The organism is Blautia sp. NSJ-175 (genome assembly GCF_022867815.1).
Classification (GTDB): domain Bacteria; phylum Bacillota; class Clostridia; order Lachnospirales; family Lachnospiraceae; genus Blautia; species Blautia celeris.
Map to the genome: position 1 here is coordinate 57672 of NZ_JALIFQ010000019.1, position 48147 is coordinate 105818.

Consider the following 48147-nt stretch of genomic DNA (forward strand, 5'->3'; position numbering starts at 1 on the left):
AAAAGTTATTTAGGTAATCCCCCAGGCATTCCACACCAAAATTACAGATAAACTGTGTTCCGCCAAATATCAGTACAAAGCCAATAATAAAGAAGTAAATGTAGACATTGATATTTGACAGCCGTCGTACACCGCGCATGATACCGGAGAGCGCAGAGACCAGAAAGGTGATAATGACTACAAGCATGATTGCGGACCACAAAAATGGAGTGGATTCCATGCCAAAGAGTTTATGGAGACCTCCGCTGAGGTTGAGAACTCCTACCCCCAGAGAGCCTGTAAGTCCGGCGACCAGCGTGAACAGGCAGATACTGTCAATCACTGCATTCAGATACTTATGTTCCCGTCCGCCAAGCAGAACCGTGACCATGGCGGCCAGCGAAAAGGATTTCTTTTTATTATAATACCCAAAGGCGAACATCACTGCAGGAAGTGTATAGATTGCATAGGGAAGTACAGTCCAGTGAGTATAAATTGCCGACATGGCAAATTTGGCGGCATCCGGTGACATGGCCTCTATATGGAGACTGTCTGGAGGATGCAGCAGGTGCTGTACCGGCTCTGCAGCGGACCAGAATATAATACCGCAGGCAATGGTGGTACAGATATTGATGCTGAACCATGAAAGGAGACTCATTTTTGGCTGTGCATCAGGTCCTCCGATCCTTACTTTGCCGAATCCGGAAAAATAGATGGCAATACATACAAAAAATATGAGGACCGGAAGTAAGATGAGCAGCCAGCCGAATTCATGGACAACGAAGCCATTTACTGTGTTGACGATCTCTGTGAACAGATCACTGTCTGCAATATTTATGATAATACACACAAAAAACAGAAAAAACGGCGGTAAAAATACTTCTGGTTTTATTTTTTTCATGCCATACCCTCCATTTCACACAGGCCCTGTCACTTTCCCTGCCCGGTTTCGGGATTGGCTTTTATATAGCGTTTATTTATGATGACAGCTATGATTATGGCAGCCAAACCACATGCAGCCATAAAGGCAAAGAGTTTGTTAAAACCTCCGGTGATATCCTTATCCAGCCAGACCCCCACCATGGATGTGATAAAAGCATCCGGTATATACGCGATAAACGCAATGATACCGCTGGCGGCACCTGTCAGTTCCCTGGGAATGACCGCCTCGTCCATGATAGAATAGTAGATGGACTTGATCATATAGTTGATTCCGGAAATGAGGACCGATACAACAATGGCTATCCATAAAAAATTACCCAGGAAAGGCATGAACGCACTGGCTGCTGTGGCTGCGGCAAGCACACAGATCAGGAAACGGGAACGATATTTAAACCTGTCGGCTATAATACCGCCGATCACCCCAAGCCCGATCGCCAGTATATACGTCCTCAGAATCTGCAGCCCGCTGGATACCGCTGTACTTGTGTGAAGAACCTGTGTGGTATAGGTGCCAAAATAATAGGCTCCGCCGCAGTTAAGCGCGTAACAGAAGAAAATGAACAGACCTACCAGCCAGACGCCGGGAAGCTTTAAGGCTGCCAGTATACTGCCCTTTTTTGCCGTTTCTTTCTTTTCCGTCTGGACAGAAGAGGGAAATACGATAAGTGCAAGGACAGCAAAAACGAAGTAAATGACAGCGGCTATGATCAATATCATCCGGTAACCGCCCATCTCATCAGAGAACAGACTGAAGATCCAGATAAACAGAAAGCCGACAGCCGCGGAGACAAGGCTTCTCAGGGATTCACTGATTCCGAACAGTCTGCCCTGTTCTGCATCAGAACCAAAACTCCTCATAAGAGTAATATAAGGAGACCAGAGTGTAGCCGTAGTGAATACGGCATAAAGTGCAAATATGATGATAAGACTGGTATAAGACGGAAAAGTTGCCTGCCACAGCGTTGTGGCGCCGGTACCGGCAAGAGATATTCCGATCAAGATTCTGGGACTGAATTTCTGCGCCAGAATACCGCCCACAGCATAACAGAAGATTGCCAGAGTTCCGTAAATGGACCCCAAAAATCCAAGCTGCGTATTCGTAAGGTTGAGTGCGGCAATGGTCTGATCATAAAATGAGATACGGATAAACGGAATGAAATAAATCATTCCAACCATAAAGCTTAAAAGAGTCACTAAAAGGTTACGTTTTGATTTCGTCAGATTCATCCTAATTCCCTCCCTGTTTTGTATATACTTACGAGTCGACTGCCATATCAATATAGGCTTCGTCAATGCCTTCTTTTAGAAGCAATGCCTTTAAATCTCTGCATATTTCTGTGGATATATCCGGTTTTTGGTACACTTTCAGAAGCTGTTCCATGCGTTTTTCGATGTTTTTTTCAAATTGTCCCACAGGGTCTGCAATGGCACCCCTCACACTTACATGAGGTGCCAGCAATTCACTGCGGCAGTAATCCAGGGTGTGCTCTTCTATAAGGTATTGTCCGGCGTGCCCTACTTCATGGATAAGGTCAAGGGGAACCGTATCAGCATTTACATCAATATCTTTCAGATACCGCTCGGTAAAATCCAGAATTTCAAAATCGGTTATCAGTTTTTCATAAGATACAGCCAGATAGCTGTCTATGATCCCGGCACTTTGAGTCATGATGTTGATTCCGCTCTCCTTACAGGCCATGCAGGTCATCATGGACTCATATCCGGCCTGTACATTAAATGATTTTGCATCGCTTAGCGAGCCTCCTGCCCGGCTTGGGATACCATAAAATTTTGCCATTTCCGCGCAATATTTATAACTGAGGGCCCCTTCCGGTGAGCCGATGGCGATGGCTCCGGTTGCCATGTCGGCATTCGTGGACTGGGAGCCGTAGATGACAGGGGCACCGGGTTCACACATCTGTGCCAGCACAATGGTTGCAAGTACCTCTGCGTTGACAACCGCGATCATGCCCGCCAGTGTGACAGGGGCGGTGGTACCGGCCATAGCGGCAGATGCGATGATCACAGGCTGGCGGTATTTTGCCATAGTAAGGACGGTTTCCGTCATGATTTTGTCGAGATACAGAGGAGTATTTGTATTGGCGATGGTACACAGGCGGGGTTTTTCCTTCAGCTCCTCAACCGTGACGCCAAAGCGGATACAGGCCATTTGGATCAGTGTTTCCATGGATTCGTAATCCCCTGCAGCAGCAAAAATACATTTTTGTGTGTGCAGCATACTGGCCAGGGCCAAGAGCGTTATGTAGGATTCCGTGGGGATGTCATTGGGCTGGCAGGCAAGTCCCCCGTTCAGGCAGTAGGAGGGATTTCCCTCAAACAGCTTGATCAATTTGATGAAATCCGAAAACAGGGCAGGCCTGGTCTGTCCATCCTTGTCCATAATAAAAGTGGCGCCGCCGCACGGTCCGTTATAGCGCCTGTTTCCGCCGATCTGCATATCAAATCTGGAATCAGAAGCGTAAAGGGGGGCAGTGGAAGGTGCTTTTCTGACCCACTCCATAATTTGATCCTCTGTGAAATACGCCACATTTCCATCTACCTTTATGCCGTGGTTTTTCAGTATCTCCAGGGCGTCCGGATGGTAGAATTTCATTCCTGTTTTATTCAGGATCTGCATGCTGGCTTCGTGAATCTTTTTTACATTGTCGTTCATTTGGAAAATAACCTCCTTTTTTGTGGTGAACATGTTAACCAGTAGGGTAAAAAAAATATTTATGGAACAGGACAAGAATTTTCTTATCCTGTTCGGGGCGGATAGATATAGATGAAATCCGCCTTATGTCCTGTCAAGTACAGACACAGACCATTCAGATGAGATACATGCGGATGTTTTTTTCAATCAGAGCATCACAATGGGCAACTGCCTTCTGATAGGCATCAGGGTCTTTTGGACTGTTGATATACTCACTTAAGAGTCCCCTGGCAATCAGGCAGTTGATCTGACTTACATATTCCGCATCATCATAGCTGAGCCGTCCTTCTGCAGCAGCACGGCGAAACCAGATGTAATCTCTGTCCTCAATACATCCGCTGAAAATGGAGCAGTAAAACATGGCAGTGTTTGAACCCTCCACAAAAACAGGATACATTTTAAGGTATTCCTGCAGTATGGATTCCAGATCATTGCGTATGTTGCCCCAGAACAAATTCAAAAATATATAGGGATGCATAAACGCATACTTGTCAAAAAGTCTCCAGGCGTTTATCTGTGCTTCGATAATATCATCCTCATTTTTCAGATTTTCCTCTAATTCCTCTATGTAAGGCTTCAGAAACCTTACAGATGCCAGGGCCAGTAAATAGTCCAGGCTTTCAAAGTGCTTGTACAAGGCGGCTGCCGAACATCCGACTCTTTTTGCCAGATCACGTACGCGGATATTTTCAGCGCCTTTTTCCAGAATCATATTATAAGCTGCTTCAATCAGCATTTGTTTGGTGTTATTTTCCGAGTTCATTTTTTTACCTGCTGTAATCTATATTTGTAAATGGCAGAATGGTCAAACCGATTATGTGGTGAACATGTTTACCATATAGCTGAATCATAATCTATATTTGTAATTTTGTCAACAGGTATTTTATTGTAACAGTGCCGTCAGGTCTGCGCATTTACTGCGCCGACCGTGCATAAGATTAGTGGCACCTTTATCGTGTAAAAATATCTCTTTTCGGGGGAGTTGGAGATACATAGCTGTCCAAAGTCAAATACTGTCTGGCATATTGTTTTGGTGACATGCCGACGGTTTTTGTGAAAGTATGTATAAAATGATTGTTGCTGTTAAAACCGGCACGCTCACCGGCCAGCATAACAGAGAGACCCTGCCTGAGATATGATTTCGCCAGGGTGAGACGTCTCCTGATGATATAATCCGTAATGGTCATCCCTGTCAGATCCTTAAAGCGGTGGCTCAGATAATATTTACTCACATAGAAATTCTGCGCAAGCAGATCCAGGCTTATTTTTTCGGTTATATGTTCATTAATATAGTCAATCACAGGATAATAAGCAGAGATCTGTTCTTCACTTGGAACCTGTGTAAGCAGCGGAGCATCGTAGAGAAAGTTAATATAGACCAGCACTTCTGCCAGCAGTGTCCTGGCAAAGATGTCTTTGCCGAAGGCAGAGCAGTCTGAGGCAAGATAGTATTCAATCTTGTTGATCAGCTTCAGAAGATGGTCTATCTGGTCAATATTCAGCTTGTTCATATGGTTGAACTGGTTATGGTTCCTGAAACATTTCAGCAGGTCAAAATCTTCTGTGGAGATTCCTTCCACTTCTTCCTGATAAAAACGAATAGAATAATACTGATAGATCGAGCGTGGTTTCGGCACACTTCTGTGCAGGTCACTGCTGTTTAAAATAAAGATGCTGCCTCGGGAAATGGGGTATATTTTGTCACGGATATAGAAGCTTTCGCCTTCTGACATTATGAGCAGTATTTCCATCTGGTCATGAAAATGAAACGGACTTTCCTGCCAGATCTCTTTTGTAAAAAAGCGTATTTCCATATCTGTTTTTCCCCCCTTTTTCCTGTTATGTACATTGTCTGCAGCTGTTCCGTCAGGTCTGTATATCTGCTGCACTGGCCGTGTACGAGTGCTGTCATCATTATTTTTTGAAAAGTATATCCCAGGCCGTTTCTTTTGTCAATAGATGTCGAATCAGGGAAAGATGGCAAATAATACCAATGTAAAATCGCAAAATAACACATATTTTACCGCAAAAAAAGCAAGATTCAGGAATCACAGAAAATCGAAAGAAAGGGACTGTATGAATTTTGGCGCAGAAAAACAAGGTTTTTGGAATAGTACCGACAGAGGCAGAAAAACAGCAAATTTAATGTTCTAACAAAGCAAGTTATAAGAACATTTAAACAAGGCGATTCGGTATAATTGATGATAGTTAATAGAAATTTAAGATAACGAAGGAAGTATTTACTGATTTTTTGGCATGACCAGGAGGTGTGAAGTTGGAAAAACTATTGGAAGTGAATGATCTGAGGACCTATTTTTTCACCCCGGATAAGACGATACCGGCAGTAGACGGGGTGAGTTTTCATATCAACAAAGGTGAGACACTCTGCATTGTGGGGGAATCAGGAAGCGGCAAAAGCGTGACCTCTCTGTCCGTCATGCAGCTTGTGCCCACACCCCCTGGAAAGTATGTAAGCGGCCAGATTCTGTTTGAAGGGGAAGATATTCTGAAAAAGACAGAGAGCGAAATGTGCGGTATAAGAGGCAATATCATCTCCATGATTTATCAGGAACCCATGACTTCTTTGAACCCTGTCTTCTCCATTGGGGATCAATTGATGGAAACACTGAGGATCCATCAGAAGCTGACCAAGAAGGAGGCCCAAAAAAAGGCGGTCCATATGCTGAGCCTGGTGGGTATCTCAGACCCGGAATCGCGTATGAGAGAGTATCCCCATCAACTGTCAGGCGGTATGCGACAGAGGGTCATGATCGCCATGGGGCTGAGCTGTGAGCCGAAGTTGCTCATTGCGGATGAGCCGACTACAGCGCTGGATGTGACAATACAGGCCCAGATACTGGACCTGATGAAAAAGCTGAAGCAGGAGCTGGATATGACGATCCTTTTTATCACCCATGATCTGGGCGTCGTGGCTGAGATGGCACAGCGCGTCATCGTCATGTATGGGGGAAGAGTGGTGGAGGAGGCAGAGGTGAGGGAAATCTTTAAAAACCCACGGCATCCCTATACACTTGGCCTGTTAAAGTGTATTCCCAGAATGGACAGCAGGCAGAAGCTGGAGGTGATCAAAGGTATGGTGCCTTCACCGGACCAGTTTGCCAAGGGCTGCCGCTTCCATCCCAGATGTCCTTATGCAAAGGAATTATGTACCCGTGAAGAGCCTCCCCAGCAGATGATCGGGACAACAAGGGTAACATGTCATTTTCCGCTGCATACAGAGAAGGAGGGAGAACGCAATGGGAGACAGTGATAAGAAAATACCGCTGCTGGAAGTGAAAGATCTCGGGAAAGATTTTGTCAGTAAGGGAAGCAGGGGAAAGAAAACAGTACATGCCCTGAACGGCATCTCCTTTACTGTTTACCAGGGGGAAACCTTTGGACTGGTGGGAGAGAGCGGCTGCGGTAAGACCACAGCGGGAAGAGTGATCAACTGCCTGACAAAACCCACCCGGGGGCAGGTATTGTTTGAGGGAAAAGACTTATTCCAGATGTCCAAAACGGAGATGAAAAAGGCCAGAAGAGAGATTCAGATGATCTTTCAGGACCCCTTTGCATCCCTGGACCCCAGAATGACCATAGGAAAGATCATTGAGGAACCCCTGGTCATACACCGCATAGGTTCCGGGAATGAGCGCAGGGAAAAAGTGAAGAAAATGCTGGAACGTGTAGGATTACAGCCGGATTACTACAATCGTTATCCACACGAATTTTCCGGAGGCCAGAGGCAGAGGATCGGTATTGCCAGAGCCTTGATCTTAAATCCGAAACTGGTCATATGTGATGAACCGGTATCAGCGCTGGACGTGTCTGTGCAGTCTCAGATTCTCAACCTTCTGGATGATCTGCAGAAAGAACTGGGGCTGACATATATCTTTATTGCCCACGGATTAAGCGTTGTAAAACATATATCGGACCGGGTAGGCGTTATGTATCTGGGAAAGATGGCAGAGGTGGTGAATGCGGAGCAGTTATTTGAAAAACCGGCGCATCCCTATACACAGGCTCTTCTGTCAGCGAACCCCATACCGGATCCGGATTTTGTAAAGCAGAGAATCATACTTGAGGGGGACATCCCTTCAGCATCCAACCCTCCGGCAGGATGTTACTTCCATACCAGATGCAGATATTGCAAACAGATCTGCAGGGAAAAAGAACCGCCGTATCGGCAGATAGGAGACAGGATCGTGGCATGTCACTTTCCGCTGGAATAGATGAAAGAGAGAACGGGAATTGAAAGATTGGTAAACTACCTTTTTACACATCAGGAGGCACTGCGGTCTGCCAAAGCAGAACAGGCAGCCAGAATGTGCATTTTAGATGAGATTGGGTGCGGGATTTACGGCAGCCGGACACAGGAGGGGGCCGGTATTATCAAGACTGCGGCAGAACTTGGAAACGGCGGGGACATTCCCGTATGGGGAACAGGTGTCCTGCTCACAGAGGATATGGCGGCCATGGTAAACGGCGCGCTCTGCCATATCAGGGAAATGGATGATGTCCATTACGCCATCCTGCACACAGGTGCTGTATGCGTGCCCTCCGCTTTGGCAGTTGCACAGCGCTGTGGCTCCTCATGGGGACAATTGCTGTGGGCCGTCACTGCAGGTGTGGAGGTGTCTGTCAGAATCGCGGAAGGCATGGATTTTTTAGATCACAGGGAAAGAGGCTGGCACGGAACCGCCACATGCGGTGCATTCGGAGCAGCGGCAGCCGCCGGAGTTCTGCTGGGTCTGGATGAGCAGCAGATGGTAAACGCTCTGGGGATCGCGGGAAGCAGGACAGGGGGAAGCTGGGCTTTTGCCGCGGACGGGGCCATGACAAAACGCATACATCCCGGTCTGGCTGCACGTGACGGTATCGTGAGCGCCTGTCTTGCAAAAAATGGGATCACAGGGCCCCATCAGGTACTGGAAGCTGCAGACGGTGGCATCTACCGCATGATGAGCAGGCAGTATTGTCTGGATGTGCTGGATGCCGTAAAAGAGAGGGCGGCTATAGAGGAGGTGGAGTACAAGTGGTTTGCATCCTGCAAATCCGTACATTCCCCATATACGGCGGCCCATGAGATTTTTAAACGGCACGGATTCACAGATGCGGAGAAAATCCGGGACGTGCGGGCAGAGGTGAACCAGTCCGCCATTGAGATGGCAGGCGGCACCTACCGCCGGGATTCGGTTGTATCCGCCCAGATCAGTATCCCCTACGGTGTGGCACTTGGCCTGATGGGCTTTGAGGGGAAGGCAGCAGACTACTCGGAAGAGCGCCTGAGGGATGAAAAGATCCTTGCTGTTGCGAAAAAAGTCAGGGTAGCGGAAAGCGAGGATATGAATCGTCTGAGAAGAGAGGAAAAACGCAGTGCCGCCAAAGTTACGGTTCAATGGAAGGATGGCAGCACAGATACAGAGACAGTAACAGCACCGAAGGGCTCCATGTTTAATCCTTTGTCAAAAGAAGATATCACGGGAAAGTTCATGGATCTGGCAGGCGGCATTATGGGAGAAGAGACAGCACGGGAAATCGCCTGCATAGCTTTAAAAAGCAATGCTTCGGATAGTGTTATGGAAATCACAGAAATCTTAAAAAGGAAAAAGTAGGAGGAGAAATGGAGAACAAGGAGAAAAAGGGAGGATTTTTTGAACAGATACAGGGGAATATCAATCCGGTAGTTCTGGAATATTACTACGGGCCGAAAATGAAGGAATCCGATACATCCTTTCCCTACCTGGTCCGTGTCATGAAAGCCCATGTCATCATGCTGAAAGAACAGGGCATTATCCCGGAAGAGGCAGCGCGCAGACTGCTTTCAGTCATGGAGGGATGGGGGGAACGGATTCCGACGCTTGACCCGTCCCTGGAGGATTTATATATCAATCTGGAACATCTGATCACGGTGGAGGCCGGGGAAGATATATGCAGTTATCTGCCGGTTGCCAGAAGCCGTAATGACGTGGAGGCTGCCATGTGGCGGATTGAGCTGCGGGAAAAACTGCTGTATTTGGCGGATGCTCTCCTGGAACATGTGGAGGTGCTGCACAGGCGTGCGGAGGAAACCGTGGACTATATTTTCCCGGGCTATACATATGGGCAGCAGGCACAGCCTGTCAACATGGGTTTCTATCTCTCAGGCATCGCGGCTCCTCTTCTGCGGGACGCAGAGAGAATCCTGCAGTGCATTGAACGGTTTAACAAAAACCCTCTGGGAGCGGCTGCCATGTCCGGAACAGAATACAACATAGACAGGGAACGGACAGAAGAGCTGCTGGGATTTGAGGGGGTTTGGGAACACACCGGGGATGCAGTGGCCAGCGCTGATTATATGATGGAGGCTGCCGGCATCGGAATATCTGTTCTGGTCACTCTGGCAAGACTGGCGGAGGATATTATCAACTGGTGTTCAAATGAAGCGGGGTTTGCGGACCTGTCAGATGACCTGATCGATTCAAGCAGTATTATGCCGCAGAAGCGCAATCCTGTCATTTGTGCAACAGTGCGTTCCCAGGCAAGGCTGCTGTCAGGAAGATACGCAGGAATATGCTCTGCATGCTCCGTGGAATTTCAGGCCAGCCGTGACATGACGGCAGCATGGTCTGATGTACTGGAATGTGTGGAGACTGCAAAAGGTATGTGCCGGATCAGCGCAGAATATGTAAAATCCCTGAAATTCAATAAAGAAGTTATGGAAGAAATCCTGTATAAGGGATTCTCCAATGCTACAGAGCTGGCGGACAGCCTGGTGCTGGAAGGAAAACTGTCCTTCAGACAGGCACACAGAGTGGTGGGAGGAGCAGTCAGCGAGCTTTTCCGTGCGGGAAAGGGTCAGGATGACCTGACCTGGGAGCTGCTGGATGGCTGGTGCCGTGAAATATGCAAAAAGGGCCTACCGTTATCAGAAGAACAGGTGGACAAGGCAAAGAATTTCAGGATCGCTGTGGAGAGAAGGGACTGTCAGGGCGCGGCAGCTCCATCTCAGGTATACAGAATGCTCAGGCTGCAAAAGGAACAGAGCGGTTCTGTAAAGAGGGCTGCAGAGAGAAAAAGAAGTGTATGGAACCATGCAGAAGAAATGATGCACAAGTGTGTGCAGGCAGTTATCTCAGATGAAAGGCCGTAAAGGCCGGGGAGGGTTTAGCAGATGAAGAGAAGAATGTGCTCCATGATTTTAACCGGTATTTTAGTATTTGCATTATCAGCCTGCGGAGGCGATTCCGGAAATAAGAAAGAGACAGATCAGGAACAGAAGCAGGAGGAAAAAACAGAACAGTCTGATGACAGCCAGACCGCGCAAGTGGCGGATGAGCTTATTGTACTGACAGGAAGTGACGCGTCTACCTTTGATCCTCACTTCTGCACAGACTCTGCAACAGAAATATTCAATAAGAATATCTTCAATAACCTGGTACGCTTCAATGAAGATATGGAGATAGAGCCGGATCTGGCGAAGGAATGGTCCATATCGGAGGACCAGCTGACCTGGACCTTTAAGCTGGAGGAAGGGGTCAAATTCCACGATGGTACGGATTTCAACGCAGAGGCTGTTAAGACTTCCTTTGAGAGAGTGCTGGATGAGAACCTGGGTTCCCCGAGAAGGTCTGTGCTGGCAGCGATCACCAAGATTGAAGCTGTGGATGAGCATACAGTCAATATTTCAACAGACGTGCCCTGCGGCGCTTTGCTGCAGCAGTTATGCCACCCGGTCGCAGCAATCATCAGTCCGAAATCCCTGGAGGATTACGGGGAGGAGATCTCCACACATCCGGTTGGAACCGGTGCTTTTAAATTCGTGGAATGGAAGACAGGAGAAGAACTTGTTCTGGAGAGAAATCCGGAGTATTTTAAAGGGGCTCCCGCTGTGGAAAAGGTATATTTCAGAGTAGTTCCCGAGGATGCCACAAGAGCGCTGCTGCTCCAGTCAGGACAGGCAGATGTGGCGCTGAGGCTTCCCGTGACAGAGACCGACAGACTGGAAAGCGACCCGAATGTAACGATCCAGAAGGGCGACACAGTCATGACCATGTACGTTGCCCTGAATAACAGCAAAGGCGTACTCCAGGATGAAAAAGTACGCCAGGCAATGAATTACGCGGTGGACAAGGATGTGATCGTAAATGATATCCTGGGAGGCATGGCCACGGTTTCAGACTCCCCCATCTCTCCATATACCTGGGGATACAATTCCAGTATGAAATACGAGTGTGACGTGGAAAAAGCAAAAGAGCTTCTGGCAGAAGCAGGATATCCGGATGGTATAGAGCTTGAGCTGTGGACACCGGTGGGCCGCTATCTGATGGATACACAGGTGAGTGAGAACCTGCAGGCACAGTGGGAGAAAGCCGGAATTCACGTGAATATCCGTCAGTGGGAATTCCAGGCATTGATGTCAGAGGTAAAGAACGGAGGATTTGACATGGTTCTTCTGGGATGGAGTCCATCTACAGGAGATGCTGACCAGGGGTTATATCCGGTATTCCACTCCTCCCAGTTCCCGCCGAACTCCAACAGGGCGTTCTATAATAATCCGGATGTGGATGCGCTTCTGGATTCCGCTAAGACGGAGGTAGACGAAAATGCCCGCAAGGATATGTATGCAGAGGCAGAGAAGACCATCATGGAAGATGCAGCATGGACCTTCCTGTATTATCCGAAACAGGCACTGTCCTACCGCAGCAATGTCTCCGGCATTGAGATGCTGCCGACAGAACATATCATGCTTGAAAAGGTTACAAAGCAGTAAGAATACAGAGTAATAGATGAGACCACCGGCCTGCTGTTTTGGCAGGCCATAAGGCCAAGGAGGCGGTTGTTTGCTGAAATATATAATAAAGAAAATCATTTTTACATGCATTGTATTGGTGGGGGCTGCCACGTGCGCCTTTCTGCTCCTCCATGCGATTCCGGGAGATACGGCGGAGGCGCTGGCAGGACCGCAGGCAACCGTGGAGGATGTGGATAATCTGCGCCGTGCCATGGAGCTGGACCAGCCGCTGGGAAAGCAATATATCAGTTATATGGGAAACCTGCTCCACGGTGATCTGGGATACTCATACAGGACCAATAAGCCGGTTATGGATATTTTAAAGTCCGCATGGCCGGCAACCCTGCAGCTTGCGGTATGCAGCATGATCGTGGCAGTGCTTTTGGGGGTTCCCATTGGTATCTTCGCGGCCATTCACAGGGGAAAGGCAGGAGATACCATTGCCATGATAGCTGCCTTTTTAGGAGTGTCCATGCCCTCTTTCTGGCTGGCACTGTTGCTGATCATAGAGTTTTCAGTCAATCATAACTGGTTTCCTTTCTATGGAAGGGAAGGAATCTCCAGCTTTGTTCTGCCTTCCCTGACTCTCGGTCTGGGAGTGGCTGCCAATATAGCCAGGCTTACCAGGACAAGCATGCTGGAGGTTCTGGGACAGGACTACATAAGGACAGCCAAAGGAAAAGGTGTAAAAAGCGGGAAAATCATATGGGTGCACGCGCTGAGGAACGCGGCGGTTCCAGTGGTCACCATCATCGGCCTTCAGTTCGGAGTGCTGCTGGGAGGTCAGGTGGTGACAGAGACTGTATTTTCCTGGCCGGGTATCGGCAGAATGATCGTGGATGCGCTGAATACCAGAGACCTGCAGATCGTGCAGGGTGGTATTTTGATTCTTGCGGCTACGTTTACTATTATTAATCTGATCACGGATTTGGTATATGCACTGCTGGATCCCCGGATCAGGTATTCATAGAAGGGAGGGAAGGATGTGAGTACATTTCGTAAGATCATGAGAAACCCCAGCGCGGTTGTGGGGCTGTGTATTCTTCTGCTCCTGGTGGTTGTGAGTATAGCAGGACCTTTTCTGGTGGAATCGCCTTATGAACAGAATACCGCGGTGAAGCTTATGCCGCCTTCCGCGGAGCACTGGTTTGGTACGGATGATTTTGGCCGTGATGTGTTCAGCAGGATTGTCACAGGGGCGCACTATTCCCTTCTGGCAGGTTTTATTTCCGTGATCCTGGGACTTACAGGGGGGCTTCTTCTGGGGGCTTTTGCCGGATTTTACGGCGGGCTGTTGGATCAGATTCTAATGACTGTCTGTGATATTCTGCTGGCGTTTCCCAGTGTTCTGCTGGCAATGGCCATTGTAATGGTGATGGAACCGGGAATCTATACTCCAATGGTGGCAGTGGGTATCAGCTCCATACCGGTGTTCGCACGCCTTGTGAGGGCACAGTTCATGTCACTTCGGGAGAGCTGTTTTGTGGAAGCCGTTCGCTCTGCGGGGGCAGGGGATCTGCGTATTATTTTCCGGCATCTGCTGCCGAATTCCATTGGTCCCATTATCATTCAGGTCACGCTGAGGATCGGTTCTTCTATTCTGCTGGCAGCTACCCTGAGCTTTCTGGGACTGGGAGCACAGCCGCCCACACCTGAGTGGGGAGCCATGTTAAGCGCTGCCAGAAATTATGTGTGGACCGCATCTTATCTGGCATTGATCCCCGGTATAGCGATCACCATAACCGTAGTCGCGGTGAATTTGATCGGGGACGCGCTCCGTGATTACCTGGACCCCAGAACCAGAAATATGTAGATGTTGTCGGGAGGATAAATATGGCGAAAAAAGTACAGGTCACACTGACAGCAAATGAGGGAAAGCGTCTGATCGCAAAAGCGGCAGGCAGAATGCCTGAGATACAAAATCGTCTGAAAAATCATAAGATTCTTCTGTGCGGCGGAACTACCGTGTCGGCTCTCTCAGAGGAGCTGGGTTTTGGGCCTCTGCGCATTTCCGGCAGAATTGATGCCAGCGGTACCAGGACAGCCCTGAAGAAGGCTAAAGCGCCGCATAATCTGCTGCTGGACCATGGAAAAGGACAGAATGTGGACAGCAGTATCCAGAAGGTGGCAGAGTCCCTGAATGATAAAGACCTGGTAGTTGTGGGGGCCAATGCCATTGACCCTATGGGAAGGGCAGCGCTGGCTTTTGCGGCACTGGGGGGAGGCAGCAGGGGATATGCCCTTCACAGTGCATATATGCAGGGCGTTCCCATGCTGATCCTGGCGGGCATCAACAAACTGATCCCGGATCTGGGGGCAGCCCAGGCTCACAGCGGCAGAGCAGGTATTGATCTGTCCATGGGGGCTGCCATCGGATTATACAATCTGTTCGGCCCTGTCATCACGGAGCTGAAAGCATTTGAGATTCTCTTCGGCGTGGAAGCTGTGGTGATAGCGGGAAGCGGCTTCGGGACCGGCGACGGAACCAGGACATTTGTCCTGCGCGGGGAGGAGGCATCTATCCAGCAGGCATGGGAGCTGTGCCTCGGCCTGAAAGGGGCAGGGGTGTCAGCCTGCGAGGACAGCCTGTTTACCTGTGTGGGAGGATGCAGACACTGCCAGCGTCACGTTGGCTGCTATTATAAAGAACTGGCCCAGGGCGAAGACTGAACCCGGGGATGGGGTTCGCAGATTCAGAATGAGAGTCTGCAGCCGGCAGAAAACCTGCCGTCTGCGGGCTTTTTTTGGTTGAAAAAACCTTGCTCTCAAAACCCCGGGGGCGGCTTGCGGGCCATTTTTCCCTCTGTTATACTCCATTCAAGACAGACCGGAAGCGGGATATCTTCCGGGATGAGAAAAAGTAAATGTGCAGACTACTGAATAGCTGCAGTGCGAAACAGAAAAAGGAGCAGAACACATGAAGAGAAAGATTGCGGCAGTCCTCTGCTGTCTGGCCATGACTATGACCTTGCTGGCAGGATGCGGGAGCGGAGGGGATTCCGGTACGAATTCCGCCAAGGAGACGGAACAGAAGAGCGATGAGACAGAACAGAAAAGTGAGGAGACGTCAGCGAAGGCAGATGCGTCTGCAAAAGATGAGGTGACCATCGGATTTTCCAATGACGCGGACAGCTGGGACCCCTGCACCGGGTTCGGCTACACCGGGTCCCCCCTGTATTCCTCGCTTGTGAGAGTAAACGGGGATGACAAGCTGGAAAATGACCTGGCTACAGAGTACAGTGTCAGTGAAGACGCTTTGACCTGGACCTTTAAGATCAGAAACGACGTGGTATTTTCAGACAAAGAGCCGTTAAAGGCATCGGATGTGGCGTTTACCTTCAACACCACAAAGGAAAAGGCAACCTACATGGATCTTACCATGCTGGAGAGCTGTACAGCAGCGGATGACACCACAGTGAAGTTCAAATTGAACAAGCCCTGCGTGACCTTCATCTATACAGTTGCCCAGATTGGAATTGTCCCCGAGAAATCCTACAGCGACAAGTTCGGCCTGTCCGCAGAGGAGACCATTGGCTCCGGTCCGTACAAGCTGACACAGTGGGACAAAGGACAGCAGTTCATCCTGGAGGCCAATGAAAATTACTACGGAGAACAGCCTGCCATCAAAAAGGCAGTGTTCCTGGTACAGGAGGAGGACGCCAGATTTGTCTCCGCAAAAGCAGGGGATGTGGATATTGCCCTGACATCCGCCACCATTGCGACCAATGAGATAGATGGTATGCATGTGGAGGAAGTGGAGTCTGTAGACAACCGCGGAATCACCCTTCCCACCGTGCCGGATGAGGGAAAGACAACCGAGGACGGCTACAAGATCGGAAACAACATCACTTCAGATGTGAATGTGAGAAAAGCCCTGTGTTACGGCATTGACCGGGAGAGGATCATGGAAGAGGCTCTGAACGGATTTGCGAAGCCGGCCTATACAGAGTGTGACGGCATGCCCTGGTGGAATGAGGAAACGGTCATTGAGACAGATGTGGACCACGCAAAACAGCTTCTGGATGAAGCGGGCTGGAAAGACGAGGACGGCGATGGGATCAGGGAGAAAGACGGCACAAAGCTGGCCTTTAACCTGATGTATTTTGCGGGGGATTCCATGCGGCAGGCAGTTGCCATGTCAGTGGCAAACCAGGCAAAGGAAAACATGGGATTTGACATTACGGTGGAGGGCGTCAGCGCAGACGACACCGTAAAGAGGATGTTCTCAGAACCCATGATAATGGGCTGGGGTTCAGACAGTCCCATGACTTCCTATATGCTGTACCACAGCAGCAATGCAGGTAAGACGGACTTCTATAATCCGGAATTCTATACCAGCGAAAAAACAGACGAATATCTTGACAAGGCCATGAATTCCTTCAGCATAGAGGAGTCTTACCAGTGGTGGCAGAAAGCACAGTGGGATGGGGAGACCGGTACTTCCATGAGAGGGGAAGCGCCCTGGGCATTCTATGTGAACATGTCCCATCTCTACTATGTGAAAGACGGATTGGACATCGGAAAACAGAGAATCCATGCGCACGGTGCTGCGTGGCCTCTGGTTGCCAACCTTGCAGAGTGGACCTGGAAATAAATAAAAGCAGGAGAAGCTGCTCCGGACGTAAATCGGCAGGAATGATTTTACGTTCGGGGCTGTTCGTGTCCTGGAGCGTTTTTGAAAATTCATTCCGACAATCTGCACGCTCCGGTATGTTTTTTACAAGAGAAAATGAAATGGAGAGACAGAATGAAAAACAAGTATTATCTGAAATTGACGGGGAAATATCTGCTCCGCATGGTAACACTTCTCATAGCGGTCAGCATCATAAGCTTTCTTCTGGTCAGCATGTCTCCGGTGGACCCGGTGCAGCAGTATGTGGGGGCTGTGCCGAATGTGAGTATGGAACAGAGAGCTAAGATAGCGGAATACTGGGGGCTGAGTGATCCGCCGGTAGAACGTTTTTTCGCCTGGGGCAGGTCTGTTCTGCAGGGGGATTTCGGTGTGTCTCTGATCTACAGAAGACCGGTGCTGGATATCATCAAAGAAAAATTCGTCACCTCCCTGGCGCTCATGGCGGCGGCCTGGCTGTTCTCGGGGATCATCGGGTTCACGGTGGGATGTGTGATGGGGGCCTTTCACGGGAAAGGGCCGGATAAGGTCTTAAAGAAGGCCTGTCTCATCATGTGCTCTATTCCAACCTTCTGGATCGGAATCGTATTCCTCATGGTATTTTCCGTGAAGCTGGGCTGGTTTCCCATGGGCATGAGCGTGCCGAAAGGCGTTCCCACGGACCAGGTGACCATACTCCAGAGAATCCACCACCTGATCCTGCCCGCCCTTACACTGAGTTTTTTGTCCTTTGCCAATGTGGCGCTCCACACCAGAGAGAAACTGGTGGACGTGCTGGAAAGTGAGTATGTGATGTTCGCAAAGGCCAGGGGCGAATCCAAATGGAGTATCCTGAAAAGGCATGGGCTGCGCAACATTATGCTGCCGGCCGTGACCATGCAGTTCGGCTCTTTCAGTGAGCTCTTCGGCGGCTCCGTACTGGCGGAGAATGTGTTTTCCTATCCCGGCCTGGGCGCTGCGGCTTCCGCGGCGGGTATGGGTTCTGACGTGCCGCTGCTTTTGGGGATCACCCTGTTCTCAGCGCTCTTTGTCTTCGTGGGAAATATGCTGGCAAATATCATATACGGGGTCGTGGACCCGCAGATAAGGGAGGGATACAGAAATGAGTGATATGACTGCAGCGGTATCCGGTGCAAAGGGAAGAAGGATTTTCGTGAACCGGAGAACAAAGACCATACTATTTGCCGCCCTGATCTTTTTCGTGATCCTGGGCGTATATCTGTCGGGGGCCTTATTGAGTGATGACCTGATTCAGGCGGATTTTTCAAAAAAAGCGCTGAAACCTTCCCTGGAGCATCCTTTCGGCACAGACCTTTTGGGAAGGGATATGCTGGTGCGCACGGTAAAAGGGCTTTCGGTCAGCATTTCCGTGGGTATGATCGCCTCAAGCGTGAGTGCCGTGATCGCTCTGTTCGTGGGCGTGGCGGCAGCGACGGGGCGTTCCTGGCTGGACCATTTTATCAACTGGGTCATAGACCTGGTTATGGGAATCCCCCACACTGTGCTTCTGATTCTCATCTCCTTTGCCTGCGGAAAAGGGTTAAAAGGGGTACTGATCGGCGTGGCGGTCACCCACTGGACAGGGCTTGCCCGTATTATAAGAAGTGAGGTACTCCAGATTGGTTCTCAGCAGTATATAGGCGTTTCAAAGAAGCTGGGACATTCCAGCTGGTGGATCACCGTACATCACATTCTGCCCCATATGGTGCCGCAGTTTATCATCGGTCTGATCCTTCTCTTTCCCCATGCCATTATGCATGAGTCCGGCCTTACCTTCCTGGGATTCGGCCTCTCGCCGGAGCAGCCCGCCATTGGTATCATCCTGTCGGAATCCATGAAATACCTGTCATCCGGCATGTGGTGGCTGGCATTTTTCCCGGGCCTAATGCTTGTGGTCATTGTACTGCTTTTTGACCGTCTGGGTGAAAATATGAAGAAAATCTTAGACCCGTACAGCGCACATGAATAGGAGTAGAACATGAAAAAAGAACGAATGGAAAATGCGCCTCTGCTGAAAGTGGAAGACCTGTCCGTATCCTTCCACATGTATGACAAGGGGTTGGAACAATATGATCTGAAGGTAATATCCAACCTGAGCCTGGATGTAAAACCGGGGGAGATCGTGGCGATCGCAGGCTCCAGCGGCTCCGGGAAAAGCCTTCTGGCTCATGCTGTCATGGGAATCCTGCCGGAGAATGCCAGGCTCACAGGCAGTATCACATACAAGGGCGAGATCCTTGACCAGAAGAAAAAGGAGGCTTTCAGAGGTACCCGGATCACCCTGGTGCCCCAGTCCATCGCCTATCTGGACCCCCTTATGAAAGTGGGAAAACAGGTGACGGGAGGCGACCGGGGAAAAGAGGCAGAAATTTCCCAAAGGGAGATTTTTAAGAGATTCCATCTGGATGAAAAAATAGAAAAATATTATCCCTTCCAGCTTTCAGGCGGCATGGCCCGCAGGGTTCTGGTGTCAACGGCTGTCATAAGCGACGCCTCCCTGATCATCGCGGACGAACCCACACCCGGCCTGGATTTGGAAATGGCTCTGGAAGCGCTCAAAGTATTCCGCGAGCTTGCGGACGAGGGAAAGGCAGTGGTGCTCATCACCCATGACATTGACCTGGCCTTTCATATTGCTGACCGGATCGCCGTATTTTATGCCGGAACCACAGTGGAGATGGCAAGGGCGGAAGATTTTCTGGAGGGTGCGGGAAAGCTGCGCCATCCATACTCCAAAGCACTGTGGCAGGCACTTCCCCAGAACGGCTTCAGACCCATTCCGGGATTTCAGCCATATGCCAGGTATCTGCCAAAGGGATGTCTCTTTTCTCCAAGATGTCCCCATAAGACAAAAGAGTGTGAAAATGATATTCCCATGAGCGAGATCAGGGGAGGATATGTGAGGTGTATACATGCGACTTGAAGCGAGAAATTTAGGGTTTTGCTACGCAGGCGGGCCATGGATTTTGAAAGACGTGAACTTTTCCATGGAGGAAGGGGAACGGGTGGGCCTGGTGGGGCCAAGCGGCTACGGAAAAAGCACACTGGTAAAACTTTTGGCGGGATATCTGGAACCCTGTGAGGGGGAAATCCTGCTGGATGGAAAACCCATGGAAAAGAAAGGCGTCTGCCCGGTGCAGCTTATCTACCAGCACCCGGAGAAGGCGATCAATCCCCGCTGGAAGATGAAGAAGGTCCTGGAGGAGTCAGGCATGTACCGGGAGGAAGTGCTGGAGGCCCTGGGGATTGAGGAGGAATGGCTGGAGCGGTATCCGAGGGAGCTTTCCGGGGGAGAACTGCAGCGCTTCTGCGTGGCGCGCTCCCTGTTCGAGGGGACACATTTTCTGCTGGCTGACGAGATGAGCACCATGCTGGATGTGATCACGCAGGCGCAGATCTGGAATCTCATGCTGCGTGAGGTGGAAAAGAGAAAAATAGGTCTGCTGGCAGTCACACACAACATGGCCCTGGCAGACTGTGTGTGTACCAGGACCATCAATCTGGCTCAGGTGAATCACATAAAATGTGCGGAGGAAAGCGGGTGTAAAAATGGATGTGAATATGGTACTGTTTGATGATTTTGAGTGTATGGATATCTTCGGGCCGGCAGAGATACTGGGGAAACTGCAGAAATATTTCCACATCCGTTATCTCTCTGTGTCAGGGGATGTGATAAACAGCGTGCAGGGGGCCAAGATATGGACGGATTTTCTGATCCCGGAGGAGGTGGAAGGCATTCTTCTGATCCCGGGAGGAAAAGGGGCGCGGCGCCTTCTGTGGCAGGATGAGCGCACTCTGAATCTGGTGAAGCAGGCGGCAGAGAATGCAGATACCTGTATGATGGTGGGCAGCGGCTCCGCGATCCTGGCACAGACAGGGCTTCTGTACAGGCGGAAGCTGGCGGACTGTCCCCTTGACAAGAACTGGAACAGGATGTTTACAGCGGGTATTGAGAGAATCGAGGGGGCCAGGGTGGTGGCAGACGGAAAATACTACTCCTGCAGCAGTACAGCTGCAGGGCTGGATATGACACTCTGGATGGTGGCAGACCAGATCGACATTGACGTGGCAGCAGAGGCAGCCCGGCAGATGGGATATCCCTGGGACTCTGCCGGCGGGGAGGAGATCTATTGCTGACAGGGCGCAAAGGGAGTGAGAAAGGAACTGTGCGATGAGAGAAGAGAAAAAAGACACAGGTACGAAGTATGATAAAAGCATGGTAAACCGTCTTGCCAGGGCTACCGGTCATCTGAAGTCCATACGCGGTATGGTGGAGGAGGGGCGCGACTGCAGTGAAGTCCTGATCCAGCTTGCGGCTGTGCGCTCCGCAGTCAACGGTGCGGGGAAGGAAGTGCTGAAACAGTACATGGATGAGTGTATTGAGGAAGCTCTGGAAAAGGGAGACACGGAGAGTCTGAAACGCCTGAACAAGGCTCTGGATTCTTTCCTGAAATAAGATTTTGCAAGGAACCCCGGGATGGGGAAATCAGGCAGGGAAAAAACACTGCGGACACAGCAGAAAGCCCTTATTTGGCGGGGAAAAAAGAGTGAAACTTTTTCTCTTTTATAACCCAGGGGGCGGCTTGCGGGAAGGGGCCGGGTGTTGTATGATGATATCACGGTTAATCTTCCTCCGATCGATGACCGTAAAAATTACAGTATTGGCTGGCGTGCCGTCCCTCCGCTTATAAAACGGTACAGAAAAGCCTGATTTGAATTCACAGACACTCCAAGTTCAAAAAGCCGCATCCTATGCCGGGATGCGGCTTTTTGCGTATCCTTTGTAAACATATGCTTGTAATGTGTGGTCGGAGATGGTAATATTTTAGTAAGGTACAATAATGAACAGGGTTCTTATATACGGAACAAACGGCACCTATATAAAAATCAGGAGGGCGAACCGCTATGAGTGAAGAGAGAGAAATCAAGGTAAAAAGCCTGCAGAAGGCTTTGGAAATTCTGGGATGTTTCGTGGAAAAACAACCTCTGGGTGTGACGGAGATCAGTGAGAAGCTGGGATTATACAAGAGCAACGTGCATAATATTTTAATGACCTTTAAGGCTATGGATTATCTGGAACAGGACCCGGAGACCGGGAAATTCAGTCTGGGGACCGCAGTGTTTACCCTCAGCCGTGCGCTGAAGGAGAGCCTTACCATTTCCAAGGTAGTGCTGCCCTATATGCATCAGATCGCAAAAGAGGCGGGAGAGCTGGTATATCTTGCCATTCCCCATGAAGATGAGGTGGTCTATCTGGAGGCAGTCTATCCGGAAGGCCAGATGCTGCCCGGCAGGTCGGTCACAGGGGAGCGCTCAAAAATGTACTGCACCAGTGTGGGCAAGGTCATCCTTTCCCAGATGACGGATGAGGAAGTGGAGGAGATCCTGAGCCGCGAGAAGAAGGCATTCACAGACTATACCATTACAGACAAGGAGAAGCTGTGGGAGGAAGTCAGGAATGCCAGGAGAGACGGCTATGCTATGGACAACATGGAGAATACCTTCGGCGTCAAATGTGTGGGAGTTCCTCTGCTGAATCACCTGGGCAAAGTGGAGGGCGCCATGAGTATCAGCACCCCTTCCCTTCGCATGGATGATGAGAAGCGGGATATTTTCGTACAGATCCTCAAACGATATGCAAATGATATTCAAAAACGTCTATAGAAAATAAAAGATCAAATTTGGATAATTTGCACAAAAAGGAAAAAGATTACCATAAGATATTGAAAAATTAAACAAGGTGTGATATGCTCATAACATCAAAAAAGAACGAAGTTCTTACATACAGAACAGAAAGAAAAAGAATTCAGAATGGTTACTCGGCAAAATGCCGAGTAAAAAAATAAAACCAATGAAGAACAGGGTTCTGTAATAGAGAACAATTTAAAAATGGGAGGATTTTTACAATGGCAAACAAACCGTATTTAGTAGTGGAATGGAACGACACAGAGACAGATGCAAAGGGATGGATGTGTGCATACAACTTCGTAAATCATTACTGCGGAGGCGGAACAAGAATGCACCCCACCGTTACCAAGGAGGAAGTGGTCCGCCTTGCAACAACCATGGGATACAAATACAAAGCATGTGAGTCCCTCACAACAGGCGGATGTAAAGCAGGTATCGCCTATGACTACAAAGCTCCGGATGCCCTGGATGTTCTGAGGCGTTTCCTGACAGCCACCGCTCCGGTTATCAACGCAGGTGTTTCCATCGGCGGAGATTTAGGGGTGGACTACTCCGACGTTTTAAGGATTTTAGATGACCTGGGAATCGGTATTCCGCAGACAAAGGCCATGAAGGAAGATCCGGATATCCATCAGGGTATTGTAAACCATGACAGAGCGGAAAAAGAACTGACATATGACGGCTTCAAAATGTATGACATGATCACAGGCTACGGTGTTGCGGCCGCAGCGGATGAAGCGTGGAAGATGAAGGGTGGAAAAGAAGGCGCTACCGTTGTGATCCAGGGCTTCGGATGTGTAGGAGCAAGCTGTGTGAACTCCCTGAACGACATGGGCTACAAGGTGATCGGAATCGCTGACGTAAACGGACTTGTTTACTGCAAGGACGGCCTGGACATTCCTAAACTGGTGGCAACCAGACTTCCGAAGGGCGAATTAAATAAAGAAGCTTTCCAGGACAACTATGAAATTTATCCAAACAGCCAGTGGCTGGAAAAAGAATGTGATATCCTAATTCCCGCAGCCCTGGAAGATGTTATCAATAAAGACAATGCTGACAAGATCAAAGCATCCCTGTTAGTGGAGGCAGCCAATATCCCCACCACACCGGAAGCAGACGAGATCCTCCGCAAAAAAGGTGTAGACGTAGCTGTTGACTTTATTACAAATATGGGCGGCATCCGTATCTACGAAGCAATTATCTTCCGCATTGTAAAGATTGAAGACATGAACGATGAGGATGCGGCAGCAGCAATCGTAAAAGATACCGTAGACTTGATCCGCAAACAGACACGCCGGGTATTTGAGGAGTCCAAAAAGACAGGTGAATTCACCCGTGACGTAGCCAGAAGGCTGTTCACACCGGACAAATCCGACACTCCGGATATGTAATCCGTTATTCTGCTAGATAGGGTGGGGATGCGAAAAAAGCATCCCCATTCTATGCATATGGAGGTTTTTTATGAATTCAAAAGTGAGAAAATATCTTACGGTCATAACCCTTGGCCTGGCAGGAGGTTCCATCTATTTTCTGCCCTACGTGAAATACATTTTTTATGACGCACAGCTTGCAGCCATGCATATGAGCAACACCCAGTCCGGCCTGCTGCTCACCATGTACACCGTGGGAAATATGATCCTCTACATACCGGGCGGCATCATTGCAGATAAAGTGTCACCGAAAAAAGCACTGATCATATCTTTGCTCAGCACATCAGCTCTGGCTTTCCTGTACGCATTTACCATGGACTTTAAGATCGCCATGTTCATCTGGATGGGGCTCTCCTTCAGTACGGCATTTGTATTCTGGTCCGCGCTCATGAAAGCAGTCCGCATCATCGGAACAGAGGAAGAACAGGGATTCATGTACGGTCTTTATTATGCCTGCAACGGAATTACAGCAGCCCTGACCAATACGCTGGCGCTGAACATTTACAAGACAGCAGGCGGAAATATGGAACAGGGATTCTTCCGAGCCGTTCTGGCAGGCGGCTCCGTTGCTATTATCGCAGCCATTCTGCTGTTCTTCCTTATGCAGGGCAGTGACAAAAAGGATGAAAAAGTTGATGACGGGGAACCAAAATTCAACATGGGTGATGTGGGAAAACTGTTGAAAAATCCCGTTGTCTGGATCGTCTCCTTTACTATTTTCTGCGGATATGGTTTTTACACCAGTATATCCTATTTCAATCCGTATCTGACCGAGGTGATAGGTGTATCTCCGGAGAGTTCAGGATTTATCTCCATTGTCCGCAACTACCTGCTTCTGCTGCTGGCTCCTGTGGGCGGCATCATTGCAGATAAAGTATTTAAATCCACCTGTAAATGGCTCTCCACGGCATTTGTCATACTGGCAGTTCTTTTCGGGGCAGTTCTCATTCTGCCTTCCGGTATCAGTCCCATGGCAGCCAGCCTTTACACATTGATTCCGGGGGCGTTCGCCATGATGATGTACGGCGTTGTATTTTCCACGGTCAGTGAGGCGGGAATCCCCAGAGCTATGACGGGAACCGTGATCGGTATTGCATCCATCATCGGCTATCTGCCGGATTCCATCTACTCTGTGCTCTTTGGAAAGTGGCTGGATGCCTTCGGCGGCTCAGGGTACAATTTTATCTTTGGTTTTCTTGCAGTTTCAGGTCTGGTGGGAGCCACACTGGCAATGTTGATTTACAGGCACGGTAAGAAAGCAAAACAGGGAGCAATCTCCTGAAGTATTTATAGAAAGGAAAATGAAATTATGGGAAAAGAAAAAGTTTACACCAATCCCGTCCGCTGCAAAGGCTGCGGGTATTGTATCAACGCATGTCCTCAGGAGGCCATAAAGGAATCCGGCCATGTAAACGCCAAGGGATACAATACGGTTGAAGTGGATGCAGAGAAATGTGTGGTATGCGGTATGTGTTACCGCGTATGCCCGGATTATGTGTTTGAAATACGATGAGGGAGGTTCATTATGGGAAAAGTATTATTTAAAGGAAATGAGGCTCTGGCGGAGGCCGCTCTGGCAGCCGGATGCCGCTTCTACAGCGGATATCCGATTACTCCGCAGACAGAGATTCTGGAATATCTCTCCTGGAGAATGGAAGATGTGGGTGGGGTGTTCATCCAGGCAGAGTCTGAACTGGCAGGCGTCAACATGGTACTGGGAGCATCCGCAGCAGGTGCAAGGGCACTGACCACATCCGCAGGCCCCGGATTTTCACTGAAACAGGAAGGGATCTCCTACCTGGTGGCAGCAGACCTTCCGGCAGTTATCGTGGATGTTATGCGTATCGGCACAGGTCTTGGCGACATTGCTCAGGGTCAGGGGGACTACTGGCAGCTCACAAGAGGCGGCGGCCACGGGGATTACCACACACTGGTACTGGCACCGGCTTCTGTTCAGGAGAACGCGGACCTTATGGTGGAAGCCTTTGATCTGGCTGAAAAATACCGCCATCCGGTTCTCATCGCCTCCGACGCGGCCATCGGCCAGATGATTGAGGCTGTGGAGATTCCGGAATTCAGGGAACACGATATTGATAAATATGACTGGAGCATCAAGGGATGTAAAAAAGGCTGTGAACAGCGCAAGATCCAGAACGTTTATTATACCCATCCGGATTATGAGAATTACCTGAGAGAGAAATACGATGACATGGAGCGCGACGAACAGCGCTATGAGAATATTCAGGTGGAAGATGCAGAACTGGTGCTTGTGGCTTATGGAATCAGTTCCAGAGTATGCCGTGAGACCGTTGAACTTGCAAGAGAAGAGGGCCTGAAGCTGGGACTCATCCGCCCCATCACACTGTGGCCGTTCCCGGTGAAGGCATTTGAGGAGGCAAAGAACGCCAAAGCATTCCTCACCGTGGAGATGAATATCTTAGGCCAGATGACAGACGATGTGCGCCTGGCTACCGGCGGAAAATATCCGGTTGACCATTTTGGTTCTATTTTCGAGATTCCGGAATCTGACGGGATCATCGCGAAAGCAAAAGAAATGCTGAAAAAGGAGGGCGTATGATATGAGACTGGTAGCTCCTGAAACCGTAACATTTACGCAGAGTGGCTTCTGTCCCGGATGCGGACACGGCCTGGCAGTCCGTTTGATTGCCGAAGTAATGGAAGAGATGGGTTTAAGTGAAAAGCTTCTGGCTGTGGTTGACGTGGCCTGCGGTTCTTTAAATATTGATTCCTGGAGATTTGACACAGTTATGGCAGCCCACGGACGCCCCGTGGCTACCGCAGTGGGCATCAAGAAGGTGCGCCCGGAAAATCCGGTGCTGGCTTATATCGGCGACGGCGCCGCATATTCCATCGGTATGGCGGAGACCATGCACACCGCATTGCGCAATGACAACGTGGTGACTGTAGTCATCAACAACAGCTTATACGGCATGACCGGCGGTCAGTGTGCGCCTACATCCCTTCCGGGGCAGATTACCACCTCCACACCGAGAGGAAAAGACCCGGAAAAGATGGGTATGCCGTTTCGTGTAGAGCAGGCATTTACCGGCTTCGATATTGCCTATCTGGCAAGAGGCACCATGGCAGATGCCAAGGGTATGATCCAGAGTAAGAAATACATCAAAAAAGCATTTGAAAAACATATGAAGGGCGAGGGATTCTGCCTGGTTGAGCTGCTCTCCCCATGTCCAACAAACCTGAACATGACTCCTGTAAAGAGCATGGAACACCTGAAAAATGAGATGGAGAAATACTTCCCTCTGGGTGAATTTAAAGACAAAAAGGAGGAGGAATAGACATGGCAAAAGAAATCATTTGTGCCGGATTCGGCGGACAGGGAGTGCTGACAGCCGGAATGCTCCTCATCAATGCCGGCATGGAACAGGATAAAAATGTTTTATTTTACCCCTCCTATGGTTCAGAGATGCGCGGCGGAACCGCTAACTGTACCGTGAAGATCAGTGACAAGCTGATCGCCAGCCCGGTTTCCAAGCACCCGGATATTCTGTTCACCATGAACACACCGGCTATCGACAAGTTCGAGGATCGTCTGAAACCCGGCGGGCTTCTGCTGGTAAATTCCTCCATTGTGCCCGAGGACAGGAAATACAGAGAGGATATCAAGGTAGTAAAGATTCCCGCAACGGATATTGCCGCAGAGGTAAAAAATCCAAAGGGTGCCAACCTGGTCATGCTGGGAGCACTGGCGGCCCACAGTGATCTGTTTACTATTGAATATATGGAAACAGCCATTGTCTCCTTTTTTGAGAAAAAGGGAAAGGGCAAATTTAATGAGAAGAATGTAGCCTGCTATCGCCGTGGGGTGGAGGGCAGATAATATAGGGGTTTTGAGTAAGAGGGCGGTTCTGCCGCCCTCTCACAGGAGGTAGAAAACTATGGATTTGACAAAACTGCTGAAACCGAAGTCCGTAGCAGTCATCGGTGCCAGTGAGAAGGAAGGATTCGGCGGCGATGTATGCCGCAATATCCTTACTTATATGGAAGACAGAAGCCATGTATATTTTATACATCCCAAGCGTGACCAGGTCTTTGGGGTTCCCTGTTATAAGAGTGTGACAGAAGTACCGGAATCTGTGGATCTGATGGTCATCTGTACTTCCCAGAAGACAGTGATCCCTCTGTTAAAAGAAGGGGCTGCAAAAGGATGCGGCGGTGCCGTGATATTTGCCAGCGGATACGGTGAAGTGGGAACCGATGAGGGCAGGGCCAATGAAAAGGAACTGATGGAGACCGCCAGGGAGCTGGGCATTGCCGTTATGGGACCGAACTGCGCGGGATTCGTCAATTATGTGGACAATGTGCAGGCCTTTGCGTTTATCTCTGACAAGAGAGACAGAAAAGGCAGTGTGGGTGTAGTCTCCCAGAGCGGACAGCTCTGCCTGTCCCTGATGGACTGCCCGGGCATGCGTTTCTCCTACAGTATATCAGCCGGAAACGGAAAGATCGTCCAGATGGAGGATTACATGGATTTCCTGGTTGAGGATGAGAATACAAAAGTAGTCAGTGTCTATATTGAGGGCGTTAAAAATGCGGATAAATTTGCGGCAGTTCTGAAAAAAGCTGCGGACAAGAGAAAACCCGTCGTTATCCTGAAGGCGGGAAGAAGTGCTAAGGGCGGCGCCATTGCAGCCTCCCATACGGGAAGCCTTTCCGGTTCCGATGCGTCCTTTGACGCTGTGCTGAAAAAGTTCGGCGCTATCCGTGTGGATGATCTGGAAGAGCTGATGGCCATGTCCCTTATGCTCTCCACCTTAAAACAGATGCCGAAGCAGGCCACATTTGCCTCCATGAACCTCTCCGGAGGGGAGACAGGAATCTGTGCCGATGTGGGAAGTTTAAACGGTATCGAATACCCGGATTTCACGAAGGAGACCCTGGCTTCTCTGAAAGAGCAGCTTCCCTCTTACGCCTCACCCAACAATCCGCTGGATATGACGGCAAGCCTCTCCTATGACGCGGATCTGTACGCGGGAGCGCTTCGTACTGTGATGGATGACCCCAATATCGGTATGGTCCTCATTGGCTATACACTGCTTCTGGAGATCGCGGACCCGGCTATCCACTATATGTACCAGGGAATTGAGAAAGTGGTAAAAGAAAAAGGGGAGAACTGCAAACCGATCGCCATGATCCCCTTTGCGGAAAACACCAGGAATGCGGAATACCAGGAAAAGCTGTTCAATATCGGTGTACCGGTACTTCCGCCTACGGTCTATGCGTTTAAAATCCTGCGCCACCTGGCTGATTTTATTTCCTATACACCGGAGAATAAGAGCCTGAGTCTTGCAGTGGGCCAGAAGAAGAGCGATGAGACCTATGCCCTGTCCGAGCATGACAGCAAGAAAGAGCTGGGAGCCTACGGGGTTCCGGTTCCCAAGGAAGTCATTGTCACATCTGCCAAGGAAGCGGCAGAGTTTGCCAAGAACACGAAGGAAGCTCTGGTCATGAAAGTGGAATCCGCTGATATTCTGCACAAGAGTGATGTGGGCGGTGTGAAACTGAATATCCATGGTCCTGAGGAAGCGGTTCAGGCATATAATGAAATTATGGAGAGTGTATCATCGAAACGTCCTGATGCGAAGATCAACGGGATTTTAACGGTTCCCATGTTAAAATCAGGAGTAGAGATGATCATCGGTGTGAACAATGACCCGCAGTTCGGCCCCATGGTCATGGTGGGAATGGGCGGTGTGTTCGTGGAGCTGTTCAAGGATGTGGCACTGTACCCGGCGCCCATCAGTAAGGCAGAGGCCTTAGACATGCTCAGATCACTGAAATCCTTTAAACTGTTGAACGGTTACCGCGGCGGGGCAAAATGTGATATTGACGCCCTGTGTGATACCATTGTAAGCATTGCTGATTTCGCCAGTGCAAACAGGGATACCCTGAAGGAATTGGATATCAACCCTCTGTTTGTATACCCGGAAGGGGAAGGGGTAGGCGTAGCTGACGCCCTTGTTGTCAAATACAAAGAGTAAAACCGATGACGGAACGGTTGGCATCATAAAGGAGGGACACGATGTGAAGCTGTTTGAGAAGATTGAGAAGAAAGTTTTTATCCCGGCTGTAGTGATCCTGGCAGTCATAATTATTCCACTGTATCTGGCACCGGAGATTTCCAACCAGATAATTTCAAGTGTATTTGAGTTCTGTACAGGAAGGCTGGGGTTTCTGTACCTGCTGGCCTGTCTTGTATCCTTTGGTTTTCTGATCTGGCTGACAGTCAGTAAGCACGGGAACGTGAAGCTGGGCAGCGCTGAGGATAAGCCGCAGTACTCCAATCTCTCCTGGATCGCCATGCTTTTTACTGCAGGTGTGGGAACCAGCATCGTGATTCTGGGCTTTCTGGAACCGATTTACTATGTAAGCGGCCCTCCTTTTGATCTGGAGCCGTTTGGCAAACAGGCATATGAGTATGCCCATATGTACGGACAGTTTCACTGGGGCCTGAGTGCCTGGGCGTTCTATAACCCGGCTATCATCGCCACAGCCTATATGATGTTTGTACGCAAAAAACCGGGAATGCGTCTGAGTATTGCCTGCGAGCCTGTTTTAAAAAAGCATGCAAAAGGTTTTTTGGGAAATGTGATCGACATGCTTGTTATTTTCGGTATTGTGGGTTCTATTTCCACATCTCTCGGTATCGGGGCGCCTGTACTTTCCGTGATCATCCGGGAAGTATTCGGTATCCCGCAGAACTATGATTTTGTTGTGCGTATCATAGTATTGATCATCTGGGTCTGCATATTCGGAACCTCCGTATATCTGGGCCTGGATAAAGGAATCCAAAAACTCAGCAACATAAATGTTGTGATGGCATTTATCTTTATGGCAATTGTGCTTTTTGTGGGGCCGACAACAGATATTTTTAAGATGGAAGTGAATTCGCTGGGGCTGTACGCTTCGGATTTTGTGAAGATGAGTACATACACAGACCCCTTCGGAAGCGGAAAGTTTACGCAGGAATGGACAGTTTTCTACTGGGGTTGGTGGCTGGCCTTTATGCCTATGATGGGAATGTTTGTGGGACGTATTTCCAGAGGGCGAACCATTCGGAATGTCGTGTGGGGACAACTGATATGGGGATCTCTGGGCTGCTGTGTAAGCTTTATGATATTCGGAGGATACTCTTTATTTCTGCAGGAAACAGGCAGAGTGGATCTTGCGTCCATTCTGCAGAGTGAAGGACAGAGCGCTGCCATTGTAGCGATTCTGCAGACTCTGCCAATGCCTAAGCTTATGATGATATTCCTGTGTCTTGTCTGTTTTGTGTATCTTGCCACAACCATTGATTCCTGTGCCTATGTATTGGCGGGAACAACCATGAAGAGACTGAAAGGAGATGAGGAGCCTGCCAGATGGAACAGAATATTCTGGGCGATTTTGTTCTGTCTTCTGTCAATCGGCCTTATGCTGATCGGCGGACTGGAGGCAGTGAAGACCATTTCCGTACTCACAGGGCTGCCGCTGATCGCGGTGTTGATCTTATTGATCATTTCAGTAAAGAAGATGCTTACCGGGGAAGATAAAAGAAAAAAGGCTGAAAATGCCGAAAATGAGCCCCAGGAGAAAGCAGATTCCCCTGAAATAGAAAAAATATCCCCTGGGGTGGCTTGTAAAACGGAAAAAGATTCGCTATGATATAACCATAGCCGCATCCTCCGCAAACTGCGGCTCCAAATGAATTTGGATTCACGCATGACATACAAAGGAGGCTGTACCCGCTTTGGCGGGGTGCAGCCTCCTTTGTGTATCTGCAAAATGTTTTTCAGGGCAGTATGTCACCAAAGGTATAGCTGTGGTGTGTTATGGATAAAGGAGTTATAAAAAAGATATGGAAGAAAGTCATTTACAGCATCTGTTTCTCAAATACAGCCAGATGTTATATAAAATTTCAGTATTAATGCTCTGTAATGAACAGGATGCCAATGACGCTGTACAGGATACCTTTATCAGATATTTATCTGCAGATAGATGTTTTGGGGATGAAGAGCATGAAAAAGCCTGGCTGATTCGGGTCAATATCAATATCTGCAAAAACATGCTGCGGTTTCGCAGAATGCACCCCACAACCACTTATGAGGATTTGACCTCCTGTCCTCACAGTGCAGAGGATATTGGGTTAATGAATGCACTCCTTGAACTGAAGGAAAAGGACAAGGAACCGCTTATCTTATATTACATAGAGGGATATTCCTGCAGAGAAATTTCCGGATTTTTGGGGATTTCAGAAGGAGCTGTGAAGAAAAGGCTGGAAAGAGCGCGGAAAAGGTTGAGGGATAGGTATGAACAGAACAGGGAATAAAGGTTACGGGAACGTGGATTTTGAAAGGCTGGCACCTCTGGCTGAGGATATTGTATTTTCAGAGGCAGAAAGAGTAAAAGTTATGTCTGCATGTTATTCCGGGCTGGAGGAAAAGAGGAGAAAACAAAGAAAATGGTATTACAGGGCAGCAGCCATTGTCTTAGTGTTTTTGATCACAGCAATCACAGCGGTTATGGTAAGTCCCCCGAATGTTCTTGTGTATGCTTCGGGTATTTCCGGTAAAGTGAGATTAAAAACAGGCGAGAGTGTAATTCTGAAAAAACAGTTTACGCCTCTGGGAATGGGATATATGCTGACTTTGGATACTGGGGAAGCGGAAGCTTTTTATACAATAGAAACCGGAGAGCATATATATCCGGAAAATGTCTTTCAAAACAGTAATACAATTTACTGGCTGCCGGATGGGGTACTGAACGGTAAATTGTCAGATGAAAATGGTGAAATCATACATCTGCCGAAAACAAATAAATCTGTGCTGAAAATAAGAGTGAGCAGCAAGGGTGGACAGAAGGAGGATATTACACTTTCATTAGAGCAAAGAGAAAATGTGTGCAGCGTGGAATTGCTGGAAGAAAAGTAAGAGCGGCAGCCGTGCAGTATTGGAAGACAATCGCTGCCGTACGGCTGTTTTATACTATAAAATATTCAGGTCTGATTTTTCATAACGGTTGTGGCCCGGAAGGCTTTTTTTATATTTCCAGCATTTAATAGCATCCTCCAATGATTTGCCGGTATTTTCTGCATAAAAGTCTCGGATATAGGTGTTGTATTCAAACTGGCGGTCAATGGCTGTTCTGCCTTTTTTCTTATCCTGCTGTATCTGAAAGTAAGCTTCAATGGCCTGCTGATACGTTTTTCCCGTATTGGTTTTCAGCCATTTCTGAAAGGGGACCAGAAAGGTGAAGCCGCTGCCGATTCTGGATTGGAAAAATGCCCGGTGTACTTCAGAGCAGACAAAATTTGGTTCAATGAGGGTATCTTCCGTTATTTCTGTGTACACGGGTTTTGTTTTTGGCTTTTTGGAAGCAGAAGAAATTTCTCCTGTGTCCAGAAAGTGCGCGACCCGGTCAGTCAGCTCCAGTTTTCCGCCTGACGCTGGTATGCCGTTCTGACGGCAGAACGCGGTTAACTCCTCTTTCAGATAGTAATAACTGCGGAAAGTATCTCCGTCCAGATGCTTGTTTAAAACAGGTCTGTCACTCATTTTTCTTCTCCTGACATATCAATTCTATAGACGCCACCATATCGTTTCATCTCTTTTATACTCTGTGAAACCGCATATTTTCAATATATTCTGAGAGGCAGAACCCTCCGGATCCGTTTCTGCGGTCACATGCTGTACCCCGTTCTGACCAAGTGCCCACCGGCACAGAGCTTTCACAGCTTCCGTCATATATCCGTTATGTTCAAAAGCTTTTCCAAGGCCGTAACCGATCTCCACTTCACCCTTTTCATCGGGAATATCTTTGAAGCTTGCAGAGCCTACAACAGTCCGGTCAGATTTTCGGATCAGAAACCAGAAGGTGTACCACATATAATGTGCGGAATCTTTTTTACACGCGAGAAGCTGTGAGGATACAATTTCCTTAAATATGCCCTCCATGGGTTCGGCCTGATAGGAGCAGTCAAGTTCTTTCTCCAACTGCGGGATCTGGTCTGTTCATAATGTAAGCTGGGCGGAGCGCAGATATTATTCTGCCTGATATGGATAAGTCTATCATAGATTGAGGACAGGTGTAAATGGAAACTCTGAGGAGTTTCATTGTCAATAGGCGGGGAATCCTGTATAATCAAAACAAGTGGCAGATTCCTGCTGTTCACAGTGTTGCTTCCGGCGGCTTTAAAAATTACAAAATAGGCAGAGTGAAAGGGGAGAGGGGATAATATGAGAGAAAGACTGGAAATAGACCGCCAGGGGAAAGGGATACACACAGTAAAGGAAAACCGCACAGCAGTGGATTATTTCATCTATCCGGAATGTGAAGTCCATCTGAACAGCCTTCCGGCAGGGGCGGTTCAGGAGTGGCATTACCATTCAGAAATAGAGGAAATCCTGGTAGTGACAAAAGGGATTCTGACCTGCAAGTGGAAGGAAGAGGGGAAAGTCCGCACAGACTGGGCAAAGGAAAAAGAGATTGTGCGGGTGCAAAATTCGATCCATACATTTCAGAATGACACGGAGGAGAACGCGGAGTTTGTTGTCTTTCGTTTTGTTCCGGATGGAGTGGATAAAAGGGAGCAGATAAAAAAAGATAAGAAGCTTGCTGAGGAGGCAGAAGAAGTATGAAGGATGAAGAAAAAAGCCGGACCGGCAATCATGCGAAAGCTGATTCCGGCAGCGGGCCGGAAGAGGAGAAAAATAACGAGACAAAAGGGATGCCCGACAATGAACCGGAAGAGGAACCTGGCAATGAATTGGAGGAGAGCGAAAAGGGCCGGCGTTTGGCTATGGGTATCAGTATGGGGATTATTTTCGGTGTGGTTTTTGGAAAAACCATATTCGGAAACCTGGGCACAGGCATTGCCATAGGACTTGCCCTTGGCGTGGCGCTCGGAAGTATAAAATAAAAACAAAACGGAACGATTCCATTATTTAAATGGAAACAGACAGAACGACGAAAGGAGCAGCAGACGGGCTAAAAGCCTCGGCTTTCCGCAATATAATAAAAGCGGCCCACCTGCGATCAATACATATGAAAGACGAAAAACAAAACTGGCTGGACTGGGCAGTAGAGCTGCAGAGTCTTGCCCAGAGTGCCTTATATTACTGTAAAGATAAATACGATATAGAGCGTTTTGAACGAATCCGGGAAATTTCGGCGGAGATGATCAGCCAGCAGGCAGATATGCCATTTGAGAAAGCAAAAGACTTGTTCTGCTGTGAGGTGGGTTACCAGACGCCGAAGATGGACTGCAGGGCAGCCATAATTGAGGGGGACAAGATCCTTCTGGTACAGGAAAATGACGGCAGGTGGTCTATGCCCGGCGGATGGGTGGATGTGGATCTGTCTGTGAAGGAGAATACCATCAAAGAGGTGAAGGAGGAGGCCGGTCTGGACGTGACAGCGGATCTGGTCATTGCCATCCAGGACAGGGAAAAACACAACCAGCCCCGGTACGCATATAAAATCTGCAAAGTCATCATACTCTGCACCGTGATCGGCGGACATTTTGAAAAAAATCTGGAAACGGTGGACAGCGGCTACTTTTCCATGGATGAGCTGCCGCCTCTTGCGGAGGATAAAAATACAAAGGAACAGATCGCCATGTGCTTTGAGGCAGCGGGGGCAGAGCACTGGAAGACACAGTTTGACTGATCCCTGAAGAATGCCCATGAAAAAGGAGGACAGATAAATGCTTACATATAAAGAGATTGAGAAAGAGGATCTGGCATCCCTTGCAGCCATGTATGTGGAGACCTTTAATGCGCCGCCCTGGAACGATGCCTGGACCCCGGAGACTGCGGGAACCAGGCTTCGGCAGATGGCAGAAGCGGAAACCTTTTACGGGATCTGCGCGTATGAGGAGGACGTGTTATGTGGTATGGTGCTTGGGTTTGCCGAGCAGTTTTATGACGGGGTGTTGTTTGAGATAAAAGAATTCTGTGTAAGAAATACCAGCCGAGGAAACGGTATCGGCTCTGAAATTTACCGGGAATTTGAGCGGCGGCTCCGCGAAAGAAACATTGAGAATGTTCAGCTCATGACCCTGCGTGGAAATGCGACCGAACATTTTTATGAAAAAAACGGTTTTGAGACAGATAAAGATTTGATCTTTATGAAAAAACAGATTTGATCCAAGTGTTTTTGAGACGTCATTCCGGCAGTCTGCACGCCGCTGTCTGCCGAAAGCGATTTTCCAATTTACTTTGACACAGAAATGAGAGGCTGATATGAAAAGAGCACTTCCGGAGCGTATAAGAGAATATACGGAACACCGGGAATACAGGAAAGACACCATAGGCAGATCCGGTTCGGAAATATTCTGCTTTACTGATATGGTACTAAAAGCAGAGCGGGAGAAAAACGAGTCCCGCAGTGAACACGAAATGCTCAGATGGCTGCAGGGCAGACTCCCTGTTCCGGAAATCATCTGTGCGGAGAAAAGCGGTGATATGAGATACCTTCTGATGACAAGAGCCAGGGGGAAAATGCTCTGTGATGAGGTGTATCTCAGCAGTCCAAGGCTTCTGGTGCATCTTCTGGCAGAAGGGCTGAAAATGCTGTGGACAGTGGACGTAAGCGGCTGCCCGTCTAAGCGGCATCTGGATTACAAACTGGAACAGGCATCCCTGCGTGTGTCGGAAGGCCTGCAGTTTGACCATGAGCCGGACACCTATGGGAGGGAGGAATTTGAAAATCCTGAGGAACTTCTTCTGTGGCTGAAGGAACACAGGCCGGAAGAAGAGACGGTGTTCTCACACGGGGACTACTGTCTGCCGAATATTTTTGCAGAGGATAACAAAATCAGTGGTTTTATAGACCTGGGAAGAGCGGGGACAGCGGATATCTGGCAGGATATTGCCTTGTGCGTGAGAAGCTTAGAGTACAATACAGGAAAAAATGAGGGATATGTAAATCTGCTTTTTGAGGAACTGGGAATGGCCCCGGACTGGGATAAGATCAGATATTATGTATTGCTGGACGAGTTGTTTTAACAAGAAAGGAGAGCAGGATATGCAGCACAGAGGAACAGAGGAACTGGAGACAGAAAGGCTGGTGCTGCGCCGTTTTACCATGCACGACGCAGAGGCGATGTTTCATAACTGGGCAAAGGATGAGCAGGTGACAGCCTATCTTATGTGGCCTGCCCACAAGAGCCCGGAGGTATCCGGGGAAGTTCTGGAGGAGTGGATCTTCCACTATGGGGAGAAGGATTTTTACCAGTGGGCGATCACTCTGAAGGAAAACGGAGAGGAACCCATAGGCTCTATCTCTGTCGTATCAAAAGATGATTCCATAGAAATGGTCCACATCGGTTACTGCATCGGCCGGAAATGGTGGCACCGGGGTGTGACCTCAGAAGCCCTGAAAGAAGTGATCCGCTTTTTCATGGAGGATGTGCAGGTAAACCGCGTGGAATCCCGTCATGACCCCCGCAATGCCAACTCCGGTAAAGTGATGAAAAAATGCGGGATGAAATACGAGGGCACCAGGAGACAGGCAGACTGGAATAACCAGGGCCGCTGTGATGCGGCAGGGTATGCCATACTGGCGGAGGATTATTTTTCCGAATCTGCACAGCGAAACTCCTGAGGTGTTTTCCTGTAGTGCCGGCGGAAGGCTTTGATGAAGGATGCGCAGCTTGTATATCCCACAGCCTGTCCGACCTTGCGGACACTCATGGAGGTGGAGGTGAGAAGGGCAGCCGCTTTGGCCATACGGCATTCCTTCAGATACCGGCCGATTGTCATGTGAAAACACATGGAAAAACCGGCCTTTAGTTTCTGCTCATTGAGAAAAACCTGTCTGCTCAACTGTGAAATGGTGGGGGCATTGGCAGGGTCTTCTGTGAGAATTTCTTTTGCCCGCTGGACAGCCAGCAGGTCGAATTCATCAAAGGTGATTTTTCTTTTACCCAAATATACGGTGGGCATCACATCCGGTGCAGAAAACGTTCCCTGTTTTACTGCATTTGTCAGAATGTCCATACACTGCAGCAGGCAGCCTTCCAGCATAAGCGGGGTGAGGCTGCCGTTTTGCGCCACTTTAAATAAACGGTGCAGCACGGTGACGATTTCCGGGGGCAGTGCATGGTATGTGCGGTTTTTGGAGAGACTGTCCAGTACAGAAGCATGAGGGTCAATGGTTTTTAAGTATCTTACAAAATCAGGAAATACAGCGAACTCGATTCCCCTGCAGTGCTGTCCGGCATTCCAGAACTGCTGTCCTCTCACCTTCTCCTCCCGCACCAGAAAGGATGCCGGGGTGGAGGTGTGGGCAGAGATTCCTTCCATATCAAACTGTGTCCTGCCGTCATAGAAACTGCCGAACCGGAGCTGCGTATCACGGCACGCAAAGGCGAGGGAAAAAGGGGCAGATACCGTATAGTCGGCCACAGTAAAAGCATACAGGCCGGGCCGCTCATATAAAAGGCAGGTTCCGTCTTCCGGCCGATTTTCATTGGCATATCGGGTGCAGTGTTTCTCTTTATGTGAGGTGAATCCCAGGTTCTGCCAAATCCTGTCTTGAAATTCACGATGACTTTGTATACTCATTTTCCATACTCCTTTTCTGAAAATACGGCAGCCTGCTGTACAGGTCCCGTGTGCGGAAGTCCGTTTTATACAGGGCCGCAGTCTTATTATCCCTCAGCTTCAGAGGTTTACCACAAAAAATATCGTTTTTTCATACGGTGACAGATATATTCCGATCAGGTGCAATTGCAAAAAAATGTTGCCTTAAATAGTATAGTATGCTAGAATGACTGCTGTCAATTAGCTGTAACTAACTAAAGAATAAAATATGCCGTTTCGAGAAAGGGAAGACATTATGATGAATAGGACGAGAAGACTGGCGCCGGCCATTGCCGTACTTGCCGCTGTGGGCATGCTGACAGGCTGTTCCGGAAAAGGCGGAGAATCGGGAAATAACAAGGTGGACACAGAAAATGAAAGTACCGCTCAGAAAGCCCAAGGCCCTGAGAAAAATGCCGCCTCCCGGGATGCAGAAGAGGGCATGCGGACAGTGGAGACAGATAAGGGACAGGTGGAGATTCCCATAAACCCGGAGAACATTGTCACGGACTATTATCTGGGTGAGTTTCTGGCTGTGGACGTAAAGCCTGCCATCGCGTCCCCGTATTCCCTGTCGAATCCGTTTCTGGCGGATAAGACAGAGGGAATCCGGGAGATGGACATTACAAGCGCGGAGACTTCCCTGGAAATGATCGCTGCGCAGGAGCCGGACCTGATCGTAACCATCACAGAGGCAGATTATGAGAAATATTCCGAAATTGCCCCTACGGTTTATATTCAGGACGGAAAGCGCAGTGATGAGGAAGTCTTCCGGTATATTGCGGACCTGGTGGGAAAAAGCGGGGAAGCAGAGGAATACATTGCTGATTTTAAGGCGCGGGCGCTTGACGTCAAAGAGGAAATCCGGGGAATCGTGGGTGACAGGACAGTATCCATTGTGGAGGTATGGCCTCAGCAGATCTACACCATGGGCAGCCATTTCGCAAGAGGCGGTTCCATTCTATACGATATGTGGGAGCTGAAAGCGCCTGAGGCAGTGCAGGCAGATATGGTGGACGGGGATACCCAGTATCAGGTGGTTTCCCTGGAAGCGCTGCCTGAATACACAGGAGATTTTATCCTGTATGGCGTGCTGGCAGATACGGACAGTGCCTTTGTGGAGGATTCCAAGCTTTGGAACAGCCTGGAGGCCGTGCAGGAGGGAAGAGTGCTCCCTTATGAGCAGGTGTCCTTCATGCACAGGGACCCGATCACCTACAATGCGCAGCTTGATATCTTTATTGATTTCTTCAGAGGATTTGAGGGAAAATAATGGGCAGAGATGCGAAAAGAAAGACAGTATGTTTTTTGACAGCAGGAGCTGCGGCAGTTTTACTTGCCGCAGTCCTTTCCATATTATACGGAAGTACGGGCATTCCTCCCGGGAAGATTCTGGATGCGGTGCTCCGGCCGGATCTTACCGACCGGCAGCATTTGGTCATACGGGAACTCAGGATACCGCGGACAGCGGGCTGTATTTTGGTGGGAGCAGCGTTTTCAGCGGCTGGCGCCATGATGCAGGGGGTGACCAGGAACCCGCTGGCAGACTCCGGACTGTTGGGAATCAACGCGGGAGCCTCCTTTGCGCTGGCACTCTGTCTGGCATTCCTGCCGGGGCTGGGGTTCTCAGGTGTTGTATTTTTTTCCTTTCTGGGGGCAGCAGGGGCTATGTTTACTGTATATGGGCTTATGAGCCTGAACAGGCGCGGGTTGGACCCGGTGCGGCTTGTGCTTGCGGGAAGCGCTGTGAGTATCTTCCTCTCATCCCTGAGTCAGGCAGTGGCGATTCTGTGTAAGATTGGTTACAATCTCACCTTCTGGACTGCGGGAGGCGTGGCGGGAATACGCGGAAAACAGCTCATCTTCGCCGGTCCGGTGATCCTTCTGGGACTGGCCGCAGCCGCGGCTCTTTCAGGAAGAGTTGCACTGCTGAGTCTGGGGGAGGAGGCGGCAAGAGGGCTGGGACTTTCCGTGGAACGCTCCCGGACGGTCTGCCTTTTTGTGGTCCTGCTGCTTGCGGGCGGTTCCGTGGCGCTTGCCGGTCCGGTGGCTTTTGTGGGCTTGATGGTACCTCACGTTGTGCGGTATTTTACAGGTGCGGATTACAGGTCTGTGATTCCCTGTTCCATGGTGGCAGGAGCTTTCTTCATGCTGGCGGCAGATATTCTTTCCAGAATGATAAATGCCCCCGGTGAAGTGCCCATCGGCCTTGTTTTTGCTGTGGTGGGGGTGCCGTTCTTTATCTGGACAGCCAGGAAGGAGGAGAGGACTTTTGAGTGAGAGAAGACGCAGGATCCGTATGGTTACGGTATTTATGATCCTGATCATCCTGCTGTTTGCAGGCATATGGCTGGAGATAAATGCGGGATACCGGAAAATCAGCCCGGAGGAAATGTGGGAGATCTTAAAGGGCGGAGGCACAAAAAGTGTCCGCTATACACTTCTGAACCTGAGGCTTCCCAGAATCTTCACCAGTCTTTTGGTGGGCGTGGGGCTGGCGGTCTCCGGATGTGTGATCCAGGGTGTATCGAGAAATGATATGGCTGAGCCGGGAATCCTGGGAATCAATGCGGGTGCCGGGCTTTTTGTGGCAGCGTTTCTGGTGTTGGTGCCGCAAAGCTCTGTCAGCCTTACTGTGCTGCTTCCTGTACTGGCTTTTGCCGGTTCCATGGCGGTGGCTGTGCTGGATTACCGGCTGGCCCGCACAGGACAGGGGATTTCACCCCGCAGGCTGCTTTTGATGGGGGTGGCGGTTTCCACTGCCGTGTCCAGTGTGACCACCATTTTAATGCTGCGCCTGCCGGACAGCGATTATGCCTTTGTGCAGAACTGGCTGTCCGGCAGCATATGGGGAGCGAACTGGCAGAATGTGCGGCTGCTTTTTGTCAGCCTTCTGCTCCTTGGACTGTTTGTTTTTTATAAAAGCCGCACGCTGAATGTGCTGTCCTTAAGCTATCAGACGGCTGTGGGACTTGGAGCAGCCGTGTCCAGGCAGACCGTGGTCCTTCTCGGTGCAGCCATCGCCATGTCGGGCCTCTGTTGTGCGGTGGGCGGAGGACTGAGCTTTGTAGGCCTGGTCTGCCCTCATATGGCACGCCGTCTGGTGGGACCGAACTACAGAATCCTGGTTCCGGCCACTGTGCTTACCGGGTCTGTGCTGATGACATATGCGGATCTGATATCCCGCACGCTGCTGTCGCCGAGGGAGATTCCCGTCGGAATCGTGGCTGCCGTGATCGGAGCCCCCTATTTTCTGTATCTGCTGATTAAAACGTAAAGGAGATTTTTATATGGATGCTGTACTTACAGGAGAAGGCATTTCCGTTGCATACCATCAAAATATTGTCATCCCGGCTATGGATGTGCAGATTCCCGGAGGAAACATGACATCGATCATCGGACCTAACGGCTGCGGGAAATCCACTCTTTTAAAAGCCCTGTCCCGCATGACACCTGTCCGGGAGGGCCATGTGTTTCTGGACGGCAGCCAGATCGCCAAAATGTCCACAGTGGAGGTGGCAAAAAAAATGGCGATCCTGCCCCAGGGGCCTCAGGCGCCGGGGGGCCTGACGGTCAAAGAGCTGGTGTCTTACGGCAGATATCCCCATCAAAGAGGGTTCGGGCGGCTGAAAAAAGAGGATCATGAGGCCGTTGACTGGGCGCTCTCCATTACGGATATGGAGGGGCTTGCAGGCAGGGATATGGACGCGCTCTCGGGAGGACAGCGGCAGAGGGCCTGGATCGCCATGGCCCTTGCCCAGGATACGCCTCTCATCCTTTTGGATGAGCCAACCACCTATCTGGACATGACGCATCAGCTTGAGGTGCTGGAGCTTCTGGAGGATTTGAATAAAAAACAGAAAAAAACCATTGCTATGGTCCTCCATGACCTGAATCTGGCGGCCAGATTTTCAGACTGGATGATCGCCATGCGCTCAGGCAGAGTGCTTTATAAGGGTACCCCGGAGGAAATCATGACGAAAAAGACCCTGGCGGATGTATTTTCCCTGGATGCCAGTATCAGCCGGGACCCGTGGACGGGAAAACCCATATGCCTGTCCTATAAGAGAATGGACCGGTCAGTGTATTGAATAAAAAACTTGCATTTCTCCTGATATTTCATAGAATGAAAGATAGTAACTGACCACAGTTACGCAAGATATGTAAACGATAGATTCTAACCATTTAATGTGCGGATAGATGGTATTAGAGCATGATTGAGAACAGGAGATTTTAAATGAGAAGTGTAGAAACCCCGGTAAAGAAGATCAGGCGTGAAGTATTTACAGAAATCTGCAAGGTTGCTTTTGCATCCACAAAGGATAATTTCAATGATGAGATAGAAGCCATCCCGTATCATATTGTAAAGGAGAGGGCAACTTACAGGGAGAGTATCTACAGGGAGAGAGCGGTGGCCAGCGAGCGTGTCCGCCTTGCCATGGGTATGTCCCTGCGCCCGGAAAATGAAGCAGTCCATATCACTGCAGGAATGGAAAACAGTAACATAGATGAAAAATATTATGAGCCGCCTCTTATGCAGGTCATCCCTTCTGCCTGCGATGCCTGCGAGCCCAACAAATATGAAGTCAGCAACATGTGCAGAGGCTGTGTGGCCCACCCCTGCAAACAGGTATGTCCAAAAAATGCCATATCTATAGTGAATGGAAAATCTGTGATCGATCAGGAAAAATGTATCAAATGCGGCAAATGCAAGGCCATCTGTCCCTATGACGCCATCTCCAAAATGGAACGCCCCTGTGCCAGGGCCTGCGGCGTCAAGGCCATCGGAAGCGACAATCTGGGCAGAGCTGCCATTGACCCGAAAAAATGTGTGTCCTGCGGCATGTGTATGGTGAGCTGTCCCTTCGGGGCAATTTCGGATAAGTCCCAGATCTTCCAGCTTTCCAGGGCACTGCGTGAGGGAAAAGAGATCATTGCCGAAGTGGCGCCTGCATTTGTAGGCCAGTTCGGAAAAGACGTGACTGCGGCAAAGTTCAAGGCCGCGCTTTTAAAACTCGGCTTTAAGGAAGTGTATGAGGTAGCGCTTGGCGCGGACATCGGAGCAATCGCGGAAGCTCATCACTATGCGGAAAAGGTGAGCACCGGAGAACTGCCCTTTCTTCTCACGTCCTGCTGTCCATCCTGGTCCATGCTTGCAAAAAAACAGTTCCCGGATCTGATTGACAGTGTATCCCAAGAGCTGACCCCTATGGTCGCCTCTGCCAGAAGTATCAAACAGAAATACCCCAATGCCGGTGTGGTCTTCATCGGTCCCTGTGCGGCGAAAAAACTGGAGGCATCCAGAACGGACGTCCGCAGTGATGTGGAATTTGTCATTACTTTTGAAGAACTGCAGGGAATGTTTGACGCAAAGGGAATAGATCCGGCAATGATGGAAGAACAGGGCAGCCTGCACAATGCAACCGCAGCGGGAAGAGGTTATGCCATAGCCGGGGGTGTGGCCCAGGCGATTGAGGAATGCCTGCAGGAATACCACCCGGAAGTCCCGGTACATATTGAACATGCAGAGGGTCTGGCAGAGTGTAAGAAAGTGCTGACCCTTGCCAAAGCCGGAAAAATGAATGGCTGCCTCATAGAAGGCATGGGCTGCCCGGGCGGCTGTATGGCGGGAGCCGGAACCAATATTCCGTTAAAGGAAGCCGCGGCAGAGCTTAAGAAATATAAGGCATCCTCCACGAAAAAACTTCCGGCAGCGGAACTCATTGAAATTGAGCTTGATTAAATAGGGAGAGACCGGAAGTCCTTTTCCGGCCAAAAGGTGAGAAGATGAATATAAAGGAGCTGGAGTATTTTAAAACCGTGTGCCAGCACAAAAGTATCACAAAGGCGGCACACGCTCTGTATATGACACCTCAGGGTCTCAGCAAGATCATAAAAAATATTGAGAGTGAGATGGGCGCCTCTCTTTTAAACAGAACAGGTACGGGAATCAGTCTCACGGAAGCAGGCGCTTATCTGTATGCCAGGCTCCCTGAATTTCTGAATTCTTACCACTCCATATGCAGCGAGATCCGCTGCATTGAACAGCGGCAGAACCATGAGATCGACCTGCTGTCCGCCTACGGCATATTGAGGCTTGTGACTCCGGAATGCCTGGTGGATTTTAAGAAAAAGTATCCTCATATTAAATTCAATTACCGGGAATATCCTGACCGCCAGGTGGAAAGGCTGTTCCAGGAGGGAGAGGGAAATGTGGCCTTTACAGTGGGAAACGGCCTGCTGAAAAACACAAGGGCTACATTTATGGAAAAGTACGAGATTAAACTGCTGGTCAACCGGCAGCATCCTCTCAGTGGGAGAGAAACCGTCTCCATAAAGGATATGGAGGGGGAAAAGCTTTACATTGAAAGCTCGGAATTTAATATCCATAACCTGATACTGAGCCAGTGCAGGCTGGCAGGATTTAAGCCGGATATCGTTTTCGAGACCAGCGGATTCAGTCTGTGCCATAAAATGGTTCAGCAGAACAAAGGCATCTCTGTCACTGTGGATTTTATTTTTGATGACATGAAACAGGACGATCTGGTCATGCTCCCCTTTGAGGAGGGGCCTTTCTACTGGGAGACCTATATGCTGACCCGGGAGGGAAAGGCAGAGAACCCGGATATCAGCCTTTTTCACAACCATGTGATGTACTGGCTGGAGGAAATCAGGAAAAATTCCATACAGAGGTGAAACGCCTCAGAGATTCGTTGCATGCTTGAAACGTTTTGTTTATTATCAACGAAGAAACGGTATGTTACAATAATCACGAATTCACTCATAAAGAAAGACACATCTCAGAACCGCAAATGAGGTGTGTCTTTCTTTTTGCATACCCCATCAATGAAACGTTGAAGACAGTCAATAAAACGTTGATGGGAACCCCTGCCCGGGGTTGTTATAATATAGACAAATACAATATTTCAGGAGGATAAGGATGAGTTCGTTTAGGTTGACAACAGTAGAAGAATTCGAGGCAGCCACAGACAGGCTGCTGGAGACAGGGGCAAAGGTCGGTGCGGATTCCTGGCAGATGCGCGTGAAGAACCAGACACCCCACTGCAAATTCGGCGAGGAGGGCATTTGCTGTCGTATCTGTTCCATGGGACCCTGCCGGATCACAAAAAAGGCGCCGAGAGGTATCTGCGGCTGTGACGCACACGGCATTGCGGGAAGGAATTTTCTGCGTTTTACGGCAGGAGGGGCAGCCACCCATTCAGACCATGGGCGTGAGATCTGCCATACCCTGCACACGGTGGCACCGGATGGCAATTATAAGGTAAAGGACGCGGAGAAACTGATCCGCATCGCAAAAGAATGGGGCGTAGAGACAGAGGGCCGGGATATCTATGAACTGGCACATGAGATGTCAGAGCTGGCCCTTATGGAATACGGAAAACCCTTCGGTGTGCAGAGATGGCTGAAACGTGCGCCGGAGCATACACAGAAGCTCTGGCATGACGCGGAGATCGAGCCGAGAGCCATTGACCGTGAAGTTTCCACTGCCATGCATATGACACATATGGGAAATTCCAGCAAACCGGAGGCACTGGTGCGTCAGGCTCTGCGCTCCGGTATGTCTGACGGATGGGGCGGCTCCATGTGCGGCACGGAATTTTCAGACGTCATGTTCGGCACACCGAAACCGGTGGATACAGAGGCTAATCTGGGTGTCATGAAAGAGGATCAGGTCAACATCATTGTACACGGACATGATCCCAGTCTTTCCGAGATGATCTGCGAATACGCCGATGATCCGGAGATGGTGGCACTTGCAAAAACCATGGGAGCAAACGGGATCAACGTTGCAGGCGTCTGCTGTACATCCAACGAGGTTGCTATGCGAAGAGGCGTACCCATGGCGGGAAATTTCCTGCAGCAGGAAAATGTGGTGCTGACCGGTGCCTGTGAAGCCATTGTAGTGGATGTACAGTGCATTTTCCCGGCACTGGGCCCTCTCTCCAAATGCTTCCATACCAAGTTTATCACCACCTCCCCCATTGCGCAGATGCCGGATTCCGATTTCATCCGTTTTAACGCAGAGACAGCAGGGGAGAATGCTAAGAAGATCGTCCGCACAGCGGTTGAGAATTTTGCCAACAGAAAACAGGAGCTGGTACATATTCCGCAGTTAAAGCAAAAGGCCACGGTGGGCTATTCCGTGGAGGCCATAGTCAAGACTCTGGACGGTGTCACAAACTCACAGGTGGACGTGCTGGGTACCACGAAACCGCTGCTGGAATGTATCACATCCGGCGTGCTGCGGGGCGCTGTAGCTATGGTCGGCTGCAACAATCCAAGGGTGCGCCCGGACTACGCGCATATTGAGCTGATGAAAAAGCTCATCAAAAACGATATCATCGTGATCTTGTCAGGATGTTCCGCCCAGGCAGCGGCAAGGGCCGGACTCATGGATAAGAGGGCAAAAGACCTGTGCGGAGCCGGTTTAAAGAGAGTCTGTGAGCTGGCAGATATTCCGCCTGTCCTGCATATGGGATCCTGTGTGGATATCAGCCGTATGATGGTCCTGGCGTCTGAGCTGTCAAAGGATTCCGGGCTGCCCATCTCCAAGCTTCCCGTTGTGGGATGCGCGCCGGAATGGATGTCAGAGAAAGCCGTATCCATCGGAAACTATGTGGTTGCCACGGGGATTGATACATTCCTGGGTGTAGACCCGCAGGTCAGCGGTTCCTCTGAGGTCACATACTGGCTGACAGAGGGTGTCCGCAAGTGGGTGGAAGCAGCGTACACCGTGGAGAAAGATATTGAAAAACTGGGCGATGCCATGATCGCCAGAATAGAAGAAAAACGTGCGGCTCTGGGAATATAAAAAGATTCGCTTTTACCAAGAAAATATCATTTGCGGAGGATGAAACAGTGACATTATTTGAAACCGTATTTAGCGGAAATGACGCAGTGTATGGGCTGACAGAAGGCGCTGTCAATGCTGCCATCGAACAGCACGGTGCTGACAAGGCTGTCAGCTTCCCGAACACCGCTTACTGCTTACCATGCTACTATGCAGTGACAGGCGTGAAGGTTAAAACTTTAGGAGAATTAGAAGAAGCTTTAGGTGTAGTGAAAACTCTGATGACAAGAGAGATGAGATTAAATGATGTATTTATGTCAGGTGTAGCGACCGCTCTCTGTGCAGAGTTCATCGAAGTTCTGAAATATATGGACGGTGCAGAGCCGTATACAGAGCCCTGCTACGGACATTTGGCAGATGCTGTGATTCGTGAGCTGGGTGTACCCCTTGTAACAGGCGATATCCCCGGTGTTGCTGTTATCCTGGGAAGCGCTCCTACAAAAGAGGAAGCAGTTGCCCTGGTTAAGAGCTATCAGGCACAGGGTATCCTGGTAACACTGGTCGGCGGTGTGATCGA

General features: G+C 49.6%; 47 protein-coding genes and 1 pseudogene (1 of these 48 cut by a window edge). 40 read left to right on the forward strand and 8 right to left on the reverse strand.

Annotated elements, in window-relative coordinates:
* The 5 genes from MUB35_RS23175 to MUB35_RS23195 all read right to left on the reverse strand — a co-directional run.
* Window positions 1-880, reverse strand: partial view of a BCCT family transporter gene (locus tag MUB35_RS23175; protein ID WP_158587363.1) — the 5' portion only. It extends 653 nt beyond the left edge of the window; 880 of the gene's 1533 nt are visible here — the first part of the coding sequence; its start codon is at window positions 878-880; the stop codon falls past the left edge of the window.
* Between the two features lie 29 nt (window positions 881-909).
* A complete protein-coding gene (locus tag MUB35_RS23180) occupies window positions 910-2214 on the reverse strand; it encodes an MFS transporter (protein WP_330425250.1) in 1305 nt (434 codons plus the stop codon).
* Window positions 2177-3595 (reverse strand): trimethylamine methyltransferase family protein, encoded by a 1419-nt coding sequence (locus MUB35_RS23185; protein WP_244806918.1) that lies wholly within the window; start codon window positions 3593-3595, stop codon window positions 2177-2179. Before MUB35_RS23185 ends, MUB35_RS23180 begins: the two co-directional genes overlap by 38 nt.
* Window positions 3596-3749: 154 nt before the next feature.
* A complete protein-coding gene (locus MUB35_RS23190; protein ID WP_033142488.1) occupies window positions 3750-4397 on the reverse strand; it encodes a TetR/AcrR family transcriptional regulator in 648 nt (215 codons plus the stop codon).
* 187 nt (window positions 4398-4584) lie between these two features.
* Window positions 4585-5448 carry a helix-turn-helix transcriptional regulator gene (locus MUB35_RS23195; protein ID WP_244806919.1) on the reverse strand — a complete coding sequence of 288 codons (864 nt, stop codon included), beginning with the start codon at window positions 5446-5448 and terminating at the stop codon, window positions 4585-4587.
* 461 nt (window positions 5449-5909) lie between these two features.
* Here MUB35_RS23195 and MUB35_RS23200 point away from each other — a divergent pair, with 461 nt between their 5' ends.
* The 26 genes from MUB35_RS23200 to MUB35_RS23325 all read left to right on the forward strand — a co-directional run bounded on the left by MUB35_RS23200 (window position 5910) and on the right by MUB35_RS23325 (window position 33103).
* A complete protein-coding gene (locus MUB35_RS23200) occupies window positions 5910-6905 on the forward strand; it encodes an ABC transporter ATP-binding protein (RefSeq protein ID WP_081960461.1) in 996 nt (331 codons plus the stop codon).
* Window positions 6892-7866: an ABC transporter ATP-binding protein gene (locus tag MUB35_RS23205; protein WP_033142485.1), complete on the forward strand. Its 975-nt coding sequence runs from the start codon at window positions 6892-6894 to the stop codon at window positions 7864-7866. The genes MUB35_RS23200 and MUB35_RS23205 overlap by 14 nt, the downstream gene beginning before the upstream one ends.
* Entirely contained in the window at window positions 7867-9249 is a 1383-nt protein-coding gene (locus MUB35_RS23210) for an MmgE/PrpD family protein (protein WP_103730899.1), read from the forward strand.
* Window positions 9250-9257: 8 nt separating this feature from the next.
* Entirely contained in the window at window positions 9258-10766 is a 1509-nt protein-coding gene (gene argH, locus MUB35_RS23215) for an argininosuccinate lyase (RefSeq protein ID WP_033142484.1), read from the forward strand.
* A 21-nt stretch (window positions 10767-10787) separates the two neighbouring features.
* Window positions 10788-12386, forward strand: coding sequence for a glutathione ABC transporter substrate-binding protein (locus MUB35_RS23220; protein ID WP_052099597.1), 1599 nt, complete (start codon window positions 10788-10790; stop codon window positions 12384-12386).
* 70 nt (window positions 12387-12456) lie between these two features.
* Window positions 12457-13377 carry an ABC transporter permease gene (locus MUB35_RS23225; protein WP_033142483.1) on the forward strand — a complete coding sequence of 307 codons (921 nt, stop codon included), beginning with the start codon at window positions 12457-12459 and terminating at the stop codon, window positions 13375-13377.
* 15 nt (window positions 13378-13392) lie between these two features.
* Window positions 13393-14220 (forward strand): ABC transporter permease, encoded by an 828-nt coding sequence (locus tag MUB35_RS23230; RefSeq protein ID WP_244806920.1) that lies wholly within the window; start codon window positions 13393-13395, stop codon window positions 14218-14220.
* Window positions 14221-14240: 20 nt separating this feature from the next.
* The gene (locus MUB35_RS23235) at window positions 14241-15077 is read left to right on the forward strand and encodes a hypothetical protein (protein ID WP_033142481.1); all 837 of its coding nucleotides are present in this window, start codon (window positions 14241-14243) and stop codon (window positions 15075-15077) included.
* Between the two features lie 247 nt (window positions 15078-15324).
* Window positions 15325-17001 carry an ABC transporter substrate-binding protein gene (locus MUB35_RS23240; RefSeq protein WP_244806921.1) on the forward strand — a complete coding sequence of 559 codons (1677 nt, stop codon included), beginning with the start codon at window positions 15325-15327 and terminating at the stop codon, window positions 16999-17001.
* Window positions 17002-17154: 153 nt separating this feature from the next.
* Window positions 17155-18147 (forward strand): ABC transporter permease, encoded by a 993-nt coding sequence (locus MUB35_RS23245; RefSeq protein ID WP_244806922.1) that lies wholly within the window; start codon window positions 17155-17157, stop codon window positions 18145-18147.
* Window positions 18140-19006: an ABC transporter permease gene (locus MUB35_RS23250; RefSeq protein ID WP_244806923.1), complete on the forward strand. Its 867-nt coding sequence runs from the start codon at window positions 18140-18142 to the stop codon at window positions 19004-19006. Before MUB35_RS23245 ends, MUB35_RS23250 begins: the two co-directional genes overlap by 8 nt.
* A gap of 9 nt (window positions 19007-19015) precedes the next feature.
* Window positions 19016-19960: an ABC transporter ATP-binding protein gene (locus MUB35_RS23255; protein ID WP_244806924.1), complete on the forward strand. Its 945-nt coding sequence runs from the start codon at window positions 19016-19018 to the stop codon at window positions 19958-19960.
* Window positions 19950-20612 (forward strand): ABC transporter ATP-binding protein, encoded by a 663-nt coding sequence (locus tag MUB35_RS23260; protein WP_033142478.1) that lies wholly within the window; start codon window positions 19950-19952, stop codon window positions 20610-20612. The genes MUB35_RS23255 and MUB35_RS23260 overlap by 11 nt, the downstream gene beginning before the upstream one ends.
* Window positions 20587-21174: a DJ-1/PfpI family protein gene (locus MUB35_RS23265; protein WP_033142477.1), complete on the forward strand. Its 588-nt coding sequence runs from the start codon at window positions 20587-20589 to the stop codon at window positions 21172-21174. Before MUB35_RS23260 ends, MUB35_RS23265 begins: the two co-directional genes overlap by 26 nt.
* A gap of 34 nt (window positions 21175-21208) precedes the next feature.
* Window positions 21209-21493 carry a metal-sensing transcriptional repressor gene (locus MUB35_RS23270; protein ID WP_054353338.1) on the forward strand — a complete coding sequence of 95 codons (285 nt, stop codon included), beginning with the start codon at window positions 21209-21211 and terminating at the stop codon, window positions 21491-21493.
* A gap of 449 nt (window positions 21494-21942) precedes the next feature.
* On the forward strand, window positions 21943-22701 hold the full coding sequence (locus MUB35_RS23275) for an IclR family transcriptional regulator (protein WP_054353336.1): 759 nt from the start codon (window positions 21943-21945) through the stop codon (window positions 22699-22701).
* A 242-nt stretch (window positions 22702-22943) separates the two neighbouring features.
* Window positions 22944-24116, forward strand: a complete 1173-nt coding sequence (locus tag MUB35_RS23280) for a Glu/Leu/Phe/Val family dehydrogenase (RefSeq protein ID WP_148392122.1) — start codon at window positions 22944-22946, stop codon at window positions 24114-24116.
* Between the two features lie 70 nt (window positions 24117-24186).
* Complete coding sequence (locus MUB35_RS23285) at window positions 24187-25437, forward strand: MFS transporter (protein WP_033142473.1); 1251 nt, start codon at window positions 24187-24189, stop codon at window positions 25435-25437.
* A gap of 27 nt (window positions 25438-25464) precedes the next feature.
* On the forward strand, window positions 25465-25668 hold the full coding sequence (locus MUB35_RS23290; RefSeq protein WP_033142472.1) for a 4Fe-4S binding protein: 204 nt from the start codon (window positions 25465-25467) through the stop codon (window positions 25666-25668).
* 12 nt (window positions 25669-25680) lie between these two features.
* Window positions 25681-26733 carry a 3-methyl-2-oxobutanoate dehydrogenase subunit VorB gene (gene vorB / locus MUB35_RS23295; protein WP_033142471.1) on the forward strand — a complete coding sequence of 351 codons (1053 nt, stop codon included), beginning with the start codon at window positions 25681-25683 and terminating at the stop codon, window positions 26731-26733.
* Between the two features lies 1 nt (window position 26734).
* Window positions 26735-27472, forward strand: coding sequence for a thiamine pyrophosphate-dependent enzyme (locus tag MUB35_RS23300; protein WP_244806925.1), 738 nt, complete (start codon window positions 26735-26737; stop codon window positions 27470-27472).
* A 2-nt stretch (window positions 27473-27474) separates the two neighbouring features.
* A complete protein-coding gene (locus MUB35_RS23305) occupies window positions 27475-28014 on the forward strand; it encodes a 2-oxoacid:acceptor oxidoreductase family protein (RefSeq protein WP_103730903.1) in 540 nt (179 codons plus the stop codon).
* Window positions 28015-28072: 58 nt separating this feature from the next.
* Window positions 28073-30175 (forward strand): acetate--CoA ligase family protein, encoded by a 2103-nt coding sequence (locus MUB35_RS23310; protein WP_227211707.1) that lies wholly within the window; start codon window positions 28073-28075, stop codon window positions 30173-30175.
* Window positions 30156-31838: a BCCT family transporter gene (locus tag MUB35_RS23315; RefSeq protein ID WP_243128798.1), complete on the forward strand. Its 1683-nt coding sequence runs from the start codon at window positions 30156-30158 to the stop codon at window positions 31836-31838. The genes MUB35_RS23310 and MUB35_RS23315 overlap by 20 nt, the downstream gene beginning before the upstream one ends.
* A 193-nt stretch (window positions 31839-32031) precedes the next feature.
* A complete protein-coding gene (locus MUB35_RS23320; RefSeq protein WP_033142467.1) occupies window positions 32032-32502 on the forward strand; it encodes an RNA polymerase sigma factor in 471 nt (156 codons plus the stop codon).
* Window positions 32483-33103, forward strand: a complete 621-nt coding sequence (locus tag MUB35_RS23325; protein ID WP_033142466.1) for a hypothetical protein — start codon at window positions 32483-32485, stop codon at window positions 33101-33103. The genes MUB35_RS23320 and MUB35_RS23325 overlap by 20 nt, the downstream gene beginning before the upstream one ends.
* 54 nt (window positions 33104-33157) lie before the next feature.
* Here MUB35_RS23325 and MUB35_RS23330 read toward each other — a convergent pair whose 3' ends face one another.
* Both MUB35_RS23330 and MUB35_RS23335 read right to left on the reverse strand, forming a co-directional pair.
* Window positions 33158-33727: a DUF6434 domain-containing protein gene (locus MUB35_RS23330; RefSeq protein ID WP_244806926.1), complete on the reverse strand. Its 570-nt coding sequence runs from the start codon at window positions 33725-33727 to the stop codon at window positions 33158-33160.
* A gap of 24 nt (window positions 33728-33751) precedes the next feature.
* A complete protein-coding gene (locus MUB35_RS23335; RefSeq protein WP_331477618.1) occupies window positions 33752-34165 on the reverse strand; it encodes a GNAT family N-acetyltransferase in 414 nt (137 codons plus the stop codon).
* A 243-nt stretch (window positions 34166-34408) separates the two neighbouring features.
* On the opposite strand from MUB35_RS23335, the gene MUB35_RS23340 reads away from it, so the two are divergent.
* The 6 genes from MUB35_RS23340 to MUB35_RS23365 all read left to right on the forward strand — a co-directional run bounded on the left by MUB35_RS23340 (window position 34409) and on the right by MUB35_RS23365 (window position 37778).
* Window positions 34409-34810: a cupin domain-containing protein gene (locus tag MUB35_RS23340; protein ID WP_054353334.1), complete on the forward strand. Its 402-nt coding sequence runs from the start codon at window positions 34409-34411 to the stop codon at window positions 34808-34810.
* Window positions 34807-35091 carry a hypothetical protein gene (locus MUB35_RS23345; protein ID WP_199687341.1) on the forward strand — a complete coding sequence of 95 codons (285 nt, stop codon included), beginning with the start codon at window positions 34807-34809 and terminating at the stop codon, window positions 35089-35091. The genes MUB35_RS23340 and MUB35_RS23345 overlap by 4 nt, the downstream gene beginning before the upstream one ends.
* Window positions 35092-35216: 125 nt before the next feature.
* Window positions 35217-35840 (forward strand): NUDIX hydrolase N-terminal domain-containing protein, encoded by a 624-nt coding sequence (locus tag MUB35_RS23350; protein WP_148392131.1) that lies wholly within the window; start codon window positions 35217-35219, stop codon window positions 35838-35840.
* Window positions 35841-35877: 37 nt separating this feature from the next.
* The gene (locus MUB35_RS23355; protein WP_148392133.1) at window positions 35878-36318 is read left to right on the forward strand and encodes a GNAT family N-acetyltransferase; all 441 of its coding nucleotides are present in this window, start codon (window positions 35878-35880) and stop codon (window positions 36316-36318) included.
* A gap of 97 nt (window positions 36319-36415) precedes the next feature.
* On the forward strand, window positions 36416-37180 hold the full coding sequence (locus MUB35_RS23360) for an APH(3') family aminoglycoside O-phosphotransferase (RefSeq protein ID WP_244806927.1): 765 nt from the start codon (window positions 36416-36418) through the stop codon (window positions 37178-37180).
* Between the two features lie 19 nt (window positions 37181-37199).
* Complete coding sequence (locus tag MUB35_RS23365; protein WP_033142456.1) at window positions 37200-37778, forward strand: GNAT family N-acetyltransferase; 579 nt, start codon at window positions 37200-37202, stop codon at window positions 37776-37778.
* Here the strand turns inward: MUB35_RS23365 and MUB35_RS23370 are convergent.
* Window positions 37745-38740: a helix-turn-helix transcriptional regulator gene (locus MUB35_RS23370; protein WP_244806928.1), complete on the reverse strand. Its 996-nt coding sequence runs from the start codon at window positions 38738-38740 to the stop codon at window positions 37745-37747. The genes MUB35_RS23365 and MUB35_RS23370 overlap by 34 nt on opposite strands.
* A 274-nt stretch (window positions 38741-39014) precedes the next feature.
* Here MUB35_RS23370 and MUB35_RS23375 point away from each other — a divergent pair, with 274 nt between their 5' ends.
* The 8 genes and pseudogenes from MUB35_RS23375 to MUB35_RS23410 all read left to right on the forward strand — a co-directional run.
* Window positions 39015-40031 (forward strand): ABC transporter substrate-binding protein, encoded by a 1017-nt coding sequence (locus tag MUB35_RS23375; protein WP_244806929.1) that lies wholly within the window; start codon window positions 39015-39017, stop codon window positions 40029-40031.
* A complete protein-coding gene (locus MUB35_RS23380; protein WP_033142453.1) occupies window positions 40031-41038 on the forward strand; it encodes a FecCD family ABC transporter permease in 1008 nt (335 codons plus the stop codon). Before MUB35_RS23375 ends, MUB35_RS23380 begins: the two co-directional genes overlap by 1 nt.
* Window positions 41031-42035, forward strand: coding sequence for a FecCD family ABC transporter permease (locus MUB35_RS23385; RefSeq protein ID WP_244806930.1), 1005 nt, complete (start codon window positions 41031-41033; stop codon window positions 42033-42035). The genes MUB35_RS23380 and MUB35_RS23385 overlap by 8 nt, the downstream gene beginning before the upstream one ends.
* A 13-nt stretch (window positions 42036-42048) precedes the next feature.
* Window positions 42049-42849, forward strand: a complete 801-nt coding sequence (locus MUB35_RS23390; protein WP_148392145.1) for an ABC transporter ATP-binding protein — start codon at window positions 42049-42051, stop codon at window positions 42847-42849.
* 146 nt (window positions 42850-42995) lie between these two features.
* On the forward strand, window positions 42996-44501 hold the full coding sequence (locus MUB35_RS23395) for a 4Fe-4S dicluster domain-containing protein (protein WP_033142450.1): 1506 nt from the start codon (window positions 42996-42998) through the stop codon (window positions 44499-44501).
* Between the two features lie 44 nt (window positions 44502-44545).
* Entirely contained in the window at window positions 44546-45454 is a 909-nt protein-coding gene (locus tag MUB35_RS23400; RefSeq protein WP_148392149.1) for a LysR family transcriptional regulator, read from the forward strand.
* A gap of 244 nt (window positions 45455-45698) precedes the next feature.
* Entirely contained in the window at window positions 45699-47591 is a 1893-nt protein-coding gene (cooS, locus tag MUB35_RS23405; protein ID WP_033142448.1) for an anaerobic carbon-monoxide dehydrogenase catalytic subunit, read from the forward strand.
* Between the two features lie 47 nt (window positions 47592-47638).
* Window positions 47639-48147 (forward strand): annotated as a pseudogene (locus MUB35_RS23410) (acetyl-CoA decarbonylase/synthase complex subunit alpha/beta); the annotation flags it as partial.

Coding starts and splice junctions, on each gene's coding strand:
- MUB35_RS23285 (WP_033142473.1), top strand. CDS start 24,187: ATGAATTCAAAAGTGAGAAAATATCTTACGGTCATAACCCTTGGCCTG.
- MUB35_RS23310 (WP_227211707.1), top strand. CDS start 28,073: ATGGATTTGACAAAACTGCTGAAACCGAAGTCCGTAGCAGTCATCGGT.
- MUB35_RS23395 (WP_033142450.1), top strand. CDS start 42,996: ATGAGAAGTGTAGAAACCCCGGTAAAGAAGATCAGGCGTGAAGTATTT.
- MUB35_RS23250 (WP_244806923.1), top strand. CDS start 18,140: ATGAGTGATATGACTGCAGCGGTATCCGGTGCAAAGGGAAGAAGGATT.
- MUB35_RS23370 (WP_244806928.1), bottom strand. CDS start 38,740: ATGAGTATACAAAGTCATCGTGAATTTCAAGACAGGATTTGGCAGAAC.
- MUB35_RS23205 (WP_033142485.1), top strand. CDS start 6,892: ATGGGAGACAGTGATAAGAAAATACCGCTGCTGGAAGTGAAAGATCTC.
- MUB35_RS23380 (WP_033142453.1), top strand. CDS start 40,031: ATGGGCAGAGATGCGAAAAGAAAGACAGTATGTTTTTTGACAGCAGGA.
- MUB35_RS23320 (WP_033142467.1), top strand. CDS start 32,032: ATGGAAGAAAGTCATTTACAGCATCTGTTTCTCAAATACAGCCAGATG.
- MUB35_RS23255 (WP_244806924.1), top strand. CDS start 19,016: ATGAAAAAAGAACGAATGGAAAATGCGCCTCTGCTGAAAGTGGAAGAC.
- MUB35_RS23365 (WP_033142456.1), top strand. CDS start 37,200: ATGCAGCACAGAGGAACAGAGGAACTGGAGACAGAAAGGCTGGTGCTG.
- MUB35_RS23210 (WP_103730899.1), top strand. CDS start 7,867: ATGAAAGAGAGAACGGGAATTGAAAGATTGGTAAACTACCTTTTTACA.
- MUB35_RS23360 (WP_244806927.1), top strand. CDS start 36,416: ATGAAAAGAGCACTTCCGGAGCGTATAAGAGAATATACGGAACACCGG.
- MUB35_RS23340 (WP_054353334.1), top strand. CDS start 34,409: ATGAGAGAAAGACTGGAAATAGACCGCCAGGGGAAAGGGATACACACA.
- MUB35_RS23390 (WP_148392145.1), top strand. CDS start 42,049: ATGGATGCTGTACTTACAGGAGAAGGCATTTCCGTTGCATACCATCAA.
- MUB35_RS23245 (WP_244806922.1), top strand. CDS start 17,155: ATGAAAAACAAGTATTATCTGAAATTGACGGGGAAATATCTGCTCCGC.
- MUB35_RS23280 (WP_148392122.1), top strand. CDS start 22,944: ATGGCAAACAAACCGTATTTAGTAGTGGAATGGAACGACACAGAGACA.
- MUB35_RS23375 (WP_244806929.1), top strand. CDS start 39,015: ATGATGAATAGGACGAGAAGACTGGCGCCGGCCATTGCCGTACTTGCC.
- MUB35_RS23345 (WP_199687341.1), top strand. CDS start 34,807: ATGAAGGATGAAGAAAAAAGCCGGACCGGCAATCATGCGAAAGCTGAT.
- argH (WP_033142484.1), top strand. CDS start 9,258: ATGGAGAACAAGGAGAAAAAGGGAGGATTTTTTGAACAGATACAGGGG.
- cooS (WP_033142448.1), top strand. CDS start 45,699: ATGAGTTCGTTTAGGTTGACAACAGTAGAAGAATTCGAGGCAGCCACA.
- MUB35_RS23330 (WP_244806926.1), bottom strand. CDS start 33,727: ATGAGTGACAGACCTGTTTTAAACAAGCATCTGGACGGAGATACTTTC.
- MUB35_RS23275 (WP_054353336.1), top strand. CDS start 21,943: ATGAGTGAAGAGAGAGAAATCAAGGTAAAAAGCCTGCAGAAGGCTTTG.
- MUB35_RS23265 (WP_033142477.1), top strand. CDS start 20,587: ATGGATGTGAATATGGTACTGTTTGATGATTTTGAGTGTATGGATATC.
- MUB35_RS23305 (WP_103730903.1), top strand. CDS start 27,475: ATGGCAAAAGAAATCATTTGTGCCGGATTCGGCGGACAGGGAGTGCTG.
- MUB35_RS23350 (WP_148392131.1), top strand. CDS start 35,217: ATGAAAGACGAAAAACAAAACTGGCTGGACTGGGCAGTAGAGCTGCAG.
- MUB35_RS23190 (WP_033142488.1), bottom strand. CDS start 4,397: ATGAACTCGGAAAATAACACCAAACAAATGCTGATTGAAGCAGCTTAT.
- MUB35_RS23325 (WP_033142466.1), top strand. CDS start 32,483: ATGAACAGAACAGGGAATAAAGGTTACGGGAACGTGGATTTTGAAAGG.
- MUB35_RS23270 (WP_054353338.1), top strand. CDS start 21,209: ATGAGAGAAGAGAAAAAAGACACAGGTACGAAGTATGATAAAAGCATG.
- MUB35_RS23185 (WP_244806918.1), bottom strand. CDS start 3,595: ATGAACGACAATGTAAAAAAGATTCACGAAGCCAGCATGCAGATCCTG.
- vorB (WP_033142471.1), top strand. CDS start 25,681: ATGGGAAAAGTATTATTTAAAGGAAATGAGGCTCTGGCGGAGGCCGCT.
- MUB35_RS23235 (WP_033142481.1), top strand. CDS start 14,241: ATGGCGAAAAAAGTACAGGTCACACTGACAGCAAATGAGGGAAAGCGT.
- MUB35_RS23220 (WP_052099597.1), top strand. CDS start 10,788: ATGAAGAGAAGAATGTGCTCCATGATTTTAACCGGTATTTTAGTATTT.
- MUB35_RS23290 (WP_033142472.1), top strand. CDS start 25,465: ATGGGAAAAGAAAAAGTTTACACCAATCCCGTCCGCTGCAAAGGCTGC.
- MUB35_RS23400 (WP_148392149.1), top strand. CDS start 44,546: ATGAATATAAAGGAGCTGGAGTATTTTAAAACCGTGTGCCAGCACAAA.
- MUB35_RS23355 (WP_148392133.1), top strand. CDS start 35,878: ATGCTTACATATAAAGAGATTGAGAAAGAGGATCTGGCATCCCTTGCA.
- MUB35_RS23195 (WP_244806919.1), bottom strand. CDS start 5,448: ATGGAAATACGCTTTTTTACAAAAGAGATCTGGCAGGAAAGTCCGTTT.
- MUB35_RS23260 (WP_033142478.1), top strand. CDS start 19,950: ATGCGACTTGAAGCGAGAAATTTAGGGTTTTGCTACGCAGGCGGGCCA.
- MUB35_RS23240 (WP_244806921.1), top strand. CDS start 15,325: ATGAAGAGAAAGATTGCGGCAGTCCTCTGCTGTCTGGCCATGACTATG.
- MUB35_RS23300 (WP_244806925.1), top strand. CDS start 26,735: ATGAGACTGGTAGCTCCTGAAACCGTAACATTTACGCAGAGTGGCTTC.